Source organism: Rhizobium sp. CF122, assembly GCF_000282035.1.
Lineage (GTDB): Bacteria > Pseudomonadota > Alphaproteobacteria > Rhizobiales > Rhizobiaceae > Rhizobium.
This window is the reverse complement of sequence record NZ_AKKA01000070.1, coordinates 111,472-167,995: the sequence shown is the minus strand read 5'-3', so window position 1 is coordinate 167,995 and position 56,524 is coordinate 111,472. Positions and strand designations below refer to the sequence as shown.

At 60.2% G+C, this 56,524-nt stretch carries 54 protein-coding genes and 3 riboswitches (2 of these 57 running past the window's edge); of the genes, 22 read left to right on the top strand and 32 right to left on the bottom strand.

The genetic code is table 11. The features are described from left to right. Positions 1-76, top strand: the final stretch of a protein-coding gene (locus tag PMI09_RS13715; RefSeq protein ID WP_007794687.1) for a beta-ketoacyl-ACP reductase. Its footprint begins 650 nt before the window's first position; the window shows 76 of its 726 coding nt (coding positions 651-726); its start codon lies off the left edge, out of view; its stop codon occupies positions 74-76. On the opposite strand, the gene PMI09_RS31360 is transcribed toward PMI09_RS13715, so the two are convergent. The 8 genes from PMI09_RS31360 to metA form a co-directional block, all read right to left on the bottom strand. Then, complete coding sequence (locus PMI09_RS31360) at positions 73-225, bottom strand: hypothetical protein (RefSeq protein ID WP_007794684.1); 153 nt, start codon at positions 223-225, stop codon at positions 73-75. The genes PMI09_RS13715 and PMI09_RS31360 overlap by 4 nt on opposite strands. Positions 226-314: 89 nt before the next feature. Then, positions 315-461, bottom strand: coding sequence for a hypothetical protein (locus PMI09_RS31735; protein WP_007794679.1), 147 nt, complete (start codon positions 459-461; stop codon positions 315-317). A gap of 142 nt (positions 462-603) precedes the next feature. After that, positions 604-1,332, bottom strand: a complete 729-nt coding sequence (locus tag PMI09_RS13710; RefSeq protein ID WP_007794676.1) for an SIS domain-containing protein — start codon at positions 1,330-1,332, stop codon at positions 604-606. 14 nt (positions 1,333-1,346) lie between these two features. Further along, complete coding sequence (nagA, locus tag PMI09_RS13705; protein ID WP_007794674.1) at positions 1,347-2,498, bottom strand: N-acetylglucosamine-6-phosphate deacetylase; 1,152 nt, start codon at positions 2,496-2,498, stop codon at positions 1,347-1,349. Next, positions 2,498-3,529 carry an SIS domain-containing protein gene (locus tag PMI09_RS13700; protein WP_007794670.1) on the bottom strand — a complete coding sequence of 344 codons (1,032 nt, stop codon included), beginning with the start codon at positions 3,527-3,529 and terminating at the stop codon, positions 2,498-2,500. Before PMI09_RS13700 ends, nagA begins: the two co-directional genes overlap by 1 nt. Next, on the bottom strand, positions 3,526-4,299 hold the full coding sequence (locus PMI09_RS13695; protein ID WP_007794667.1) for a GntR family transcriptional regulator: 774 nt from the start codon (positions 4,297-4,299) through the stop codon (positions 3,526-3,528). The genes PMI09_RS13700 and PMI09_RS13695 overlap by 4 nt, the downstream gene beginning before the upstream one ends. Before the next feature lie 113 nt (positions 4,300-4,412). After that, positions 4,413-5,435 carry an aldose epimerase family protein gene (locus PMI09_RS13690; RefSeq protein ID WP_007794665.1) on the bottom strand — a complete coding sequence of 341 codons (1,023 nt, stop codon included), beginning with the start codon at positions 5,433-5,435 and terminating at the stop codon, positions 4,413-4,415. 93 nt (positions 5,436-5,528) lie between these two features. Further along, positions 5,529-6,452, bottom strand: a complete 924-nt coding sequence (metA, locus tag PMI09_RS13685; protein ID WP_007794663.1) for a homoserine O-acetyltransferase MetA — start codon at positions 6,450-6,452, stop codon at positions 5,529-5,531. A gap of 35 nt (positions 6,453-6,487) precedes the next feature. After that, a riboswitch (SAM riboswitch) is annotated at positions 6,488-6,565 on the bottom strand. 151 nt (positions 6,566-6,716) lie between these two features. On the opposite strand from metA, the gene PMI09_RS13680 reads away from it, so the two are divergent. Next, positions 6,717-8,543 (top strand): ABC transporter ATP-binding protein/permease, encoded by a 1,827-nt coding sequence (locus tag PMI09_RS13680; RefSeq protein ID WP_007794661.1) that lies wholly within the window; start codon positions 6,717-6,719, stop codon positions 8,541-8,543. A 4-nt stretch (positions 8,544-8,547) separates the two neighbouring features. On the opposite strand, the gene PMI09_RS13675 is transcribed toward PMI09_RS13680, so the two are convergent. The 4 genes from PMI09_RS13675 to PMI09_RS13660 form a co-directional block, all read right to left on the bottom strand. Next, positions 8,548-9,165, bottom strand: coding sequence for a DUF5666 domain-containing protein (locus PMI09_RS13675; RefSeq protein WP_007794658.1), 618 nt, complete (start codon positions 9,163-9,165; stop codon positions 8,548-8,550). A 142-nt stretch (positions 9,166-9,307) separates the two neighbouring features. Beyond that, positions 9,308-11,134 carry an ABC-F family ATP-binding cassette domain-containing protein gene (locus PMI09_RS13670; protein ID WP_007794655.1) on the bottom strand — a complete coding sequence of 609 codons (1,827 nt, stop codon included), beginning with the start codon at positions 11,132-11,134 and terminating at the stop codon, positions 9,308-9,310. Positions 11,135-11,137: 3 nt separating this feature from the next. Next, positions 11,138-11,788: a thiamine diphosphokinase gene (locus tag PMI09_RS13665; protein ID WP_037083029.1), complete on the bottom strand. Its 651-nt coding sequence runs from the start codon at positions 11,786-11,788 to the stop codon at positions 11,138-11,140. A 48-nt stretch (positions 11,789-11,836) separates the two neighbouring features. Continuing rightward, positions 11,837-12,367 carry a MarR family transcriptional regulator gene (locus tag PMI09_RS13660; protein WP_037083026.1) on the bottom strand — a complete coding sequence of 177 codons (531 nt, stop codon included), beginning with the start codon at positions 12,365-12,367 and terminating at the stop codon, positions 11,837-11,839. Positions 12,368-12,486: 119 nt separating this feature from the next. Between PMI09_RS13660 and PMI09_RS13655 the strand changes: the two genes are divergently transcribed. From PMI09_RS13655 to PMI09_RS13635, 5 genes are all read left to right on the top strand, one after another. Then, on the top strand, positions 12,487-14,019 hold the full coding sequence (locus PMI09_RS13655; RefSeq protein WP_007794647.1) for an MDR family MFS transporter: 1,533 nt from the start codon (positions 12,487-12,489) through the stop codon (positions 14,017-14,019). A 60-nt stretch (positions 14,020-14,079) separates the two neighbouring features. Continuing rightward, a riboswitch (TPP riboswitch) is annotated at positions 14,080-14,191 on the top strand. 44 nt (positions 14,192-14,235) lie between these two features. Further along, positions 14,236-15,258, top strand: coding sequence for a thiamine ABC transporter substrate binding subunit (thiB, locus tag PMI09_RS13650; protein ID WP_007794644.1), 1,023 nt, complete (start codon positions 14,236-14,238; stop codon positions 15,256-15,258). Further along, complete coding sequence (thiP, locus tag PMI09_RS13645) at positions 15,258-16,892, top strand: thiamine/thiamine pyrophosphate ABC transporter permease ThiP (protein WP_007794642.1); 1,635 nt, start codon at positions 15,258-15,260, stop codon at positions 16,890-16,892. The genes thiB and thiP overlap by 1 nt, the downstream gene beginning before the upstream one ends. After that, positions 16,885-17,601, top strand: a complete 717-nt coding sequence (locus tag PMI09_RS13640; RefSeq protein ID WP_007794640.1) for a thiamine ABC transporter ATP-binding protein — start codon at positions 16,885-16,887, stop codon at positions 17,599-17,601. Before thiP ends, PMI09_RS13640 begins: the two co-directional genes overlap by 8 nt. A gap of 247 nt (positions 17,602-17,848) precedes the next feature. Further along, positions 17,849-19,393 carry a M48 family metalloprotease gene (locus tag PMI09_RS13635; protein WP_037083065.1) on the top strand — a complete coding sequence of 515 codons (1,545 nt, stop codon included), beginning with the start codon at positions 17,849-17,851 and terminating at the stop codon, positions 19,391-19,393. Positions 19,394-19,445: 52 nt separating this feature from the next. On the opposite strand, the gene PMI09_RS13630 is transcribed toward PMI09_RS13635, so the two are convergent. The 5 genes from PMI09_RS13630 to PMI09_RS13610 all read right to left on the bottom strand — a co-directional run bounded on the left by PMI09_RS13630 (position 19,446) and on the right by PMI09_RS13610 (position 25,628). Beyond that, the gene (locus PMI09_RS13630; RefSeq protein WP_007528357.1) at positions 19,446-20,309 is read right to left on the bottom strand and encodes an RNA polymerase factor sigma-32; all 864 of its coding nucleotides are present in this window, start codon (positions 20,307-20,309) and stop codon (positions 19,446-19,448) included. A 378-nt stretch (positions 20,310-20,687) separates the two neighbouring features. Beyond that, entirely contained in the window at positions 20,688-21,260 is a 573-nt protein-coding gene (locus PMI09_RS13625) for a CarD family transcriptional regulator (RefSeq protein WP_007528356.1), read from the bottom strand. A 389-nt stretch (positions 21,261-21,649) separates the two neighbouring features. After that, complete coding sequence (gene fdxA / locus PMI09_RS13620) at positions 21,650-21,988, bottom strand: ferredoxin FdxA (protein ID WP_007794632.1); 339 nt, start codon at positions 21,986-21,988, stop codon at positions 21,650-21,652. A gap of 193 nt (positions 21,989-22,181) precedes the next feature. Further along, the gene (locus tag PMI09_RS13615; protein ID WP_007794629.1) at positions 22,182-22,586 is read right to left on the bottom strand and encodes an RNA-binding S4 domain-containing protein; all 405 of its coding nucleotides are present in this window, start codon (positions 22,584-22,586) and stop codon (positions 22,182-22,184) included. A gap of 3 nt (positions 22,587-22,589) precedes the next feature. Beyond that, the gene (locus PMI09_RS13610) at positions 22,590-25,628 is read right to left on the bottom strand and encodes a helicase-related protein (RefSeq protein ID WP_007794623.1); all 3,039 of its coding nucleotides are present in this window, start codon (positions 25,626-25,628) and stop codon (positions 22,590-22,592) included. A gap of 516 nt (positions 25,629-26,144) precedes the next feature. On the opposite strand from PMI09_RS13610, the gene PMI09_RS30390 reads away from it, so the two are divergent. Beyond that, positions 26,145-26,300: a DUF3309 family protein gene (locus tag PMI09_RS30390; RefSeq protein WP_007794620.1), complete on the top strand. Its 156-nt coding sequence runs from the start codon at positions 26,145-26,147 to the stop codon at positions 26,298-26,300. A gap of 27 nt (positions 26,301-26,327) precedes the next feature. After that, positions 26,328-26,591: a YMGG-like glycine zipper-containing protein gene (locus tag PMI09_RS13600; RefSeq protein ID WP_007794616.1), complete on the top strand. Its 264-nt coding sequence runs from the start codon at positions 26,328-26,330 to the stop codon at positions 26,589-26,591. Positions 26,592-26,754: 163 nt separating this feature from the next. Here the strand turns inward: PMI09_RS13600 and efp are convergent, their stop codons facing one another. Next, positions 26,755-27,324: an elongation factor P gene (efp, locus tag PMI09_RS13595; RefSeq protein WP_007794613.1), complete on the bottom strand. Its 570-nt coding sequence runs from the start codon at positions 27,322-27,324 to the stop codon at positions 26,755-26,757. Positions 27,325-27,476: 152 nt separating this feature from the next. Between efp and epmA the strand changes: the two genes are divergently transcribed. From epmA to PMI09_RS13560, 7 genes are all read left to right on the top strand, one after another. Then, positions 27,477-28,544, top strand: coding sequence for an EF-P lysine aminoacylase EpmA (gene epmA, locus PMI09_RS13590; RefSeq protein WP_007794610.1), 1,068 nt, complete (start codon positions 27,477-27,479; stop codon positions 28,542-28,544). Then, the gene (locus tag PMI09_RS13585) at positions 28,541-29,593 is read left to right on the top strand and encodes a lysine-2,3-aminomutase-like protein (protein ID WP_007794607.1); all 1,053 of its coding nucleotides are present in this window, start codon (positions 28,541-28,543) and stop codon (positions 29,591-29,593) included. The genes epmA and PMI09_RS13585 overlap by 4 nt, the downstream gene beginning before the upstream one ends. A gap of 261 nt (positions 29,594-29,854) precedes the next feature. Then, positions 29,855-30,106, top strand: a complete 252-nt coding sequence (locus PMI09_RS13580) for an acyl carrier protein (RefSeq protein ID WP_007794604.1) — start codon at positions 29,855-29,857, stop codon at positions 30,104-30,106. Then, on the top strand, positions 30,107-31,288 hold the full coding sequence (locus PMI09_RS13575; protein ID WP_007794601.1) for an acyl-CoA dehydrogenase family protein: 1,182 nt from the start codon (positions 30,107-30,109) through the stop codon (positions 31,286-31,288). It begins immediately after the preceding gene. A gap of 4 nt (positions 31,289-31,292) precedes the next feature. Further along, positions 31,293-32,201 (top strand): amino acid--[acyl-carrier-protein] ligase, encoded by a 909-nt coding sequence (locus PMI09_RS13570; protein ID WP_007794597.1) that lies wholly within the window; start codon positions 31,293-31,295, stop codon positions 32,199-32,201. A gap of 8 nt (positions 32,202-32,209) precedes the next feature. After that, positions 32,210-33,172 (top strand): DUF1839 family protein, encoded by a 963-nt coding sequence (locus PMI09_RS13565; RefSeq protein WP_037083019.1) that lies wholly within the window; start codon positions 32,210-32,212, stop codon positions 33,170-33,172. A gap of 16 nt (positions 33,173-33,188) precedes the next feature. Further along, the gene (locus PMI09_RS13560; protein ID WP_007794590.1) at positions 33,189-35,663 is read left to right on the top strand and encodes a glycosyl hydrolase 2 galactose-binding domain-containing protein; all 2,475 of its coding nucleotides are present in this window, start codon (positions 33,189-33,191) and stop codon (positions 35,661-35,663) included. 47 nt (positions 35,664-35,710) lie between these two features. Here the strand turns inward: PMI09_RS13560 and PMI09_RS13555 are convergent, their stop codons facing one another. Continuing rightward, positions 35,711-35,947, bottom strand: coding sequence for an Lrp/AsnC ligand binding domain-containing protein (locus tag PMI09_RS13555; RefSeq protein ID WP_007794587.1), 237 nt, complete (start codon positions 35,945-35,947; stop codon positions 35,711-35,713). A gap of 72 nt (positions 35,948-36,019) precedes the next feature. Next, positions 36,020-36,910, bottom strand: a complete 891-nt coding sequence (locus tag PMI09_RS13550) for a LysR family transcriptional regulator (protein ID WP_007794585.1) — start codon at positions 36,908-36,910, stop codon at positions 36,020-36,022. Positions 36,911-37,130: 220 nt separating this feature from the next. Between PMI09_RS13550 and PMI09_RS13545 the strand changes: the two genes are divergently transcribed. The 6 genes from PMI09_RS13545 (at position 37,131) to PMI09_RS13520 (ending at position 44,970) form a co-directional block, all read left to right on the top strand. Further along, positions 37,131-38,414: an NAD(P)/FAD-dependent oxidoreductase gene (locus tag PMI09_RS13545; protein WP_007794581.1), complete on the top strand. Its 1,284-nt coding sequence runs from the start codon at positions 37,131-37,133 to the stop codon at positions 38,412-38,414. Positions 38,415-38,431: 17 nt separating this feature from the next. Beyond that, the gene (gene amaB, locus PMI09_RS13540; protein ID WP_007794578.1) at positions 38,432-39,970 is read left to right on the top strand and encodes an L-piperidine-6-carboxylate dehydrogenase; all 1,539 of its coding nucleotides are present in this window, start codon (positions 38,432-38,434) and stop codon (positions 39,968-39,970) included. 72 nt (positions 39,971-40,042) lie between these two features. Continuing rightward, positions 40,043-41,032: an Ldh family oxidoreductase gene (locus tag PMI09_RS13535; RefSeq protein WP_007794575.1), complete on the top strand. Its 990-nt coding sequence runs from the start codon at positions 40,043-40,045 to the stop codon at positions 41,030-41,032. A gap of 142 nt (positions 41,033-41,174) precedes the next feature. Then, positions 41,175-42,203, top strand: a complete 1,029-nt coding sequence (locus PMI09_RS13530) for an iron ABC transporter substrate-binding protein (RefSeq protein WP_007794571.1) — start codon at positions 41,175-41,177, stop codon at positions 42,201-42,203. A 113-nt stretch (positions 42,204-42,316) separates the two neighbouring features. Next, positions 42,317-43,933: an ABC transporter permease gene (locus PMI09_RS13525; RefSeq protein WP_052026540.1), complete on the top strand. Its 1,617-nt coding sequence runs from the start codon at positions 42,317-42,319 to the stop codon at positions 43,931-43,933. Then, positions 43,930-44,970, top strand: coding sequence for an ABC transporter ATP-binding protein (locus tag PMI09_RS13520; protein ID WP_007794564.1), 1,041 nt, complete (start codon positions 43,930-43,932; stop codon positions 44,968-44,970). Before PMI09_RS13525 ends, PMI09_RS13520 begins: the two co-directional genes overlap by 4 nt. Here the strand turns inward: PMI09_RS13520 and PMI09_RS13515 are convergent, their stop codons facing one another. The 12 genes from PMI09_RS13515 to PMI09_RS13460 form a co-directional block, all read right to left on the bottom strand. Further along, positions 44,971-46,296 (bottom strand): glucoamylase family protein, encoded by a 1,326-nt coding sequence (locus tag PMI09_RS13515; protein ID WP_037083014.1) that lies wholly within the window; start codon positions 46,294-46,296, stop codon positions 44,971-44,973. A 121-nt stretch (positions 46,297-46,417) separates the two neighbouring features. Continuing rightward, complete coding sequence (locus PMI09_RS13510; RefSeq protein ID WP_007794558.1) at positions 46,418-47,041, bottom strand: thiamine phosphate synthase; 624 nt, start codon at positions 47,039-47,041, stop codon at positions 46,418-46,420. Then, positions 47,038-47,811: a thiazole synthase gene (locus PMI09_RS13505; protein WP_007794554.1), complete on the bottom strand. Its 774-nt coding sequence runs from the start codon at positions 47,809-47,811 to the stop codon at positions 47,038-47,040. The genes PMI09_RS13510 and PMI09_RS13505 overlap by 4 nt, the downstream gene beginning before the upstream one ends. 2 nt (positions 47,812-47,813) lie before the next feature. Continuing rightward, positions 47,814-48,011 (bottom strand): sulfur carrier protein ThiS, encoded by a 198-nt coding sequence (thiS, locus tag PMI09_RS13500; RefSeq protein ID WP_007794550.1) that lies wholly within the window; start codon positions 48,009-48,011, stop codon positions 47,814-47,816. After that, entirely contained in the window at positions 48,008-48,976 is a 969-nt protein-coding gene (thiO, locus tag PMI09_RS13495) for a glycine oxidase ThiO (protein WP_037083010.1), read from the bottom strand. The genes thiS and thiO overlap by 4 nt, the downstream gene beginning before the upstream one ends. A 1-nt stretch (position 48,977) precedes the next feature. After that, on the bottom strand, positions 48,978-50,804 hold the full coding sequence (gene thiC, locus PMI09_RS13490) for a phosphomethylpyrimidine synthase ThiC (protein WP_007794544.1): 1,827 nt from the start codon (positions 50,802-50,804) through the stop codon (positions 48,978-48,980). 92 nt (positions 50,805-50,896) lie between these two features. After that, positions 50,897-51,008: riboswitch (TPP riboswitch) on the bottom strand. A 48-nt stretch (positions 51,009-51,056) separates the two neighbouring features. After that, complete coding sequence (locus tag PMI09_RS13485; protein WP_183719709.1) at positions 51,057-51,821, bottom strand: FadR/GntR family transcriptional regulator; 765 nt, start codon at positions 51,819-51,821, stop codon at positions 51,057-51,059. Positions 51,822-51,846: 25 nt separating this feature from the next. Then, positions 51,847-52,908, bottom strand: a complete 1,062-nt coding sequence (locus PMI09_RS13480) for a four-carbon acid sugar kinase family protein (protein ID WP_007794539.1) — start codon at positions 52,906-52,908, stop codon at positions 51,847-51,849. Beyond that, positions 52,905-53,897, bottom strand: a complete 993-nt coding sequence (locus PMI09_RS13475; RefSeq protein ID WP_007794536.1) for an ABC transporter ATP-binding protein — start codon at positions 53,895-53,897, stop codon at positions 52,905-52,907. The genes PMI09_RS13480 and PMI09_RS13475 overlap by 4 nt, the downstream gene beginning before the upstream one ends. Further along, positions 53,897-54,904, bottom strand: a complete 1,008-nt coding sequence (locus PMI09_RS13470; protein WP_007794532.1) for an ABC transporter ATP-binding protein — start codon at positions 54,902-54,904, stop codon at positions 53,897-53,899. Before PMI09_RS13470 ends, PMI09_RS13475 begins: the two co-directional genes overlap by 1 nt. Next, positions 54,904-55,863, bottom strand: coding sequence for an ABC transporter permease (locus PMI09_RS13465; RefSeq protein ID WP_007794529.1), 960 nt, complete (start codon positions 55,861-55,863; stop codon positions 54,904-54,906). Before PMI09_RS13465 ends, PMI09_RS13470 begins: the two co-directional genes overlap by 1 nt. A gap of 2 nt (positions 55,864-55,865) precedes the next feature. Continuing rightward, on the bottom strand, positions 55,866-56,524 hold the 3' portion of the coding sequence (locus PMI09_RS13460; protein WP_007794527.1) for an ABC transporter permease. Its footprint extends 298 nt past the window's final position; only the last 659 of its 957 coding nucleotides appear in the window; its start codon lies off the right edge, out of view; it ends in the stop codon at positions 55,866-55,868.

The following is a 56,524-nucleotide window of genomic DNA, read 5'->3' as shown; positions in this document are numbered from 1 at the left end:
CTTCCTGGTTTCCGACGACGCAGGTTTCATCACCGGATCGACGCTAAGCGCCAATGGCGGTCAGTTGTTCGTTTAGCGGATGGACGCCGTAAGGCCGTTATCGTGGCTCTCGACCTGCTGCGAATAGCGGCCTTGCTGGCTGCGCGTATCGTATGGATTCAAGTATGCCGCATAGGCCGCCATGGCGATGGTCAGTATTGCGGCTGCACCAATAATTCTCGTCATTGCCCTGCACTCCGGATTCCCCATGACGCATTGGTCGTTCAACCCGGTGTCGATATTGGGGCCGATTTGAGGAATTATTTGGCTGTCTTTCAGCCCTTTGGGTGGCGCTTTGCTTTAGCGCTGACCGGCACTTTCTGCATTGCGCGGTCTTCGCCGCGAAGAGCGGCGGTGGCCGTCGTTACGAAGGCCGCCGCAATCAGGATGGCGACCGCTGAATTCAAGATGATCTGGGTCATGGGACCGTTCCTTTCCGAGCCGGCGGGACATCGCCTCGCCGCTGTTCTTGAAAGAAATATGCGCCTCACCTTCACGGTCCGGTAGATTGGACTTTGGCGACCGACTGTCAGCGTGGTGTTGACAATCGGGCATCGCGCGCGCTCAAAGATGGGGATTACGCGGCCGATATTTCGTCACCAGCCGCTGGTTCACCGCGGCAGCGCCAGGCATGTTGGCACTGAGATAAATCGGCGCGTCGCCGCCTTTCGACAGCTCCAAAGCGACGTCAGCGAAGATGGCGTTGAGGACGGTTGCACCGATAGCGGTCGAAACCGGACCGACTTTCAGCTCCGTACCTGGGAGCCCGATCACCGCATCGCCGGGAGGAAGACCGTTGTCCAACACGATGTCGGCGATGTCCGCAAGGCGACGTCGGCCGTTGGCAACCGCACTCGAATAGGAGACCGATGTGATCGCGATCACTTTGGCACCGATCTCGCGGCCATAATCGGCGGCTTCGATCGGCGCTGCATTCACGCCGGAGTTCGACGCGATGATGATGACATCGCCCGGCTGCATGCCATAGCGCTCCAGCACCGGCCGCACCAATCCTTCTGTCCGCTCATAGACGGAGCTGATCACCGCGCCCTCGTGCAGCATCGCGGAGCCAACGAGAACCGGAACGGTGAAAGCGAGGCCACCTGCCCGATAGTGCACCTCTTCGGCCAGCATGTGCGAGTGTCCGGTGCCGAACACATAGACCCGCTTGTCATTGCGTGCGGCTTCTAGGATCGCATTGGCCGCCAAAGCCATGGGCTCGGCAAGCTCCGTCTTCAAAGTCTCGAGTCGGCCAATCAGATTGGAGAAGTAAGCATCGGTGATCGCTGTCATCACGTCCTCGATTTCTAGGCCGCTTCGCCGCTGATGAAGGTCCGAGTGACCTTGAGAGCATCGGTCAGATGCACCAGATCGGCTCGGGCACCCGGCGAAAGGTGGCCGTGGTCTTCAAGGCGCAGGAAGCGCGCCGGGTAGAGCGTCGCCATGCGAAGGGCCTCTGCGAGCGGCAGTTCCAGATAGGTAACGCCATAGCGGATGGTCGACGCCATATCGACGTCGGAACCGGCAAGCGTGCCGTCGGATAGGACCAGCTTCGAACAGAAGCCACCTCTCTCGCGTCGGACGGTCCGGCCATTCAGCGTGAAGGAAACTTGCTCCGATCCAACCAGCGACATCGCGTCGGTGACGAAAAAGAGCTTGCCCTCGCCCCGCTTTGCACGAAGAGCGGTCCGAAGCGCCTTCTGATCAACATGATGGCCGTCGGCGATGATGCCGCACCAGACCGAAGGATGATCGATGGCCGCGCCGACGAGGCCAGGTGAACGATGGCCGAGCTGGCTCATGGCGTTGAAAAGGTGGGTGACGCCACGCGCGCCAGCGTCGAAGCGTGCCTCCGCGGCCTCGCTGGTGCAATCGGAATGGCCTATGCTAACGGTGACACCGGCTTCACTGAGTTCGCGTACCTGTTTTGCGGTGACCTGTTCGGCCGCCATCGTTACCAGCAGTGTGCCGATCGCTTCCTTGGCCGCAATGAACGCTTTAACGTCCTTATCCTCGACTGGCCGCATGAGTTCAGCAAGGTGGGCTCCCTTGCGGGCCGGCGCCAGATGCGGACCTTCGAGATGGAGGCCAGCTACGCCGCGGTTCGTCTTGACGGTCTCCTTGGCCGCCTCGATCGCCGCGGCGGTCGCGTCCGCCGTATCGGTGATCAGCGTCGGCAGCAATGCAGTCGTGCCGTAGGGTCGATGACCATCGGCAATCATGTACATGGAGGCTGCCGATGGCTCGTCGTTGAGCATTCGGCCGCCACCGCCATTCACCTGCGCATCGATGAAGCCTGCCGAAAGCACGCCACCTTCAAAGCGCGTATGCTCGCCCTCTGGCAGTTCGCTTGTCGACGCAATGCTCTCGACACGCCCGTCCGAGACTATGAGCGCCTTGTCGTCGTGGAAGCGCTGACCGTCGAAGATCCGCGCGCCGGAGAAGATTTTGCGAACCATCACATCGTCTCCGTGACCTTGAGCAGGTTGGCTGGCTTGTCAGGGTCGAAGCCCTTGCGGCGCGTGACGGATTCTATCAGGCGGTAGTAGACGAGCAGGGAAACGAGCGGGTCGAGCAGGCCGCTGCCCGTCGTCGGCACCTGCAGATTGATGCCAGAGACCGGCTGGGCCGAGAACGGCACGGTGGTCGCGCCGAGCTTCCGCAGCCGCTCAAGCGCCTGGACGTTGTTGCTGAATGCTGGATCATCGGGCGTAAAGGCGACGATCGGGAAGCCTGGCTGAACAAGACGCATCGGGCCATGCATCAGCTCGGCAAGCGAAAAGGCTTCTGCATGCAGTCCGGCCGTCTCCTTGGCTTTCAAAGCTGCCTCGAGCGCAATGGCGAAAGCGGGGCCGCGACCGGCCGTATAGAGCGAGCTGGCCTCGAAAAGTACATCCTCCGCTGCCTTCGTATCAATCCCACTGGTCGCCTGGAGGGCTTCCGGTAGCTTTTCCAAGGATGTATGGAGATCGCGCTTGCCGCTGATGGCAGCCGTGACACCGGAAAGCGCGGCGACTGAGGCGATGAAGGACTTGGTCGCCGCTACGCTCTTCTCCGGGCCTGCATTGAGGCCGAGAACGATGTCAGCCTGCTTGGCGAGCGGGCTATCGGTGACGTTGACGACCGCAATCGTCGTCGCACCACCGTGCTTTGCGGCATCCTGCAAGGCAATGATGTCGGGGCTTGCGCCGGATTGCGACACCGTGAAGTGGATGCCGCCCTTCAGATGTAGAGACGCGCCATAGACCGACGCGATCGATGGGCCAACCGACGCAACCGGCACGCCACAGGTGATCTCGAAGAGGTATTTGAAGAAGGTCGCGGCATGGTCGGAAGATCCGCGCGCTGCCGTCGTCACCATGGTCGGAGCGCCTGATGCAAACAGCTTCGCAATTTCGTCGAAGACCGGCTTTTCTTTCTGAAGCAGTGTTGCGACGACCTCCGGCGACTGGCCGGCTTCCTGCAACATCAGCGAATGGCTTTCACTCATAGGTCTTCTCCGATTCTTAATTCTGCAACAAAATCATATGCATCGCCACGATAGTGGGAACGGGTGTATTCGACGACGCGTTGGTCCTCCAGGCGCGAGACGCGTTCGATCAGCAGGGCAGGCGCACCCGCCTTCACGTCTAGCGCCGCCGCTGACGACGGATCGAGCGTCACAGCCGTGAGCCTTTGGAGGGCTCGAACGGGACGGTGGCCGCGCGCCGCGAGCGCCTCGTACAGAGATCCTTCTCCGCCGGCATTTTCTCCAAGGAACTTAATCGGCACGACAGCACGTTCGATCGCAAGCGGCAGACCGTCGGCAAGACGCAGACGATCCAGGCGCAGCACAGGTTCATCAAGCCCGAGGCCAAGCAAAAAGGCTTCATCAGGAGATGGCGTATTGACAGTTCGAGACAAGATCCGAGCCGCAGGCGCGCGACCGCGTGAGCGCATGTCGGCGGAGAAGGAAGAAAGCCGCCATAGCGACTGTTCCATGCGTTCGACCTTGCTGGAGACGAAGGTGCCGCTTCCATGCCGGGATTCAAGTGTGCCTGCGTTCATCAGGTCGCGATAAGCTGTGCGGACTGTCACGCGTCCGACCTTCAATGCCTCGGCAAGATCCCGCTCGCCGGGAAGCGCGGTTCCAGGTCTCAGCAGTCCCTCCTGGATCAGGCCCGTCAGAGCCTGCGCCAACCGCTTGTAAAGCGGCCCTGTGAGCGCCTCGTCGCGCAGGCCTCGACTGTTCAGTTCGGCGATCAGACTGGTTCTATCCATGCCCTAAAGATAGAACCTATCTAGAACCAATCGCAAGTCGAAAATGACTTCGGAACAAAAAAACCCTCGCAGGTAGCATGCGAGGGTTTGTCGGTTGGGGCGATCTGTTTGCGTCAGCTCTTCGAGAAGATGTAGTCCGTTTCCTGACGCAGTACCTCGCCCGGGCGGAGGATCGCGTCGGGAAAGCCCTCGTGGTTGATTGCATCTGGCCAGATTTGCGTTTCCAGGCAGAAGCCGGCGAACGGGCCGTACTTGCGCCCGTCGAGGCCAGGGACAGGCACATTGAGCTTGAAGCCCGCATAGAACTGCACGCCAGGCTCGGTCGTGCGCACTTCCAGCGAAACGCCCGAATTCAGGCTTCGGGCAAGCGCGACGGAGCGCTTTGCTGTGCGTTCGTTGGAAAGGCAGAAATTGTGATCGTAGAGGGCCTGTTCGCTACCCTCGAACCGCTTCATCGGTGACATCTGACGGAAGTCGAAGGCCGTTCCGGCAACGGGTCGAGCCTCGCCGGTCGGGATCTGCCGTTCATTCGTGACGAGGTAGCTGTCGGCTGCGATCATGATGTCGTGGCCAAGCGCGTCATCGCGGCCATCGAGGTTGAAATAGGCGTGCTGGCAAACGTTGGCGATCGTCGGTTGATCACTGGTCGACTCGTAGGTCACGGAGAGTTCGCCGTCGCCATGCACCCAGTAGGTTGCCTGGATGGTGCAGTTGCCGGGATAACCGGCGCGGCCATCCGGATCGACGATCTTCAGCACGACACGGTCGACATCGTGCTCGACGATCGTCCAGTTCTGCTTGGCGATGTTGTCGCTTCCCCCATGAAGGTGAGTCACGCCGTTCTCATTGAGATCAAGCTGATAGCTCTTGCCATCCAGCGTGAATTTGCCATCGCCGATGCGGTTGGCGCAGCGCCCGGGAGTTGCGCCAAAGTAGGAGGAATGCGCCGGATAGCTGTCGAAATCGTCAAAGCCAAGCAGGAGCGGTGCATCATGGCCGTCGAGGCGGAGATCCTGTATGACCGCACCCCAGCTGATGATCTTGGCCGTCAGCCCGCCGCCCTTGATCTCGACGCGATAGACAGTTTCGCCCGACTTGGTCTGCCCGAAAACTTCTCGCTTCAACATTTCCGTCATGACTGACCGTCCTGATATATCTTCGATTGAGGCGGCGAACCTGCCCCCATTTGCCGCAAACCGCAACGGGTGTGCCGAAAAAAAGAAACGCTGTCAGCCACACTTGCCGATATCGTTGAGATCGTAGGGTGTGGTCTGGTAGATCTCGTTGATCCAGTTGCCGAACAACAGGTGCGCGTGGCTGCGCCAGCGGTTTTGCGGCGTCAGCGACGGATCGTTGTGCGGGAAGTAGTTGTGCGGCATCTTGATCGGCACGCCGGCATTCACGTCGCGGAAATATTCGTCGGAAAGCGACGTTGAATCATATTCCACGTGATTGAACATATAGAGCCGCTTGCCCTTCCATTCATGCACGAGGCAGACACCCATTTCGCTGGACTCCATCAGAATCTCCAGGCTTTCCGACTTCTCGATGTCGTCGCGGCGGACCTCTGTCCAGCGCGAAACAGGAACCTCGAAGTTGTCCGAGAAACCGTTCAGGTAGACAGACGACGGTTTCAGGTTCCGGTGTCGGTAGACGCCGAAGGCCTTCTCCTTGAGTTCGTACTTGGGAACGCCGTGGAAATGGTAGATCGCGGCCATCGCGCCCCAGCAGACGTTCATCGACGAATGGACGTTGGTTTCCGTCCAGTCGAAAATCTGCTGCATTTCGCCCCAATAGTTCACGTCCTCGTAGGGCAGCGTCTCGATCGGCGCGCCGGTAGTGATGAAGCCATCGAATTTGCGGTGCTTCACTTCCTCCCACGTCTGGTAGAAGGCGAGAAGATGGTCTTCCGAGGTGTTCTTTGCTTTGTGGTTGCCCACGCGGATGAGCGAAAGCTCGACCTGCAACGGAGAGGCGCCGACCAAGCGGGCCATCTGCAATTCCGTCTTGATCTTGTTCGGCATGAGGTTGAGAAGCCCTATCTGCAGCGGCCGGATGTCCTGACGGATAGCCACCGTCTCGGTCATCACGCGCACGCCTTCCTGAACCAGGGTTTCAAACGCAGGCAAGGTATCGGGGATCTTGATGGGCATTGCGGTCACTCGATCAAAACAACGAATATATCGCTATCGGTCCGCACGCGGCCCTTTAGCAACTTCTTTAACGTGGCTGCAAGCCGGCCGGCCAAATCACCACGGAGCGTCTTAAATAGCGTCACTCGCGCCGCGAATCAATTGCTCAAACGAAGGGGTGGGATCGATATGAAGTCACTGCCGCGTTAATGACTGCTAGAATCTGTTGGTAGACACAGCGAATCACCATGTTTATTGAAGTAGAATGATGGCTAGGGACGCGTAATGGCAGATGACCTCGAAGGCAGGCCAAGCATTCAAGGGCGGGACAGAGTAGGATACGACCTGAGCCTGGGCTATCGCTTGAGGGTCATGTTCTCGGCCTTCTGGCATTCCTCCGTGCGCGGAAGGGTCCTGGTGATCGCGACTGCGCTGATTGCCATCATTCTCGCAACTGCCTATGCGACCGTCATCCTCAACCAGTGGAACGCGCCCTTTTATGACAGCATCGCGCGGCGCGATCTGCCTGGTTTCTTCCATCAGCTGAAGATCTTTGCGCTGATCGCAGGCATGCTGCTGCTGCTCAACGTCGTGCAGGCGTGGCTAAACCAGATGACCGCGCTCTACATGCGCGAAGGTCTGACACGCGATCTCGTCAACCAGTGGCTCCAGCGCAAGCGTGCGCTTCGGCTTTCGGCTAGCGGCCTCATCGGCGTTAATCCCGACCAGCGCTTGCACGAAGATGCCCGCAACTTAGCGGAAAGCACGACGAGCCTGATGATCGGGTTGGTGCAGGCGACGATCCTGCTCATCAGTTTCATCGGCGTGCTATGGGATTTGTCCAACGGTTTTGTCTTCCGCTTCGGCACCCACGCTTTTTCCATTCCAGGCTATATGGTCTGGGCCGCAATCTTCTATGCGGCATCCGCATCCATTCTCAGCCAGCTGGTGGGCCGCAAGCTTGTGAAGCTCAACGCGGATCGCTTCTCGAAGGAGGCGGAGCTTCGCTTTGCGCTGATGCATGCCAACGAGAACATGCCGGCGATCACGGTGGCACGCGGCGAGGAGAATGAGCAGCAGCGTATCAATACCGACATCAGTGCGGTGCTCGCCGTCATCAAGCGGGTGGCGATGGCCAACGTCAACCTCACCTGGGTGTCAGCCGGCTATGGCTGGCTCGTTGTGGTCATCCCGATCATCGTCGCTGCACCGGCATACTTCTCCGGCGGCCTGACGTTTGGCGAACTGATGGTATCGGTCGGTGCTTTCAACCAGGTCAACACGGCCCTTCGCTGGTATGTCGCGAACTTCGGTCCCATTGCCGAATGGCGCGCCACGCTGATGCGTGTCACCGATTTTCGGCAGGCGCTCACCACTATGAGCGACGAGATCAATCTCAGGGGCACGATCAGCTACGAGCGCAGCCCGCCCGGAACACTAACGCTGGAGCACGTGCGGATCGCTTCCAAGATTGGCGAAGAGATCGACCAGTGCGGCGGCTTCCGCGTGCACGAGAGTGCGGTGACGATTAAGGCCGGTGAAAAGGTCATGATCAACGGCGATCACAACGTGAACCGTAAGCTGCTTTTCCTTGCACTCTCCGAACTTTGGCCGTGTGGTGGCGGCAAGATCGGCTTGCCGCCCACGGACGACATGCTTTTCGTCCCGCAATCGGCTTACATCCCGGGTGGTTCACTTCGTGAAGCGCTGGCGTTTCCCGAGCCTGCGGACACCTATCAGAACCGCGATGTCGTGGCGGCACTGGAAAAGGCAGGACTCCACAATCTGGTTTCCCGCCTTGATACCCGGGCGCGGTGGGACAAGCTGCTTGATTCCGACGAGCAGCGCGCGATCGGTTTTGCTCGCCTGCTTCTTGTACGACCGAAGTGGATCGTGTTTGACGAAGTATTGGAAGGCATGGAGCCGGAATGGCAGTCCACGATGATGGAGGTACTTACCTCCATGCCGGACGCGGCGATGATCTACATCGGTCGGTCAGACGTTTATGTTGAGACCTTCAAGCCGCGCATACTGCATCTCGAAGCTCTGCATGCGAAGCCTGAAGTGAAGGTAGTGGCAAAAGCGCCGAACGCGCCCGCACCAGCACTCTGATCGCCTACATCGGCGGGACGACCCCGTTCGTGCCGACCGTGACGTTTGTGGCGGACACTGTGCCATCAGGTGCTCTTTCACCCATCACGATCACGTGCGCTCCTGCAACAAGGTCTGACTTTCCGGCAGGGGCGAAGGTGACGATCGGTGTATCGTCGGCGATGGATATCGTCTTTTCCTTGCCCTGATAGGTGAGCGTGATCGTGTGGCCATCGACCGCCTTCACGGCCTTGGCGACGGTCGCGTTGGTCATCGTGCTGTTTGGCTTCAGGTCCCAAGGGCGACTGCCTTCTCCGGTTCCCTTCATGGCGGCCGGAAAGATCAGCACTTCAAGAGCGCCGTCGCCGCCATCAGCTTTCGGCAGCGATGCAACGCCAACGAAATCGCCCGGCTTGATGTCTTCGACGGAGGCTTTCTTGATGCCGCGAACCTTCCAGTCTGGCTTCAGTGTCACCGTTTGCTCGGCGCCTTCGCGTGTTTTGACCACCAACGTGCTGCCACTCAGGCTTTCAATCGCGCCACGCACGCGTTGCGCTTCCTGGGCAAGCGCGCCGTGCGACGCAATAACGAGGAAACCCGCGGCCCAGACGAGCGCGGTAGATGCTTTAAGATTGTGTGGCATAGTCTGCTTTCCTTGCCGTCGTGCAAGCTGCGGATACGGGGCGCAGCTTAGTCCTGCCGGTCGAACGCTGACGAATCAATGAAACGTGAAAGCCAGTTCGCGCGGCAGAGACAGGTCGGATTGAGCGGGCGCGAGGGGTGCCTCAGCCCTCCAATTCCTCCCGCAGCATCTCAAGCTCCAGCCATTCCTCTTCCATTTTCGTCAGACTGTCCCGGAGCTTCTCCATCTCGGCCGCCAGACGGTTGAATGTGGTGGGGTCCTTGGTGAACAAGCTGGGGTCCGCCATCCGCTCCTCGCGTTTGGCGATCTCGGTTTCGGCCTTGGCCATTTCCTTCGGGAGATGTTCGAGCGCGAACTTCTGCTTGTAGGAAAGCTTGCCCTTTCCTTTCGCCGTCTCGGCGGAATCTGCTGCTTCCTGCTGCTTCGATCGTTCCGCCGCCTTTTCGGCCTTCCTCCGCTCCTCGACGGCGCCCTTTCGCTGCGCAAGCATATCCGAATAGCCGCCCGCATATTCGATCCAGCGCCCGTCAGGCGCATCCGGGACGGCCGGCGCAATCGTCGACGTCACAGTGCGGTCGAGGAAGTCGCGGTCGTGGCTGACGAGGATGACGGTGCCGGGGAAGCCCGCAACGATTTCCTGCAGCAGATCCAGTGTCTCTATATCCAGATCGTTGGTCGGTTCGTCGAGGATCAACAGGTTTGCCGGACGCGACATAATACGGGCCAGCATGAGCCGCGCGCGCTCGCCGCCAGAAAGGTTCCTGATCGGCGTGCGCGCCTGTTCAGGCTGGAACAGGAACTCCTTCATGTAGCCCGTCACGTGCCTCTGTTCACCGTTGACGAGCAAGTTCTCACCGCGGCCATCCGTCAGGTAATGGGCGAGCGTTTCGTCCGGATTGAGGTCTTCGCGCTTCTGATCCAGCGTCGCGATTTCCAGATTGGTTCCGAGCTTGATCGTGCCGCTGTCCGGTGCGAGCTGTCCGGTCAACATCTTCAGGAGCGTTGTCTTGCCGGCACCGTTCGGGCCGACCAGGCCGATGCAATCACCGCGATGCACGCGAATGGAGAAGGGAGCGACGATCGGCCGGCCGCCGAAAGTCTTCGTGATCTTGTCGGCTTCGATGACGAGCTTGCCGGATTCCTGCGCGTCGGAAACTGTTGCCTGCACGGTGCCCTGCGGGCCTTTGTGGCCGCGATATTGCGAACGCATGGTTTGCAGCTCGCCGAGGCGGCGCATGTTGCGCTTGCGTCGTGCCGTGACGCCGTAACGCAGCCAGTGTTCTTCGCGCTCGATCGCCTTGCCGAGCTTATGCTGTTCGAGCTCTTCCGCTTCCAGCACCTGGTCGCGCCAGGCTTCGAAATGCGCAAAGCCCCTGTCGAGCCGGCGCGAGGTGCCGCGGTCCAGCCAGACGGTTGCGGTCGAGACCTTCTCGAGGAAGCGCCGGTCGTGGGAAATGAGGACGAGCGCACTGCGGCTCTTCTGCAGTTCTCCTTCCAGCCACTCGATGGTCGGCAGATCGAGATGGTTGGTCGGCTCGTCGAGGAGCAGGATATCGGGCTCCGGTGCAAGCACACGCGCGAGCGCGGCGCGGCGCGCTTCGCCGCCTGAGAGGTTTTTGGGGTCTTCCTCGCCGGTCAGCCCGAGATGCGAGAGGAGATAAGTCACGCGGTAGTGGTCGTCACCAGGACCAAGTCCAGCCTCGGCATAGGCCTGCACGGTACTGAAGCCCGCGAAATCAGGGGCCTGTTCCAGATAGCGGACGGTCGAGGACGGGTGACGGAAGACCTCACCCGACTGCGCTTCGACGAGGCCGGCGGAGATTTTCAGCAGTGTCGACTTCCCGGAGCCGTTGCGACCGACGAGACAGATCTTGTCTCCGGGCTCCACTTGCAGGGCGGCGCCGGCAAGCAATGGTGTGCCACCGAAGCTGAGAAAGATGTCATCGAGTTTCAGAATGGGAGGCGCCAAAGATCAGACTCCGGAAAGATCATAGGGGCGGGCGAGCACAATGGCGCGGCCGCTCTCGAGCGAAAGGCGCACCTTGCCGTTCGCGACATTGGAAATGGTACGCGACGAGCCGAAGGGCAAATGGAAATCGGCGAGCGGGTAGCGCGCGTTTTCGATCGTCAGGCCGCGCAGTTCGCTGAAACCGGCAACCGAAAAGAGGCTGTCGGGCGGCAGGTCCAGCTCGGTTGCGCCGGCAATCAGTGGCACGGCCTCCTCGCTGCCTGACGTCAGAAGTACGTCATAGCCCTGTTCTGCAAGGCTGACGGCATAGAGCAGGTGCTGAATGGCATGATCGGAGCGCTCGCCCGCAAGGGCGCCTGCAAGGACAAGACGCTTCGCCCCACGCGCGATCGCTTCCGAGACCGCAATCTCGCCATCGGTGGAAGCCTTTGTAGCGGGATAGGGTTGCTTCGGCACATCAGGAAAAGCACGCTCGAGGTCAGCGGGCGTCGAATCAAAATCACCGACCCAGAGCTCCGGAACGACGCCGAGCGCAGCCGCATGACGCATTCCCCCGTCGGCGGCAATGAAACGGCTGCCCGAGATGGCGTGACGCAAGCGATCGGTTATCTGCAACTCGCCGCCAAGCAGAATGGTGAAGGTGGATTGGCTCATGCGCATTGCCCATAGCGCAAAGCAGGGGGGAAGGGAAAGGGCCGCTGCTCAGGCTTCGTCAGGGACATCCTTGATGCGCGCCTGAAAGATGTCCTCGTAGCCGGAAATGAACTTTTCGAACAGTTCTCCGAATGCCTCGATCTCTTCCGGTTTCCAGTCTTTGACCACCTCGGAAACGAATGCGAGCTTCTGCGCGCGTATCTCCGACAACAGCCGCTGTCCGAGTGGCGTCATCACGACGATGATCCGCCGCGCATCGGTCTGGGATGCCTTTCGCCGCAGAATATTACGTCCGACCATATCCGCGACGACGCGGCTCGCGCGCGACGGATCGATCCGCATCATCTCGGCGATCGTCCCGACTGTTACTTCACCGGCCTCTTGTGCGCGCCGCACGGCATCCAGTACGTCAAGGTGCGACAGCTCAAGGCCGGGCGCCACACTCTGGATGGCGAGCCGCCCGATCAGTCGGCGCCCGGTCATCAGGCGCATGCGGGTCATGCTTTGGCCAATACGCAGAATACCTGGGTCGTCGGTCGCAGCGTCTGGGTCGATCAGGTTCATCAAGCTCTCTTTCATTCCGGAAATATAGCATGCCCCATGTCAATTGAGAATATGCCAAAGTCAATAACATGTCATTGACAATTATATGCTAATAGCACATAACGTAGTCAACGCATCATCTGGAACGACGCTTCATGGACACTCAAATTGCCGCGGCGCCGCTTGTGACGGATCATCGTCGGCGGTTCATCCTCTTCCTTTTTCTAATGGCAGCCATGTTCATGGCGACACTCGACAACCAGATCGTCGCAACGGCTCTGCCGACAATCGTCGGTGAGTTCGGCCACCTCGAGCGGTTCAGCTGGGTCGGCTCGGCCTATCTGCTCGCCGTGAGCGCGGTGATGCCACTTTACGGCAAGCTCGGCGATCTCTTCGGCCGCAAGTATGTGATGATGGCCGCGATCATGATTTTCACCATCGGCTCCGCCGTCTGCGGACTGGCCATATCCATGAACACGCTGATTGCAGCCCGCGTGTTGCAGGGGCTTGGCGGAGGCGGCATCATGGTATCGATCTTCGCCGTTAACGCCGACCTGTTCGAGCCTCGCGAACGTGCGCGGTACCAAAGCTATTCCAGCCTTGTGCTGATGGCATCCGGTGCGATCGGGCCTGTCCTCGGTGGTGCGATGAGCGATCTCTTCGGCTGGCGGTCGATCTTCCTCGTCAACGTTCCGATTGGCTTCGTCGTGCTTGTCGGTCTGGTGCTCATGCTGCCTTACCGGAAGCCGAACCGCCGTCCGAAGATCGACTATGCCGGAGCCTTGCTGCTCGCCTGGACGACGGCGAGCATCGTGCTGGCTGCCGATGGCGCTCAGCTCTTCGGTTCGCTGGTGGCCCCGCAGAACCTTGTCATCATGGCACTCGGCGTTGCTACAGTCATCGGATGGATTCGCGTCGAGCGCCGCGCCGCCGAGCCAATTGTTCCGCTGTCGCTGTTCCGCAATTCCACGTTCAGCCTGTTGCTTGTTATGTCGATCATGAGCGGCGCGATCGGCATCGGCATGGTCAATTATTTCGCGCTGTTCCTGCAGACGACGACTGGTCTTTCACCCTCGGCGGCCGGCGCGTTCTTCATTCTTTTGACCGGCGGCATCGTTTGCGGGTCGCTTTCTGCGGGCCGTATCATCTCCATCACCGGGCGCTACAAGCCGTTTGCCGTAGCAAGCCTGACCTGCAGTGCCATCGCATTCGTGCTGCTCACTCAGGTTCATGCGGGAACGCCGGTCCTGCTGATCGGAGCAGTGATGGCCCTCCACGGCTTCGGCGTCGGCCTTGCGCAACAGGTGCCGGTCATCGGCGTTCAGAATGCGGCCCCAGCGCGCGACGTCGGCGCCGCAACGGGATCGGTGACGCTGTCGCGCATGGGCGGCGCATCGATTGCTATCTCGATTTACGGCGCGATCGTTGGCTCACAGCTCGGCAAGGCGGGACTGTCCATTCCCGGCGTAACTGACATCGACCAGCTGACGCCGAAAATGCTGGCGGCTTTGCCGGAGTCGACACGTCAGGCGGTGGCCGACGCCTATGCCAATGCGTTCACACCGCTTTTCATGGCGTCCTGCGCGATCGCGCTCATTGGCCTTTGCGCCGCCTTGATGCTGAAACCGACGCAGCTGCCGCGCGCGGCCGAGGTGCGGCCGGCAGCCAGCACCGAAGCAGCGGAATAAATGCCGGTGGCGGGCTAAGGCCGCCACTTGCAAGACACCAAGCGTGGCGATACATCTGCAAACGCTCTAACGGGGTGCCCGTGCCCATTCGGTGCGCGGCTGAGAGGCTGAAAGCCAACCCGCGGAACCTGATCCGGCTAACACCGGCGGAGGGATTAGACGCGTGACATCTGGCACCGCCCTTTTCCCCTTCAAGCAAACCAGAGGAGAGGTGCCATGTTCAAATTCACAAGCTGTTTGCTGTTTGCCACGGCCTTTGTCGCGACTGTCGGCCTTGCCGGCCCAGGCGCGCGGGCGGCAGACAAGACGCTCACCGTATACACCTATGAGAGCTTCACATCGGAATGGGGTCCGGGGCCGAAGGTCAAGGAAGCATTCGAGAAGACCTGCGGCTGCAGCGTCAATTTCGTCAGTGTGGCTGATGGCGTGGCGCTGTTGTCGCGCCTCAAGCTCGAAGGCGCTGGTACGAAGGCAGATGTCGTGCTCGGCCTGGACACGAACCTGACCACGGAAGCGAAGGCAACCGGCTTGTTCGATGCGAGTGGTGTCGACGTCAGTGCACTCAAAGTGCCCGGGGACTACAAGGACGATGTATTCGTGCCCTATGATTATGGCCACTTCGCCGTCATCTACGACACCCAGACGATCAAAAATCCGCCGCAGAGCATGAAGGATCTGGTCGAAGGCGACCCTTCGCAAAAGATCGTCATTGAGGACCCGCGCACCTCGACACCCGGGCTCGGTCTCTTGCTGTGGGTAAAGTCCGTCTACGGCGATAAGGCGCCTGAGGCTTGGGCAAAACTCAAAAAGCGGGTGTTGACGGTAACGCCCGGCTGGTCCGAGGCTTATGGACTTTTCACCAAGGGTGAGGCGCCGATGGTGTTCTCCTACACGACCTCGCCTGCCTACCACATGGTTGCGGAAAATACGGACCGCTATCAGGCGGCTGCATTCTCAGAGGGCCACTACATACAGATCGAAGTGGCGGGCCTGCTTAAGAATGCGCCGGACAAAGAGCTTGCGCGCGATTTCCTGAAATTCATGGTGACGCCGGGCTTCCAGGATACCATTCCGACCAACAACTGGATGATGCCGGTTTCGGCGACGTCGCAACCGCTGCCCGATGCGTTCGGCAAGCTCGTGAATCCGTCAAAGACCTTTCTGATGAGCTCGGAGGAAGTCGCGGAGAACCGCAAAGCCTGGATCGATGAGTGGCTGGCTGCCATGAGCATGAATTGATGCTTTTGACCAAGGCGGAGATGCGGCGGGTGATGTTGGGCGGGGCGCTAAGTCTTGCCGGCATTGCCGTTTTCGTCGGCCTTGCGGTCTTCGCCTTGCTTCTCTCGAGCGGTGCTTCGTCCATTCTGGCGGCGGTGCTTGAACCGTACATCCTGCGGGTCCTGCGTTTCACCTTGTTGCAGGCCTTGCTCTCGACGCTGCTATCGATCGCTTTTGCGATTCCCGTCGCTCAGGCCTTGGTGCGTCAGCAGCATTTCCCCGGACGCATGTGGATCATTCGGCTGATGGCTGTGCCGATGGGCCTGCCTGTTCTGATCGGGGCGCTCGGGTTGATCGGTATCTGGGGGCGGCAGGGCCTTATGAACGCGCTGCTGCTCAAGCTCGGCATGGCGGAACCGATCAGCATCTACGGGCTTTCCGGGATCCTGTTGGCGCATATCTTCTTTAACATGCCGCTGGCTTGCCGCTTGATGCTGGCGGCATTAGAGCGCGTGCCAGCGGAATACTGGTTGATGGCGAGTGGTCTCGGCATGCGGCCTGGCTCGATTTTCCGCTTCATTGAATGGCCGGTTCTGCGCTCGGTCATTCCCGGTATCGCCGGTCTGATCTTCATGCTGTGCGCCACGAGTTTCACGCTGGTGCTGACGCTGGGTGGTGGGCCAGCCGCGACGACCGTCGAGGTTGCCATCTATCAATCGCTGCGTTTTGATTTCGACCCTGGCCGGGCCGTCGTCCTTTCCCTACTGCAAATTGTCCTTACATCGGTGATCCTTGGGGCGCTGTCGTTTCTTCCTGCGCCTGGGGATGAGGGGATGACGGCCGGCAAGGCTCTCAGGCGGCCGGATGGCGGGCTGCCGGGTGCACGGCTTGCGGATGGCGGCGTCCTGCTGCTCGCCGCCCTGTTCCTCGGTCTACCTTTGATGTCGGTGCTTCTGGCTGGCCTTCGGTCTGATCTCATGAAGCTCCTGCGCGAACGCATCTTCTGGCAGTCGGCTGCGACCAGCCTTGCCATTTCGATCTCTGCGGCCATCCTCGCCTTGCTGATCTCGATGACGTTGGTGAGTGCGCGCCGGGCGGCGCTTCTCCGGCGCTCTGGGGCTACGGGCGCAGGAGCGTTCTTTACCGCCATGGGTGGCGCGTCGTCATTGGTGTTGCTCGTGCCGCCGATCGTCCTTGCGACGGGCTGGTTCCTTGCGCTGAGAGGTTTCGGCGACGTGAGCGCCGTCGCTCCGCTGCTGATTGTCGCCATCAACGCCTTGATGTCTTTGCCCTTTGTGATGCGTGTCCTCGAGCCGGCTTTCATCGTTCATAAGCGCCGCACACAAAAACTTGCGGCGAGCCTCGGTGTCATGGGTTGGGTGCAACTACGTCTGATCGATATGCCAGCCCTGTTCAAGCCGGTGCTCACGGCATTTTCGTTTGCAATGGCGCTGTCGCTCGGCGATCTCGGCGCCGTCGCGCTGTTCGGCTCGGACAGTTTCGTCACGTTGCCTTGGCTCGTCTATAGCCGCATGGGTAGCTATCGGACGAACGATGCGGATGGGCTGGCATTGATCCTTGGCATCGTCTGCCTGCTGCTCACGATCGCCGGCACCATGGGCCCCGTGCGCCGGGAGGTGGCTGTCCATGGGTGATCCTCAGTTCGCGATCGAAGTGCACGATGTCGGCCTCCAACTTGGCACGCAAGACTTTCACTTCGATTGCCGTCTTCCCGCCGGCGCCGTGATTGCCGTGACGGGTGCGTCCGGAGCCGGCAAGTCGACCTTCCTGAATTTGCTCGCCGGCTTCGACACGGCTGCCCAAGGGCGCGTTCTGATCGCGGGAAAAGATGTGACCGACGAGTACCCTGCGCGACGACCCGTCTCCCTCATCTTTCAGGACAACAATCTGTTTGCGCATCTCGATATTTTCACCAACATTGGCCTGGGTATTGAGCCAGCGATGAAACTCTCGACTGCCGATCGCCGATCGATCACGTCTTCGCTTGAAAAGGTGGGGCTCGCCGGTTTCGAGCGGAGAATGCCGGGGACGCTATCCGGCGGGGAGCGACAACGGGTGGCCTTCGCGCGCGCGCTTGTTCGCAATCGTCCGGTGCTCCTACTTGACGAGCCATTCGCGGCACTTGACCCCGGCTTGCGAAGTGGAATGGCAGCGCTGCTGCTCGACATGCATCGCGAGACCGGCAATACCGTCGTCGTCGTTTCTCATGATCCGGATGAAGTCAAACGCATCGCAGATTTCGGCCTTTTTATCGAGGACGGCAGGATCGTCGTGGCGGCTCCGATTGATGAGTTTCTGGGCCACGAGGATCACGCTGGATTGACGCAATTTCTCCATAGTTGACGAATCTGGCGGTCGCAACGGCACTTTCGCCATAATTTGAGGCGACCGAGGAAACTCCAAAGCACGTTAGGCTTGCTAAAATACAACGGCGCCACATTTAGTCAGAGTCTCGCTATGCAACCGATGCGGAAATCAGTTACAGCAAAGACTTGTGTCCCCGATTGTGCAGTGCAAGAGCGGGGACGGACGCCTGTTGAATCACCATGAGACCGACCGGGTCGCGGAAGCGGACCGGCCGACAAGCAAGATGACTTGGAGAGCCAGACTGGACAGCATGACGACGTGGAAATTCCCCGCGCCTTCCAGTGATGTGCTCTCGTCTGCGTGCCGTCTGGCGCGACGAGTGTCGTTCGTGTGTGCAACGAGCGTGGCGCTGTACGGCTGCCAGTCCATCCTTGAACAATCCTACCAGCCGAGCGTTGCACCGTCCTCCAGTCCGCAGATCGTCGATGAAGTGCAGAAGAACGATCCGCGCGCTGCCATGGGCGCCCGTGAGCATCCACGTATCGTTGCGAGCTATGGCGGTGAGTACAAGGATGCAAAGACCGAACGCCTAGTTGCCCGCATCGCGGGCGCACTGACGGCTGTTTCCGAGAATCCCAGCCAGTCCTATCGCATCACTATCCTGAACTCGCCGGCTATCAACGCCTTTGCACTGCCCGGCGGCTATCTCTATGTAACGCGCGGCTTGCTGGCGCTTGCCAACGACGCTTCCGAGGTCGCTGCGGTCCTCTCGCATGAGATGGGCCATGTCACAGCAAATCATGGCATCGAACGGCAGAAGCGCGAGGAAGCTGAGGTCATCGCCAGCCGCGTCGTGGCCGAGGTGCTGTCCAGCGATATTGCCGGAAAGCAGGCCCTGGCACGCGGCAAGCTCCGATTGGCTGCTTTTTCGCGGCAACAGGAACTGCAGGCGGACGTGATCGGCGTGCGCATGCTCGGTGAAGCGGGCTACGATCCTTATGCGGCTGCGCGGTTCTTGGATTCGATGGCCGCCTACAGCCGCTTCATGTCGGTCGATCCCGAGGCGGATCAGAGCCTCGACTTCCTGTCCAGCCACCCGAATTCGGCGCAGCGCATCGAACTTGCGCGCGACCATGCGCGTGCGTTTGGCCAGGAAGGCAAGGTTGGTGACACGGGCAGGGACTATTATCTCGATGGAATCGACGGCCTGCTTTACGGTGACAGCCCGGAGGAAGGCTATGTCCGCGGTCAGACCTTCCTGCATGGCGGGCTTGGTATCCGCTTTGACGTACCACCTGATTTCAAGATCGACAACAAGGTCGAGGCGGTCATGGCGACCGGCCCGGGCGATGTCGCGATCCGTTTCGATGGCGTCGCGGATAATCAGAGCCAGAGCCTGACCAACTATATCTCCAGCGGCTGGGTTACCGGCCTTGATCCGTCCACCATCCAGCAGGTCACGGTCAACGGGATGGAAGCCGCAACGGCGCGAGCGAGTGCAGATCGCTGGGACTTCGACGTCACCGTTATCCGCAACAATGCGCAGATCTTCCGGTTCCTGACGGCCGTGCCGAAGGGGAGCCCGACGCTGCAGCAGACGGCCGACGTATTGCGGGCAAGCTTCCGCCGAATGACGCCGGAGGAGACTGCGTCGCTGAAGCCTTTGCGCGTCAGGGTAGTCAAAGTACGACCGGGCGAAAATATCACGACGCTTGCTGCGCGGATGATGGGCACGGATCGAAAGCTTGATCTCTTCAAGCTTATCAACGCCTTGCCGACGGGTGCCTCCGTTTCTCCGGGCGACCGCGTCAAGATTATCGCGGAATAAAAAGAGGCCCGGCTTTCACCGGGCCAGTTCCATCACTGGGGGAGTAGCTCTTTCAGGCCGATGCGGCCATATAGGGGTCAGCGCTGACCAGCGCGCTGCGGAGTTTTTCCATTGCCCGGCTTTCGATTTGCCGGACGCGCTCCTTGGAAATACCGAGGTCGGCGCCGAGTTCCTCAAGCGTAGCGCCGTCTTCCGCGAGTCTGCGGGCGCTGATGATCTTCATTTCCCGCTCATTGAGGTGTTTCAGGGCAGAAGCGAGCCAATTGCGTCGGCGCTCGCCGTCGATCATGTTTGATACCTGTTCGTCCGGGAGCGGCTCATCGCTGACGAGGAAATCCATCTTCTCGGCACTGTCGGCATCGCCTGAAACCGAGGGTGCTTGAAGCGAGGCGTCGTTGCTTGAAAGCCTTGCATCCATCGTCTGGACGTCGGAGAGGCTAACGCCGAGAGCGGCGGCGATTTCCTGGTGGATGGACTGGAGAGTGAGCTGTGTGTCACCCCTGGCGAGCTTGGCGCGCAGCCGACGAAGATTGAAGAAAAGGGCCTTCTGGGCAGAACTCGTACCGCCGCGGACAATCGACCAGTTGCGAAGGATGTAATCCTGGATGGATGCACGGATCCACCAGCTTGCATAGGTTGAGAAGCGGACATCACGCTCGGGCTCGAAGCGTGCTGCGGCCTCCAGCAGCCCGACGTAGCCCTCCTGCACGAGGTCGCTCATCGGTAGACCGAAATTACGAAATTTTCCCGCCATTGAGATAACGAGACGCATGTGGGCCATGGCGATCTGATTGCGGGCGCCACGGTCATCATTGTTTTTCCAGCGGATTGCGAGATCGTGTTCCTCTTCGCGAGCAAGGTAGGGAGCCGCCATGGCGATTTTAATCATGCGCCGGTCTGCTGACATGTTCTTCATATCGGTCTCCTGAATTCAGGCGTCACGCCAAAAAAAGGGCAAAGAATGCTTGCTTCCGGACGTTGCTGCCCAGACCAAATTCATGTCTTGAACGTATAAAGGCCCCGAACTCTGGACGTTTCCAGATGGGGCCCTAGCTTAGGGTTATGCGCCGGTAGTACGGCCGGGTAGGACCAGTTTCTTCAAGTTGCCGGATAGGCAGAACGTGGAAGGCATGATCCGCTCCTCATCGAACGTTTACAGGAATGCGAGCGTTCGAGGGTGATGTCAGTTCCCGACGCGGTCCGCAGCTACATCCCTAAAACGCGCCAGGATGGAAAAAGTTCCAATAAAAAACCCGGCGCGAGGCCGGGTTTTTTTTCAAGAAAAACAAGGAGCTTATGCAGCTTCGTCCTGAGATTCGTCTTCTTCGATTGCCTTGCCGCGCTTCGGACCCTTGTTGAGGTTGGTCTCTACGAGACGGACGGCTTCGGTTTCCGACATCTTGTTCACGGCAGCGATTTCGCGTGCCATGCGGTCAAGCGCAGCTTCATAAAGCTGACGTTCGGAATAGGATTGTTCCGGCTGGTTTTCGGCGCGATAGAGATCGCGGACAACTTCAGCGATGGAAATGAGGTCGCCGGAATTGATCTTGGCATCATATTCCTGGGCGCGACGGGACCACATGGTACGCTTGACGCGCGCCTTGCCCTGCACAACCTTCAATGCACGCTCGACGAAATCGGTTTCGGATAGCTTACGCATGCCGATGCTCATGGCCTTGGCGACCGGCACTTTCAGGCGCATCTTGTCCTTCTCGAAATCGATAACGAAAAGTTCAAGCTTCATGCCTGCTACTTCTTGCTCTTCGATGGCGCTGATGGTACCGACGCCGTGTGCGGGGTACACGATCGATTCACCGGTCTTGAAGCCGTGACGTGCGGAAGAAGGTTTTTTCTGCTGGGTCGTCATTCTATTCAAACACTCCCTGTTACGCTTCCGGCTGCAGCCGGAGCCGGGTCAGTCAGGCCCGGATGAGACGGTCGGATCCGTCGGGTGACTTACTTCTGGTCCCACCGGACAAAAGCAAACATATCCATGCGCACAAGCTTGGAACCTCACGGCTCAAGGCGTTGATATGTCACGGAAACCGCGTTTTTGGATTTGTTTTGCTTTCGTGGTGGTTTGGGCATGCTTCATGCCGCAAAATGGATCAGTGTCAGAAAGCTATCACAAAAATATGAGGAAATCAATAATTTACTGCGCCTGAGTCATGCGCGCAACACATGACACCCATATGCCGCAGACACACTTCAAGCGTTTTCCAGCTCACTGAACCCGGTTTCAGACCTACCGGAGGATCAGTCGCCCGCTCCGGGCTTCTCCGAGAAATACTTCTCGAACTTGCCGGTTTCGCCATCCAGTTCCTTCGCTTCGGGCATGGCATCCTTCTTGACCGTGATGTTCGGCCAGATGCTGGCATACTCGGCGTTGATCTTGAGCCACTTGTCGAGGCCCGGCTCCGTGTCCGGTTTGATTGCCTCGGCGGGACATTCCGGCTCACAAACGCCACAGTCGATGCACTCGTCAGGATGAATGACGAGGAAGTTTTCGCCTTCATAGAAGCAGTCGACGGGGCAGACTTCCACGCAGTCGGTATATTTGCAGCGAATGCAATTGTCGGTCACGACATAGGTCATGAAGAACTCCAGGACTTCCATACAATGGGGCCGGGCAACCTGGAACGTCGCGCCTTCCCCCAACCGGAAAGGAAGCGGTGAGATGCTTGGGAGGCATTCACGCTATCCGGCAAGTTGATTGTGACGTATCGGCTTTGTCTGCGGATTTCAAGGATAAAGAAATCGCAGAACTCGACAGTTCGGATAGAGTTTTCTAATCCTCGTCCGACATCAGCCTGTCGATTGCACGACGTTCCTTTTTTGTGGGTCGTCCCGCCCCTGTGGCCCGCATTGCCTGCTCATAAGGTGTCAGGCGTTTTGTCTCGTCGGGCGGTGGCGTCAGATCCTCATAGAGGAGCCGGGCTTCCTCATAGGGGCCACGCCGCTCGCCGCCTGATTTGACGATGAGGACAACGTCGCGCCGCTCGAGTGCCAGCTCGACCTTGTCGCCCACCTTGACCGTTTGACTCGGCTGGAGGGCGCGCTCGCCATTGATCCGGACATGCCCGGATTGAATGTGGCTTTGTGCCAGCGAGCGCGACTTTACCATACGCGTGAAGAACAGCCACTTGTCGATGCGCTGCCGCGAACCGCTTCCTGGCTGTGTCTCCCCGCTCATCCGCTACTTCTTCATCTGCTCCTTCAAGGCAGCGAGCTTCGCGAAAGGAGAATCCGGATCAATCGGCTTTTCCTTGCGCGGTGGCTTTGCCTCGAAGCGCAGTGGCTGTGGGCCGCCGCGATTGTTGTTGCGATCCTTGCGATCGCCACGGTCTTGACGGTCGCCGCGCTGTTCGTTGCGGTCGCCGCGTCCCTGATGTGGCTTGCCGCCATCCTTGCCGTGATGCTGGCGGTTGCCGTCTCGGCCCTCGTCATTTGCACCACCTTGGCGGCGATGATCAGATCCCCGGTCCTGGCCGCGATTGTTGCCACCGCGACGTTCGCCCGGGTTGCGAGCCTGGCGCTGATTGTCCGTGCGACCACCGAGGCGCCAGAGAAGAACCGGCTTCGGCTCCTCGGCTTCTTCGGGATTTGCCGCGACTGGTTGTTCGGTCACCACTGCTTCAACAGCAGCGGGAGCTTCCGAGGCGGCTTCCTCCGATGCGCTGTCGGCATCGTCGTGATCCGCCTTCTCTGCGCCATCCTCAACCGCAGTCCCGGTCGCCAGCGCTGCCGAGGCGTCCTGAGCCGACAGATGGGCTGCTGCCTCCTCCGCCTTGACGGCATCGGAGCGATAGCCGAGCCCCTTCAGGATTTCTTCCATGTCCTCGAGTGTTGCACCAAGGATCGAAAGCATAGCGGTCGTCGTCGTGAAGCGGCGGCCGTCATATGCTCCTTCGGGACGATTTGCCTGGCCCGGCTTCCACTGAAGCAGCGGGCGGATGATATCCGCCAGGCGCTCAAGGATATCGATGCGAACCGCGCGTTTACCGAGGAATCGGAAGCCGGCCAGCTTGTAGAAGGTGCGCTCGAAACCCGGATCGGTGACGACCGAGGTGCGGCCGGCAGCCAGCACCGGAATGAGATCGCCATAACCCGGCTTGTCGAGACCGTCATTCTTCAACGCCCAAAGGAGTGTGATGAGCTCTGCAGGGGCGGGCTTCAGAAGGGCGGGGACGAAGATGTGGTAGGCACCGAAGCGGACACCGTAGCGGCGCATCGAAGCGCGGGCATCCTGATCCAGCGACTTTACTTCTTCGGTCACGTCGCGCCGGAACAGCACGCCGAGGTTCTCGACGAGCTGAAATGCCAGGCCCTTTGCCAGGCCCTGCAGATCCTCTGCGCGGGACAGATCGTCAAGCGGCTTCAGAACCGTGCTGATATGATGATTTACGAAGCGCTCGATACGGGCGGTCACGTGGTCACGTGCACTGCCGGTCAACTGCTCGTCGGCGAGAATAATGACGCGCGGGCGCATGACATGATCACTGCCTGCCAGTCGTGCCACCGGGTCGCCCAACCAGCGGATCGAACCGTCGGAGCTGATCGCGAGATCGCTATTGCCGGCCGCGTGGAGGCGAGCCGCACGCGCCTCGAATTCCAGAGCAAGCGCCTTCTGCGAAGCAGACTGAACAGCCTTGGCGTCCGGTCCCTCCGCTCCCGAAATGGGCGTGAACCGGAATCCCGACAACTGCCCCACATGATGTCCTTCAACAAAGACATCGCCATTTACACTGATTTCAGCTTCCAGCATCGCATTCTCTCTCAGGCGCTTCATGAGCACAGATGTCCTGCGATCAACAAAGCGTTTCGTCAACCTTTCATGTAACGCATCGGACAATCGATCTTCGATTTCCCGCGTCTTTTCCTGCCAGTGTGTCGGATCGGCAAGCCAATTGGGCCGATTCGATACATAGGTCCAAGTCCTTATCTGCGCGATTCGCGCCGAAAGCGTGTCAATCTCACCGTCCGTTCGATCCGCGCGATGTACCTGCTCGGCAAGGAAGTCCTCATTTACCGTGCCATAGCGGACGAGATCGGAAAAGAGGGTGGAGATGAGATCGGCGTGTTGGGCCGGCGCGATGCGCCGGTAGTCCGGAAGCGCGCAGGCTTCCCACAACTTCTCGACGCTCGCCGGATTGTTCGCAAGGTCGATGATCTCAGGGTAGCGCGACAGGTGTTCCAGCGCTTGTTGATCAACGGCAGGCAGAGCGCGTGTCAGGCCGGAAACGGTAGGGCCGGTCTCAAGGCTCGCGCGCAGCGCGTGAATGGAGGCGAAGTCGAGGTTCTTTGAGCGCCATTGCAGCACTTTTACATTGTCGAATTCGTGACCTTCGATGCGTTCGACCAATTCCTCATCGAAGGGATCGACTTGGCCGGTGACGCCAAATGTCCCATCGCGAACGTGTCGACCGGCGCGGCCGGCAATCTGCCCGAGTTCGGCAGAATTGAGATTACGGAACTGGTAGCCGTCGAATTTGCGATCCTGCGCGAAGGCGACATGATCGACATCGAGATTGAGACCCATGCCGATCGCATCCGTCGCGACCAGATACTCCACGTCTCCGGCTTGGTAGAGCGCCACCTGCGCATTGCGGGTACGTGGACTAAGGGCTCCAAGGACGACGGCTGCCCCGCCTCGCTGCCTCCGGATCAACTCGGCGATCGCATAGACTTCATCCGCCGAGAAGGCGACGATCGCCGAACGTTGAGGCAGGCGTGTGATCTTCTTTTGTCCGGCGTAGAACAGCTGGGAAAGTCGCGGTCGCTCGACAACGGTAATGCCCGGAAGAAGCTGCTGTAAAATTGGACGCATAGTGCCGGCGCCGAGCAGCAGCGTCTCGTCGCGACCGCGCAGATGCAGGATACGGTCCGTAAAGATATGACCACGTTCCAGATCGCCCGCGAGCTGCACTTCGTCGATTGCGACAAAGGCGGCTTTGGTCTCGCGCGGCATCGCCTCAACCGTGCAGACCGAAAAGCGGGCGTTGGGAGGCGATATCTTCTCCTCGCCCGTTACCAGCGCAACATTCTGGATCCCGACCTTTTCGGCGACGCGTGTATAGACCTCGCGTGCCAGCAGCCGCAACGGTAGTCCGATCACGCCAGTGCCGTGCGCAACCATGCGCTCGATGGCATAATGCGTCTTGCCGGTATTGGTTGGCCCGAGCACCGCGGTTACTCCGCGCCCGCTCAGTATCATCGGCTGCGATGTCAGTGTCATGGTCCTGCAAGTGAGGCGAGGGTGCCCCAGGTCAAGTCAGCTCCTCTCCGAGAGCAGACAACACATGGACAGCCGTTGTCTCAAACGCAAGGGCTGATTTGAATTTACTCTGCGGTTTTCTGTTGCGCGAAAAGCTTGCAGATTGCTCGTTTTGCGATTCGGAACAGCTTGAGAACGAATCGGAGACGAATCGCTGACTCCGGCTGATTCAGTGTTTGTTCACGGCTAAGTATTGATTTTGAATCACTTTTTCCCACAAGATGCTGAATCTTGAAATTCGCGCCATACGTGTGGCCGGATTTGCATCTAGGCTGTCAACGGCCTTTCGCCGAAAATCGACAATCGATCCAGCCCGCCCCGACACCCCCATGATGCTAACGTTCCTGAGAGGAACCGGAAAATGCGGCTCGATCTGGTTTTTTCCATGAAAGCGGAACAGTTGATACATAGGGAACAAAAAACGGTGGTGTGTGTTTCTCGTCCATTCCAAGTGTAATGACGTTGAGGACTTGAACCATGCTTGGCACGATACTTCTGATTATCCTTATTCTGCTTTTGATCGGCGCCTTACCGAATTGGGGCTATAGCCGGGGATGGGGCTATGGACCTTCGGGCGGTTTAGGGCTAGTTCTCGTGATTATTATTATTCTTGTGCTGCTTGGTCGCATCTAAGCGACGGAAAAAACTGGGAGATATCTCATGATGAAAAAGATTGTGCTCATTGGCGCTCTCGTTGGTGCGCTTGCCTCCTGCACGGCGACTGAACAGGGTACCGCGATCGGTGCCGGTACAGGCGCCATTATCGGTGGTGCTGTCAGCAACAGCTGGGGCGGCGCTGCCGTGGGCGCAGTTGCCGGTGGTCTTGCTGGCGCATTGATCGGCCAGTCCGTTGAGCGGCGTGGCTACTGCGTCTACAGGGATCGGTACGGCCGCCGCTACGAAGCACGTTGCCCACGTTACTAAGGCCCGGGCCAGCGCCTAGCAGCCTTATCATCTTGAGATCGAAAGCGCCGGCTGAATCGGCGCTTTTTTGTTTGAACAGTGGTCGCGATACGAACGTGTCGCCGACAAGAAAAGGCCGCGTCGTTTCCGAAGCGGCCATAGTTCTCAGCGCTGAAGCGGACGATCAGTCCTTTGCGCGCTCGACGTAGGAATTGTCTTCCGTCGCGATAACAACGCGCGTGCCGGCGTTGATGTGCGGCGGCACCATGGTGCGCACGCCGTTCGACAGCATTGCCGGCTTGTAGGACGACGAAGCCGTCTGGCCCTTAACGACCGGTTCGGTTTCCGTAATTTCGAGAGTCACGTGGCGCGGCAGCTCGAGAGCAAGCGGAACGCCTTCATGGATCGACAGAATGCAGGTCATGCCTTCCTGCAGATAGGCCTTCTGATCGCCCATCGTTTCATTGTCGACGACGACCTGGTCGTAGGTCGCCGGGTTCATGAAGTGGAACCCTTCGCCATCTTCGTAGAGGTATTGGAAGTTCACGTCTTCGACGAAAGCGCGCTCCACCTGTTCGGTCGTACGCCAGCGCTCGGAGACCTTGACGCCATCGACGATACGACGCATGTCGACCTGGGTAACCGGCGTGCCCTTGCCCGGATGAAAGTTCTGAGCAGTCAGAACGACGTAGAGCTTGCCATCTACGTCGAGAACGTTGCCCTTGCGGACGGAAGAGGCGATGACCTTGACCATTAAGACTTCCTTGTAACTCGGCTTTTGGCGTCGTAGAGGACTGTCGATACAGCCCCGGAGACGCGAGTGATTATTCTTTGGGGGCGCAACTAACCTAAAATCCGGCAAATAGCCAGCCCCAGGGTTGGACAGGTCGGTCAGGACAAATGCCAATGAATCCCTCGATCGCCAAAGTGTCGCCGTGGTGGACGCCGAGCATGCATTTGGACCGCCGCCCGTTCCTGATTGGACGAAATGCGATCCAGTCTGCATTGCGCGGCTACTTCCTGAGCGAGGATTTTCTGGAGGTCGACACCGCAACGCTGCAGGTCTCGCCAGGCAACGAGGCGCACCTTCATGCGTTTGCCACTGAAGCATTGACGACCGACGGCCAGACGGCGGCGCCGCTTTACCTGCATACATCGCCTGAGTTTGCCTGCAAGAAACTGCTTTCGGCCGGAGAGCAGCGCATCGCCTGTTTCGCACACGTCTATCGCAATCGCGAGCGTGGACACTTGCATCATCCGGAATTCACGATGCTTGAGTGGTATCGTGTGGGCGAAAGCTATGAGAGCCTGATGATGGACTGCGTTCGCATTTTGGCGCTTGCTGCAGAAACGATGAAGACGGCACGGCTCACCTATAAAGGCAGTGACTGCGATCCGTTCGCAGGGCCGGACCGAACAAGCGTTGCCGCAGCTTTCGAACGCTATGCCGGCATCGATCTCCTGGCTTCCGTTTCCGCCGATGGTGCGACGGATCGGGCGCATCTCGCTGACCAGATGAAGCGGATCGGCATGCGTGTTGCGGACGATGATGGCTGGGCCGATCTGTTCAGCCGCGTCCTTGTCGAGAAGGTCGAGCCTCATTTGGGTTTCGGTCGAGTGACCATTCTTGACGAGTATCCGGTGTCGGAAGCAGCGTTGGCGCGCCCCTCCGCTCGTGATCCCCGTGTTGCCGAACGTTTCGAGGTCTATGCTTGCGGGGTCGAGCTTGCGAACGGCTTTGGCGAGCTTACCAATCCGGCGGAACAGCGCCGTCGCTTCGAGATCGAGATGTCTGAGAAGGCCCGCATCTACGGCGAAAGCTATCCTCTGGATGAGGATTTTCTGGACGCGCTTGCCATCATGCCCGAGGCAAGCGGGATCGCTCTCGGCTTCGATCGGTTGGTGATGCTGGCAACCGGCGCGTCGCGGATCGATCAGGTGATGTGGGCCCCGGTCGCGGAGTACGGCAGATGAACAGTATCGTGCCTATCAAGACCGTCGAGGGTCTGGAAAGCGCTGGGCTGCTGGGTCAGAGAGACCGGGACGCGTTGGCTGATGTAGCCGCACGCTACGCCATTGCATTGACGCCAGCGGTCGCGCGCTTGATTGATCGCACGGACGCTGCAGACCCAATCGCCAGGCAATTCGTACCAGATGCGGCCGAGCTCAACGTCGTGCCCGAAGAGCGTGCGGATCCGATCGGCGACGAAGCCCATAGTCCCGTGCAGGGGATCGTTCATCGCTATCCCGATCGGGTACTGTTGAAGGCCGTGCATGTCTGCCCAGTCTACTGTCGTTTCTGCTTTCGCCGCGAGATGGTTGGCCCGCAAGGCTTGGGCACGCTAGACCCCGAGGCAATGACGGCAGCCTTTGCCTACATTCGAGACCATAAGGAAATCTGGGAGGTGATCCTGACGGGCGGCGATCCGTTGGTGCTGTCTCCGCGACGGTTGGAAGAAATTCTTCGCGAACTGGCATCGATCGATCACGTGAAGATCGTGCGGTTCCATACACGCGTTCCCGTGGTGGATCCTTCAAGAGTTGATGCAGCCTTGATTGCAGCCCTGAGAGCGAGTGGCAAAACCGTCTACGTGGCGCTGCATGCCAATCATCCTCGCGAACTGACCGAAGAGGCACGCGCGGCGTGTGCCCGTCTGATCGATGCCGGAATTGTCATGGTCAGCCAATCGGTGCTCCTGCGGGGCGTCAATGATGATCCAGAAGTACTTGCAGGGTTGATGAAGGCCTTCGTCGAGACGCGTGTGAAGCCTTACTATCTGCACCATCCGGACCTCGCTCCCGGCACGAGCCATTTTCGGCTGACGATCGAAGAAGGGCAGAAGATCGTCGCCGCTTTGCGCGGCCGGATCTCCGGTCTCTGCCAACCCACCTACATACTCGACATACCGGGCGGCCATGGCAAGGCCGTCATCGGTGAGCAGTCGATCAGAGAGGCGGGCGAGGGCTGCTATTCTGTTTCGGATTATCGCGGTGCCGAGCACCTGTATCCGCCGGTCGCCTAGTGAAAACGGGGCGGGCGAAGTGTTGTTCTTGAACAATGTGTCGCGAGACCTCTTCATGGCGCGAGAATATAAATGGTAGGCAAGATATTGAAATCCAACGTAAGTTCCACGTCATCTCGTTTCTCCTATAAGAATTTAGTTGAGGTGCTTAGCTCACTTTAACTACGTCATTTAGGAGAATTTTGTCTTTTCCAGACTACGTCTATTCCGAGAACAAGGCAGTTTCGCCACTCGAGATATGATCATCTTGGAGAAGTCATAATGAATACTACGATCCGTGAGCTCCTGGTCAAATTTGGAAAGCTTCCCGTCTCTGTTGACCAAGTTGCCGACGATGCCGACCTTTATGCGGTGGGCCTAACTTCCTTCGCTTCCGTGCAGCTTATGCTTGGCATCGAAGAGGCATTTGATATCGAGTTTCCCGACAATCTCTTGAATCGCAAGTCTTTCGCCAGCATCGCGGCGATCGCGAAGACTGTCGACCAGATCAAAGATAGCCGGAAGGTCGCCTAAATGAACTTTCCGGTCAAAATCGCGGAAGAGGATCTTGCCTCCAGAGTCGCCCGTGTGTCAGCGATTGCGGCAAAGCATGCGGACTCCGTCGATCTTGATGGGAGGTTCCCGCACGAAGCGGTGGAGGCAATGAGGGCCGAGCGACTGCTCGGAATTCAGATCCCACGCCATTGCGGGGGCGAAGGCGCGACGATCGCACAGATAGCCGAGCTGTGCTCGATGCTTGGGCAGGCGTGTTCGGCGGCTGCCATGGTCTTCGCCATGCATCACATCAAGCTCTGCAGTCTTGTCGAGCACGGCGCCGAGAGCGAATGGCATCGGGCCTTCATGCAACGCGTGGCGGCCGAGCAATTGCTGATCGCATCGGCGACGACGGAGGGCGGCATTGGCGGCAATCTCAGGAATAGCATCTGTGCGATCGAGGTGGAGGGTGATAGTTGCCGTCTCGAGAAAGACGCGACCGTCATATCCTATGGCTCCTACGCCGATGCGATCATGATTACGTCGCGCGCCCATGCAAATGCGGCTTCCTCCGATCAGGTCCTGACTGTCTTCCTCAAGGAGCAGTACGCTCTGGAAAAGACCCACGCGTGGAACACGCTCGGCATGCGCGGTACGTGTTCGGATGGCTTCCTCTTCAAAGGCGAGGCCCCAGCTCGACAAATTCTACCGAAGCCCTTCGCGGAGATCGCGGCTCAATCCATGCTGGCTTCATCGCACCTGCTTTGGAGCGGCGTGTGGTACGGCATCGCCGTCGATGCCGTGGGGCGGGCGCAGGCGTTCGTGCGCGCTGCGGCGCGCAAGTCACCAGGGGCGCCACCGCCCGGAGCCCTGCGATTGGCCGAGGTCTCCAATCTGCTGCAAATGGTTCGCTCGAACGTCGTCGCCGGCCTGAAGGCCTACGAGGATGCCAAGAGCGACGCAGACAAGCTTTCCTCGATGGGCTTTGCCGTGACGATGAACAACGTGAAGATTGCCTCATCGGAAACGATTCTCGAAATCGTCAATCACGTGATGCTGATTTGCGGGATCATGGGCTACAAGAATGGCACGCCATTCAGCGTCGGCCGACATCTGCGCGATGCCCACTCCGCACAACTCATGATCTCGAACGACCGCATCCTCGGCAACACGTCGAGCATGCTTCTTGTCCACAAGCAGGACACTAGCTTACTGGGGTGACGACATGGACGTGCAGACAACGTTTCTGGACAGGCTTTTTGAATCGGGCCTCCTGATCGATACGGGCGTTGACGGTCTTTACGGGCGCAGCGGACAATTCGAAGATGTGATCGCCGCCTTCGAACGCCTGATCGACAAGTTCGGCGGCGCCGACGGCGCTGAAGCGATGCGTTTTCCGCCCGGGATGAATCGCGCCTTCTTCGAGAAGAGCGGCTACATGAAGAGCTTCCCGCAGCTTGCCGGCACCGTTCACAGTTTCTGTGGCAGCGAGCTCGACCACGTCAGCCTCCTTCAATGCATGGAAGTGGGTGACGACTGGACGAAGGATCAGCAGGCGACTGACATCGTGTTGACTCCTGCGGCATGCTATCCGCTCTATCCGACAGTTGCTCGCCGCGGCAAACTGCCGATGAGTGGCAGCCTCTTCGATCTGCAATCCTACTGCTTCCGCCATGAGCCTTCGCAGGATCCCGCGCGCCAGCAGCTCTTCCGCATGCGTGAATATATTTGCATGGGTATGGAAGAGCACGTCACGGATTTCCGTCAACGCTGGATGGACCGCGGCGTCGAAATGATGAAGGCGGTCGGCCTCGATGTGGCCATCGATGTCGCGAACGATCCGTTCTTCGGCCGCGCCGGCAAAATGCTGGCCAACAATCAGCGCGATCAGAACCTGAAGTTCGAGCTGCTCATTCCGATCACCTCGGTTGCTAAGCCGACGGCCTGCATGAGCTTCAACTACCATCAGGATGCGTTCGGCACGAAATGGGGCCTTTATCTTGAAGACGGCAGCGTTGCGCATACCGCCTGCGTTGGCTTCGGGCTTGAACGCATCGCGCTCGCGCTGTTCCATCACCACGGGCTCGAGGTCAAGCATTGGCCTTCCAAGGTGCGTCAAGCGCTGTGGGGCTGAACGAAACGATGAGAGCCGTCTTTCCACGGGTGCGCCCGGACGGCTATCAGCCGCATCCGCTGCACTCCAGCGAACGCATGTGGCCTGAAACCAATTGCTACGTCGACCTTTGGATCGAAGTGCTGAACGCCGTCGGCGCTGCGCCGGAGGCGATGCTTGGCTTCACGCTCACCCAGGATTTCGAGGGCGATCAATTCACCTTCTTCAAGGTGCCCCTCGAGGATCTTGAGGCACTCTACGACATCCGCGTCACCGAACTTGCCATCTTCGACCGCGTCGAACGGCACGTTGAGGTGCAGATTGCACGCGGGCGTCTTTGCCTGATCGAGATGGATTCGTTCTATATGCCCGATACGCAGGGCACTGCCTACCGGACCGAGCATGGCAAGACCACCGTCGCAATCAACAGGCTCGACTTCGCCGGCAAGCGCATCGAGTATTTTCACAACGGTGGTTACTTTCAGCTCGGGGGCGAAGACTTCGATGGGCTGTTCCAGCTCAACCTGAAGCCACAAGATCCGTCGTTCCTTCCATATACGGAGTTTGCAAAGTTTCCCGCCCGTATTCCTGAGGCTGCGCATGTCAGCACCACCGCGCGCAAACTTCTTGAACGTCACTTCGGTCGCCGGCCGGTCTCGAATCCTATTCGGGCCTTCGCCGAAGTGTTTCCGCAGCAGGTGGAAGCGGTCGCAGAGCGGCCGTTTGGCTTCTTTCACAAGTATGCGTTCAACACGCTACGCCAGTTTGGCGCCAATTTCGAACTTGCCGGTGACCATCTCGCCTGGCTCTCTGGCAACGAATTCTCGTCTGCCATCGCTGATTCGCACCGGATTTCCGAAATTGCAAAGTCGGTGCAGTTCCAGCTCGCCCGGGCTGTGACGCGGAAGAAATATGATCCACTGCGCGCAGCGCTTGATCCGGCAGCCGATGCATGGGATTCCATGATGGCTTCGCTCAAGGAGCGCTTGTGAAGCCGGGAGTCTAAGCATGCGGGGACGGTTGGCGAGTGTCGGCGCGGAGGAAACTCTGCTCGCCGAAGGCTGGAATCTGGTTCTGACGGAGCCGGACGCTTGCGCAACCCCTCATGACGTTCCCTTATCCGCACAGCACATCGCCGCCGAAGTGCCGGGAACTGTCGCCGCGGCATTGGAAAAGGCCGGGCGCTTCGATCGCGAGAATCCGGAGCCGCTCGATACCCGCGACGCGTGGTATCTCTGCCGGCTTTTTGACGCGCAGCCCGGCGACGCGATCCTGCGCTTCGAGGGGTTGGCAACGCTGTGTCATGTCTTCCTCAATGGCCAGGAAATCCTGTCGTCGGAAAGCATGTTCACCATGCACGAGATACCGGTGACGCTCTCGGGCGGCGATGAGTTGGCACTTTGCTTCCGAGCCCTTGCGCCAAAGCTGGCCGAATCCGGCCCTCGCGCCCGCTGGCGTCCGCAGATGATCACGCCGCAAGGCTTGAAAAACGTTCGCACGACGTTGCTTGGACGGATGCCGGGCTGGTGTCCTGAAATTCATGCGGTTGGGCCGTGGCGTGCCATCACGCTCGTGCGCCGCGATGTCGTTTCGATCGACAATGTCACTGTCCGTGCCGTGCTTGAGGCGGACGGTACCGGGCGGTTGAGCGTTTCGCTTCACACGAATGTCGACAATCCGGATTTGATGCTTCGTTGTGGAGAGATCGAGCAGGCCTTCGAAAAGATTGGAGACAGCCACTACTCGGCGATTCTGAAGCTGAAGGACGTTGATCTCTGGTGGCCGCACACGCATGGCGCGCCGCAACTTTATGATTACTCGATTGTCATCGACGGCGTTGCGCATCATGCAGGGCGAACAGGTTTTCGGCGGATCGACATTGATCGCGGATCGCACGGAGATGATTTTGCGCTGTTGATCAACGGCGAACGCATCTTCTGCCGTGGTGCTGTCTGGACGACCGCCGATATCGTACGGCTGCCGGGCGGCCGGTCGGACTACGAGCCGTTCTTGCGCCTGGCCGCGGAGGCGGGCATGAACATGATCCGCATTGGCGGGACGATGGCCTATGAGACACCGGAGTTCTTTCAGCTCTGTGACGAACTCGGCCTGCTTGTCTGGCAGGACTTCATGTTCGCCAATTTCGACTATCCGAAGAACGACAAAGCTCTGACGGCGCATGTCCACGCGGAGGTTGAGGAACTCCTGCACGCCGTCCAGGGATGCCCGTCACTCGCGGTATTGTGCGGCGGCAGCGAAATCTACCAGCAGGCGGCCATGCTTGGATTGCCGCAGGACTATTGGTCGGGTCCGATCACGGAGGAGATTATTCCGGCGATTGCCGGACGCATGCGGCCCGACGTCCCGTATGTGCCAAATTCACCTTCGGGCGGCGCGATGCCGTTTTCTCCGAACGTTGGGGTTACCCATTACTACGGCGTCGGCGCCTATATGCGACCGCTTGACGATGCTCGACGAGCGAATGTTCGCTTCGCGGCCGAAAGCCTGGCTTTCGCTCATGTGCCACAGCAGCGAACGCTGCAACGCCATCTGGATGTTCCGCCGGTCCACAGTCCGCTATGGAAATCGCGTGTCCCCCGCGACCGCGGCGCGTCGTGGGATTTCGAGGACGTAAGGGATTTCTATCTGGCAGAACTCTATCGCGAGGATCCGGCGCGGCTTCGTCGTGAAGATCGCGAGCGGTACCTCGATCTTTCCCGCGTCGTCACGGGCGAAGTTGTGGAAGCAACCTTCGCCGAATGGCGCCGCAATGGGTCGACATGCAACGGCGCATTGGTCTGGACGCTGCAGGATCTGATGCCTGGTGCCGGTTGGGGTGTGATCGATTCAACCGGCGAGCCGAAGCCGGCCTGGTATGCCCTGTGCCGCGCTTTCCGGCCGGTGCAGGTGGTCGTGACCGACGAGGGCACGAATGGCCTCGACGTTCACGTGCTGAATGAGACCGAGCACGCTCTCCAGCTTGATCTCGAGCTGGTTTGTTTGAGGCACGGCAAGCAGCACGTCGTCAGTGGCGGCCGCATTCTGACTTTGGCGCCGAGAAGTCGCGAGACCTTTGCCGCGACCGACCTCTTTGGCGCATTTTTCGACACGACCTACGCCTTCCGCTTCGGCCCACCCTCTCACGACGTCACCGTTGCTCGCTTGCGTCTGCCGGATGGTGGTCTGGTGGTCGCCGACGCCTTCCATTTTCCGTTGGGGCGCTCGAAGGCCTTCCACGATGCCGAAATCCAGGTGGCGGTGACGCGAAAGGACAATGCGTGGGGGCTCGATATCGCAGTCGACAGGTTCGCGCAGTCCGTCCACGTCGGTGTTGATGGCTATCGACCGGACGACGACTGGTTTCATCTTGCCCCCGGCGCCGCCAAACGCGTCCGGTTGCTTCCGCTATCGGGGTCGGCAGATGGAGAAGCGCCGTCCGGTGAGATCACAAGCCTAGGTAGCTCGCGAGCCGTCTCATTTTAAAGCCCAAGCCTGCCATTGCGGGATTGGCAGGCGTTTGAAACGGCTGCTCAGAACGCCTTGAAGGTCAGCGTTGTCAGCGAACGCACGATGCCGGGTATGTTGGCGATGTTATCGTTGATGAACTTGCCAATGTCCTGCCCTTCTTCGATGTAGACCTTGAGCAGAAGATCATAGTCGCCGCTCGTCGAGTAGAGCTCGGAAGCGCGCTCTGTTTGGTAAATGGCGTCGGCGACCTCGTAGGTCTTGCCGGGTGCGCATTGGAGCTGAACGAAAATTGGCTTCATCGACGTTTCCTGCATCATATTCTGGTTCGGCGCATAATGGTCGAAAGCGCCATGTCGGCGCAAGCTGTTCCGTCAGATGGCGGCTTCTCGAACGATCCAGCGGCGAAATGCTTCCAAAGGCGCGTAGTCGGCCCGTTCTGTCGGATAGGCAAGGTAGTAGCGCTCGCTGCTTTCCATTTCGCGATCGACGGCGGCAATCAGGTCGCCGCGCTTCAGCTCGTCGTAGATGAGAAAGGTCGGCAGCAGCGCAACGCCGAGACCCGCCATCGCCGCTTGGGCGGCGGTCGCGAACTGGTCGAAGAGCATGCCGTGCACGGTCTGAAAATTCACGCCATTGTCGGCGAACCAGCGCTCCCAGGCATCCGGCCGCGTCGTCAGATGCAGCAGTGGAACGTCGAGCAAATCTTGCGCCGTGCTGATCGCGTGCCGGCTGCGGAACTCGGGGCTGCAGGCCGGGACGGTCCTCTCCGACATGAGAAATGTCAGCTCCGCGCCAGGCCAATGCGGGTGACCGAAGTGAATGGCCGCGTCTATGGAATCGAGCCGGAAGTCAAAGGGCGACAGTCGGGTGACGAGGTTGATCGTCACCCCTGGATTGGCAGTAAGGAAGCGTCCGAGCCGCGGGGCCAGCCAGCGCGTCCCGAATGTCGGGAGAATGGCCAGATTGAGCGTACCGCCATGCGGATTGGCACGGAGGTTCAGCGATGCACTCGAAATGCGTCGCAGTGCCTCGCGAATCTCGCGCGCATAGGCGTCGCCGGCGAGGGTCAACCGCACGGTCTGACGTTCGCGCAGAAACAGCTCGACGCCGAGCTGCTCTTCCAGTGCCTTGATCTGGCGGCTGACGGCACTTTGTGTGAGGTCGAGTTCTCGCGCGGCAGCCGTCACGCTGCCAGTGCGTGAGACAGATTCAAATGCGACCAGCAAGGATGTCGAGGGAAGAAATCTTCGTGACGGCAGCATCCATCATTCCATTTGAGAATAAGCTGTTTCCTAAATGTCGATATTTACGGCATCTGGGGCTTTGTAAAGTAATTCATGTGACGGAAACGGAATGAACTGGAAATGCGATCGATCTGCCGCGCCCACCGGTCCCGAGGTTGCGGCCGGCAGCCTGATCAGTGGTTTCATGAGCAAAGGCACGGCGCTAGAATGTCGCCAGTTTAATGGATGGATTTGATCGATGCTGAACGATCCCCGCTCCCACGGCCTCTGGGAAAAAACCGCTCCGCAGCCGCCTGTGACTTCCGCGCTTACCGGCGCCGTGAGCGCCGACGTCGTTGTCGTGGGCGGAGGCTATACGGGGCTTTCCTCAAGTCTCCATCTGGCCGAGGCGGGCTCAAAGGTCGTGCTTTTGGAAGCTGCGGAGATCGGCTTCGGCGGCGCGGGCCGCAACGTCGGCTTGATCAACGCCGGCATGTGGGTGATGCCTGACGACCTTCCCGGTGTTCTCGGCCCTGTTTACGGCGAGCGTTTGCTCGACCTGTTGGGCAACGCTCCAAGGCTGGTGATGGAGTTGATCGACAAGCACGGCATTGCCTGTGAGCTCGAACGGAACGGCACGCTTCACGTCGCAGTTGGCGCGAGTGGCTTGAAGGAGATTGAGGATCGCGCCCGGCAATGGGCGGCACGCGGGGCGCCGGTGGTGCTGCTTGACGCCGCCGAAACGGTCAAGCGTGTCGGCAGCAGTGCCTATACGGGATCGTTGCTCGACATGCGCGCAGGCACGCTGCAGCCGCTCGCTTACGCCCGCGGCCTTGCACATGCGGCGGTCAAGGCTGGCGTTTCAATCCACACGTCGAGCCCCGTCATCGGGACTGAGCGGAAAGGCAATCGCTGGACCATCAAGACCGCAAAGGGGGAGGTCACGGCCGACTGGATTATCGTGGCGACCGACGCATATAGCACCGGTCCCTGGGAAGCGGTGCGCAACGAGCAGGTGCACCTACCCTATTTCAATCTGGCCACCCGGCCGCTCAGCGACAATCTGCGCGGTTCGATTCTTGCAGGGCGCGAAGGCGTTTGGGATACGAAGGAAATCCTGTCGTCCTACCGCATGGATCAGGCCGGACGTCTTGTCTTCGGCAGCGTTGGTGCTCTGCGCAATACCGGGCTTGGGATCCACACGGCCTGGGCCAAACGGTCTTTGAAGAAGCTCTTTCCGCAGCTTGGTGACGTCGAGTTCGAGTGTGAGTGGTACGGCAAGATCGGGATGACCGCCAATGCGTTGCCGCGGTTCCACAGGTTCGCGCCGAATGTCGTGGGCTTCTCCGGCTATAATGGTCGCGGGATCGCGCCCGGCACGGTGTTCGGCCGCACGCTTGCCCAGCTTATCCTGGGGCAGACGACGGAAGCGGACCTGCCGCTGCCGCTTACCGCGCCGTCCGAACCGAGCTTCCGCGCCGTGAAGGAAATGTGGTACGAAGCCGGCGCCCAACTGGCCCATTTCGCCGACGCCCGCTTTTGAGAAACGAGGTTGAACCCATGACCATTTCTGCACTTGATCTCGCCACCGAGACGAAAAGACTGCTCACAGAATTGGGCGTCGGTGCCCACTGCTATACGGGCGGCACGCTCCGTGTCACCTCTCCGGTCACTGGCAAGGAGATCGGGGCGCTGAAGGAGCATTCGGCTTCCGAGGCAAAGGCTGCGATTGAGGCCGCCCACAAGGCGTTCCTCGATTGGCGGGCCGTCCCAGCTCCGAAGCGCGGCGAACTCGTGCGCCTGCTCGGCGAAGAGCTTCGTGCTGCGAAGAACGCTCTCGGGCGGCTTGTCTCGATCGAGGTTGGCAAGATCACGTCCGAAGGGCTCGGCGAAGTCCAGGAAATGATCGACATCTGCGACTTTGCCGTCGGCCTGTCACGCCAGCTTTATGGTCTAACCATTGCCACCGAGCGCTCCGAACACCGAATGATGGAAAGCTGGCATCCGCTTGGTGTCGTCGGCATCATCTCGGCCTTCAATTTCCCGGTCGCCGTCTGGTCCTGGAACGCGGCGCTGGCGCTTGTCTGCGGCAACTCAACGGTCTGGAAGCCATCTGAGAAGACACCGCTGACGGCGCTTGCCGTTCAAGCGCTTTTTGAAAGGGCGCTGAAGCGGTTCATTGCCGAAGGCGGCGTCGCGCCTGCCAACCTCTCGACCTTGCTCATCGGCGGTCGCGATGTCGGGGAAGTCCTTGTCGACCATCCCAAGGTGCCACTCGTCTCCGCGACCGGCTCGACGGCCATGGGCCGCGCTGTCGGTCCACGCCTGTCGCAGCGTTTCGCGCGGTCGATCCTAGAGCTCGGCGGCAACAATGCCGCGATCATCTGCCCAACGGCCGACCTTGATCTGACGCTGCGTGGCATTGCCTTTTCAGCCATGGGTACGGCCGGCCAGCGCTGCACGACATTGCGCCGCCTGTTCGTTCACGAGAGCGTCTATGACAAGCTCGTTCCGCGCCTGCAGAAGGCCTATGGCTCGGTGTCGATCGGCAACCCGCTGGAGGCCGGTACGCTCGTCGGGCCGCTGATCGACAAGCAGGCGTTCGGCAATATGCAGTCCGCATTGGAACAGGCGAAGGCGGCTGGCGGCAAGGTCACCGGGGGTGAGCGCGTCGAAAACGGTGCGGGAGACGCCTTCTATGTCCGTCCGGCGCTCGTTGAAATGCCCTCACAGACTGGCCCTGTCGAGCATGAGACGTTTGCGCCAATCCTCTACGTCATGAAGTACACGGATTTCGATCAGGTATTGGAACTGCACAACGCCGTGCCGCAGGGGCTTTCTTCTTCGATCTTCACGAATGACATGCGCGAAGCCGAGACCTTCGTTTCGGCTCGTGGTTCGGATTGCGGAATTGCCAATATCAACCTCGGTCCGTCCGGAGCCGAAATCGGTGGTGCGTTCGGCGGCGAGAAGGAAACCGGCGGTGGCCGCGAATCCGGCTCCGACGCCTGGAAAGCCTACATGCGCAGGGCGACGAACACGGTCAACTACGGCAAGACATTGCCGCTCGCACAGGGCGTGAAGTTTGACGTTGAATGATTGCTGCTGCATTGCAGCTGGAAGGGCGATGACATAACACGTCATCACCCTTTTTCCTTTTTGCAGGTCGCCATGCATTTGACTTTGGCTGCGGCGGAAACGCTGGTTATCGATGCCCTGACGCGCAATCGCGTGGACGAGGCAAATGCGCGCTCGGTCGCCAGGGCGCTTGTTGCTGCCGAAGCGGCTGGACAGGGAGGTCATGGCCTGCGCCGCGTCGAGGCTTACGCAAAGCAGGCGAGGGCAGGCAAGGTCGATGGATTTGCCAAGCCGCAGCTCGAACGACTGTTTCCTGCGGTTGTGCGGATCGATGCCTGCCACGGCTATGCCTATCCTGCGTTTGATCTCGCCGCGTCGGTTCTTCCGGAGATTGTCAGGGAGCAGGGCATTGCCTTGGCGGCAGTTCACCGTTCGCACCACGCCGGCGTTCTTGCGCTGACCGTCGAGCGGTTTGCGGAAATGGGGTTTGTCGCTCTGATGGTTGCCAACGCCACCGCCTCCATGGCGGCCTGGGGCGGGCGGAAACCCGTCTTTGGAACGAATCCCATCGCGTTTGCCGCGCCGATCCCAAAGACTGACCCTCTCGTCATTGATCTCGCGCTCTCGCGCGTCGCCCGTGGCAAGGTGATGGCCGCACGCCAGAAAGGCGTTGATATCCCTGCAGATTGGGCCTTTGACCGGAACGGTCAGCCGACGACGGATGCCCTTGCCGCACTCGAGGGGACGATGGCCCCATCTGGAGAGGCCAAAGGTGCGGCCTTAGCAATGATGGTCGAATTCCTTGCCGGCGCCCTGACCGGGGCCAATTTCTCCTTCGAGTCCTCCTCGCTTTTTGACGACAAGGGTTCAGCGCCCGGTCTTGGGCAGATGCTTGTTGTCATCACCCCGGCCGCTAGCGGTGGAAATGGCGTGGCGGAAAGGTTGGCCAGGTTGGCGGACGAGATTTCGTCCGACCCCGGCGTGCGGCTCCCCGGGCGTCGCGGCCAAACGGCTCGTAGACAGGCGCTGGAAAGCGGCCTCGAGGTCGAGGACGAAGTTGTTGCCACCATCTATTCGCTCTAGCTAGAACGATTCTAAAGTTGACGAACGATTTCAAGTATTTGTGATCCCCGAATCATCTCTAAAACTTGAAATGCCAAATCAACAAAAATATACGGGCTCCCATCACCTCGGGGATCTCGGGTGCAACACCATGGAGGGCTTCATGAAAACTTCCCTTAATCGCGTTTCCGGCGCGCTGGCGCTTGCTGCGTCGCTTGTTGCCGCAACTTCGCTCGCCACCGGCGCCGCTGTGGCGCAGGAATCCGAAGGCATTGTCGTCTACAACGCTCAACATGAGAGCCTCGGGCGCGAGTGGATCGATGCATTCACCAAGGCAACCGGCATCAAGGTAACGATGCGCCAGGGCGGCGACATGCAGCTCGCCAACCAGATCGTTCAGGAAGGCGATGCGTCGCCGGCCGACGTTTTCCTGACCGAGAACTCTCCGGCCATGACGCTGGTCGATGCCGCCGGCCTCTTTGCGCCGGTCGATAAGGAAACGCTAGACCAGGTTCCCGAGCAATATCGTCCGTCTGACGGCATGTGGACCGGCATTGCCGCCCGTTCGACCGTTTTTGTCTATGACAAGACGAAGTTGACTGAAGACAAGCTGCCGAAGTCGCTGCTCGACCTTGCGGATCCGGCCTGGAAGGGTCGTTGGGGCGCTTCGCCGGCCGGCGCTGACTTCCAGGCGATCGTCAGCGCTTTGCTCGAACTCAAGGGCGAGGAAGCAACGGCGGCGTGGCTCAAGGCGCTCAAGGAAAATTCCACTCCGTATAAGGGCAACAGCGTCGCCATGAAGGCGGTCAATGCCGGCGAAGTCGAGGGTGCGGTGATCTATCACTATTACTGGTTCGGCGATCAGGCGAAGACCGGTGAAAACAGCAAGAACGTTGCGCTGCACTACTTCAAGAACCAGGATCCGGGTGCATTCGTCAGCGTTTCCGGCGGTGGCGCTCTGAAGTCGAGCCAGCATGCCAAGGAAGCTCAGGCCTTCCTGAAGTTCGTGACCGGCAAGCCCGGCCAAGACATCTTGAAGAGCGGTACGTCCTACGAATATGCCATCGGTAAGGATGCCGCTTCGAACGACAAGCTCGTTCCGCTGGCTGATCTCGATGCACCGAAGGTTGATGCGGCCAAGCTGAACAGCAAGAAGGTGACGGAACTGATGACGGCCGCGGGCATCATCTAGTCCTTTCGCAGGCCCCTGCGGGTCAAAACTGTTGCTTTTGGCTCAAGAAAAACGTAGGGCATGACGAAATCGGCAACCGCCTTTCATAGGCGGTTGCCTTCCTTTTTCAGCGTATGAAGGCGGCGGCCTTGCTGCAGGACAACAGATTGCTTGTTCCCGGCCATGAAAGGCCGATGGCGCGGCCGGTGGCGGGAATAGATCGGCTGCGGGCGCATCTGCCCCACGCTGCCGTCATCCTCTTTGCCTCCGTCGTGGCGCTGTTCAGCCTGGTGCCGCTTGGCTTCATCGGCTGGATAACCTTTGATGTCGGCTGGCAGACCGTCAAGGAATTGGTGTTCCGCGCGCGCGTCGGCGAATTGCTCGTCAACACGGTGCTGTTGGAAGCCTTTACCATTCCGCTGTCGATCGCTCTTGCCGTGACGCTTGCCTGGCTGGTCGAACGGACGGACATACCCTTCGCCCGGCTGTGGTCGTGGCTGGCGGTTGCGCCGCTCGCGGTGCCGGCCTTCGTCCATAGTTACGCCTGGATCAGCCTCGTTCCGGGCATGCGCGGCCTGCAGAGCGGCGTCTTTGTTTCCGTGCTCGCCTATTTTCCGTTTCTCTACCTCCCGGTCGCCGCCGCCTTGCGTCGGCTTGATCCCGCCATCGAGGATGCTGCCGCCTCCCTCGGCCTTGGGCCTTGGCGTCTGTTCTTCCGTACGATCCTGCCGCAGCTGCGCTTCGCCATCTGCGGCGGCTCGCTGCTGATCGCGCTGCATTTGCTGTCGGAATACGGTCTCTACGTGATGATCCGTTTCGACACCTTTGCTACCGCCATCGTCGACCAGTTCCAATCCGCCTATAACAGCCCCGCGGCCAACATGCTGGGCGGTGTCCTTGTCTGCTGCTGCCTGTTTCTGCTGGGTCTCGAAATCCTGTTGCGCGGCAATGAGCGATATGCCCGGGTCGGATCCGGCTCGGCGCGGCCTGCGGATCGCCGGCGGCTCGGCTGGTTCGTGGTGCCGGCGATCGTGCTTCAGGTGGGGCTGGCGGCTCTGGCGCTCGGCGTTCCTCTCGTAACGCTGGTGCGGTGGCTCTATCTCGGCGGGCTCGAGGTCTGGCGTGTCGACACGGTCGGCAATGCTTTCGCGCAAACCATCGTTCTTGCTATCGCCGGCGGCGCGCTTGCGACGATTGCTGCCGCACCGATGGCCTGGCTCTCCGTGCGCGCACCGGGGCGTCTCCAGCGCCTGCTCGAGGCCTGCCACTACTATGTCGGCTCGTTGCCGGGTGTGGTCGTGGCGCTCGCGCTGGTGACGATTACGGTCCGTCTCGTTCTGCCTCTCTATCAGACCTTCGCGACCCTTATTGTTGCTTACATACTGCTGTTTCTGCCGCGTGCCATGGTGGGCCTCCGGGCCAGTATCGCCCAGGCACCCGTGGAGCTGGAGCGTGCCGCGATGGGCCTTGGCCGCACGCCCGCCCAAGCAGTGAGGCAGATCACCATGCGGTTGGCTGCGCCGGGTGCGGCGGCCAGCGTCGCGCTTGTTGGTCTCGGGATTACCAACGAGCTCACCGCGACATTGATGCTGGCGCCGAATGGGGTGGAGACGCTTGCCACGAGGTTCTGGTCGCTGACCAGCGAGATCGATTACGTGGCGGCGGCGCCATACGCATTCATGATGGTCGTGTTATCGCTGCCGCTCACGCTTCTTCTTTATGCCCAATCGAAACGGACTGCCGGACAATGACGCTGCTTACGATCGATCGCATCAGCAAGCGTTACGGGCATGTCCAGGCATTGCAGAATATTTCACTCGATGTTGCCGCCGGAAGCCGCACTGCCGTCGTCGGGCCTTCAGGGTCGGGTAAGACGACGCTGCTGCGCATCATCGCCGGTTTCGAGCAACCCGACGGCGGTCGCGTGACGCTCGACCGTGAGCTTCTGGCTGACGGTCCTGTAGCGGTGCCCGCACACAAACGAGGCATCGGTATCGTGTCACAGGACGGCGCGCTGTTTCCCCATCTGAGTGTCGCCGACAATATCGGCTTCGGCTTCGAGCGCGGTGCGCCCGATCGCGAACGACGCATTATCGAGCTGCTTGATATGGTCGAGCTTGACCGCAACATGCTCACCCGTCGGCCGCACCAGCTTTCCGGTGGCCAACAGCAGCGTGTGGCACTTGCCCGCGCACTTGGCCGCAAGCCGCGCTTGATGTTGCTCGACGAACCGTTTTCGGCACTCGATACAGGACTGCGCGAGAATATGCGGAAGGCCGTGGCGCGCGTTCTTCAGTCCGCAGGTATCATGACGATCCTCGTTACTCATGATCAGGCGGAAGCACTCTCCTTTGCCGATCAGGTTGCCGTCCTGCGGGAAGGCAGATTGATCCAGGCCGGGTCGCCGCAATCGGTTTACCTGCAGCCCCTCGATCGGGAGACAGCCCTGTTCCTCGGCGACGCCGTGATGCTTCCGGCGATCGTTCGCAACGGCTTTGCTGACTGCGCGCTCGGCCGCGTGGCGGTCGACGGGGACCGCCAGGGCAAGGTCGAGATCATGCTACGGCCCGAACAGATCAGGGTCGTTGCTGATGAAAGCGAGCAGACTTATCGCGGACGTGTCGTCGAAGTGGAATTCGGTGGAGCGACCTGCACTGTCGCCGTGTCGCTTGAGGGAGTGGCCCTGCCGCCGATAATGATCAAGACATCGAGCGTGGCGCTTCCGGAGCGCGGAGATCGTGTTCGTCTCGATATCGCCGGCAAGGCGCACGTTCTCGGAAGCCGCTGATCAGGCGATCTTCAGTTCAGAGCCTTCGTCTTCCGACAGCCAGCCACCGCTAAAGCCCGCCAGTTCAAGACCGCGCCGGATGACGGGTGACCGTCGCATCAGGCCCCAGATGAAGTCGGACCGATCGTTTTCGATCGTCATCACAAGAAGTCCCTGATCGATGCCGACGCAGCGATCGTCCACCCAGCCTTCCGGTCGCTTGGTCTTCACGGTCGGATTGAACCCGCCGGGGAAACGATCCTCGTAGAGCAGGTTCGGATACGTGGACATCAGGGCGCGAAGGCCATCGAGCGACGCCTGGCGGTCATACGGCAGCGACGCGAGTGCGGCCCAGGGTGCGATGGTGCCGTCATCTGGTCCGAGCGGTGCGCCGCGCGCGGCATAGCCGAGCACGCGCGGATGGCGACCACCACGCATGTTGCGCGTCGGAGGCGGGCCATCCGAGGCGGATAGACCCCAGATGTCCTTGTTGTAGCCGACGAAGTGGCCGGGATTGCGCTCCGCGTAGTCACGCTGCACGGCAATCGATACCTGGGTGTTGCGGAAATAATCCCAGTTGCGATCGGCCATCGCCTTGTCCTGGATTCCGCGGAAATCAATCCAGGCATGCGAGAAAAAGTGAATGAAGAGCGGGCCGGCATAGACATAAGGTTGGTCGCCGAACAGCATCCAGGAGTAGCTTGCGGTAAAGGCATCGTAGCTCGACGTCGGGATCGGATGCGTCGGGGAAGCCAGCGCCAGCGTATAAAGCAGGATCGCTTCGTCGTAGCCCTGCCAGCGCCAGCGCAGGAAGCCACTGCCCGGCTTCCAGCCCATGCAAATGGTCTGGCCTTTGTTCAGCGCCCAGTGCCAGTCGATTCTCTCGTAAACCAAGTTCGCGAGCCTGCGGATCTCCGTCTCGGCTTCGGTATTGCGATCAAAATAGGCCGCGGCCGTCAACATGCCTGCAACCAGAAGCGTGGTGTCGATGGTTGACAGCTCGCTGTTCCAGGCCCGATGGCCGGTGTCCATATGCAGAAAGTGATAGAAGAAGCCGCGATAGCCGATCGCATGCCGCTCACGACCTTGGTGACCGTTGGCAAAGAAGCAAAGCGTCTTCAGCGTGTACTCGATCGCGTCGGAGCGCTGCATCCAGCCACGCTCGACAGCGACGGGATAGGACGACAGGGAAAAGCCGACCGCGGCGATGCTGCAGGGAACACCCGCGATGGACGTGTCCGCGACCAGCCCGTTGTCGGGATTGTAGTGCTTCGGGAAATAATTGAATGCGCCTTGCTGAAGCCTGTCGATCAGCGCGACATCCGTTTCCTCGGTCCGTTGTAACATACGTGCCAAGCCCAACTTGTTATTCAGCCCCGACACCAACATGGCGAAGCGTCGTGTGCAATTCAATGATTTTTGGAGGGACAAAAGCACGCGGGGCCGCCATCTCGGCCGCCGCGTGCGGTTATGCGCCGGTAAACACCGTCCGCCGGGACGCCGTGGCGTGAAGCCATTGCCTCGTTCGCGCCTCCGGATCAGCGCTCAGCGTAATGTCAGTAACGACAGCAGCGCTATCTGCTCCATGGGCGAAGACGGTCTCGATGCGATCGGCGTTCAACCCGCCGATGGCAACGAGTGGCAGGTCGCCCACTCGCGCCTTCCATATGCGGAGGCGTTCCGGTCCTTGCGGCGACCATTTCATCTGCTTGAGAATGGTCGGATAGATCGGGCCGAGCGCGATATAATCCGGCTTTGCCGCCATCGCTGTATCGAGTTCAGCATCGTCGTGGGTTGACAGCCCGAGCTTCAAGCCGGCGGCACGAATGGTGCCGAGATCGGCCGCTTCCAGATCCTCCTGACCGAGGTGGACGAAATCGCATCCTTCCTCGACGGCAAGCTGCCAGTAGTCGTTGATGATCAGCTGACAGCCATGCACAGAGCAAATTGTCTTTGCTCTTCGGATTTCGGCGCGCAGCTCGGCCGCTGTTTTATTTTTGATCCGCAACTGCACAAGCTTGACGCCGAGCGGCACCAGCCGCGCAATCCACTCGGCACTATCGACGATGAGATAAAAGGGATCGAGCTTCATGCGAATACGGCCTTTCCGATGATCGGTGTCGACGGAACCGCGACATCGCGCGGCTCCAGCATGCCGGCACCGAAGGCCTCGTGGCCCGATTCGATCGCCTTGGCGAATGCACTGGCCATGGCAACCGGGTGGCCGGCGCCGGCAACGGCGGTGTTCAAGAGGACGGCGTCGAAGCCGAGCTCCATGACGGTTGCCGCGTGCGATGGCCGACCGATGCCGGCGTCAATGATGAGCGGAACGTCCGGGAAATGTGCGCGCATGGAGCGCAGCGCCGTGAGGTTCAGCGGCCCCGCGGCACTGCCGATTGGGGCGCACCAGGGCATCAATACGCGGCAACCCGCTTCGAGCAGCTTCTCCGCCACCACGAGGTCGTCGGTCGTGTAAGGAAAGACCTGAAAGCCGTCGGCTGAAAGAATGCGTGCGGCCTCCACCAGGCCGAAAACATCGGGCTGAAGCGTATCGTGATTGCCGATCACTTCCAGCTTGATCCAATTGGTGCCGAACAGTTCGCGTGCCATCTTAGCCGTCAGCACGGCCTCGGAGACCCCATGGCAGCCGGCTGTGTTCGGCAGAACCCGAACGCCGAGCGCCCTGATCATCTCGAAGAAGGTACCGCCATTTCGCCCACCGGCTGTCTCGCGGCGCAGGGAGATAGTGACGATCTCCGTTTTCGATCGCTTCACGGCCTCCGCGAGGATCGCCGGTGAGGGATATCGTGCGGTACCGAGAAGCAGGCGAGAGGAGACTTCGGTGTCGTAAAGCTTAAGCATGGTCAGCCCCCCTGCATCGGCGACAGGATTTCGATCCGATCGTTGTCGTTGAGTGCGTGGTCGGCACGATCCTCGCGGTGGACGATTTCGCCGTTGACGGCAGTCGCCAGCCAGTCGCCTTCGTATTCCATCAGCGTCAGCAGTTCGGACAGCGTTGGTGCAATGAGGTCGTGATGCTCGCCGTTGACGATCAGTTTCATCGGCTTTTTCCTCCTGGTTCAGTTCTGGAGAAGACAAGGTCCGCAGCGTCCTGCGCCATTGCGGGCGCCAGCAGGAAGCCATGGCGATAGAGGCCGTTGAGCACGACCGCATCATGCTCGAGGACAACGCGGGGAAAATTGTCGGCAAATGCCGGGCGGATGCCGACGCCGGTTTCGACGACGGCAGCGTCCGCGAAGGCGGGATGCACTGCATAGGCGGCGTTCAGCAGCTCCATCATCGAACGCGCCGAGATCGGACCGCCGAACTCCGTCTCGATCATGGTGGCGCCCACCATGAAGAGGCCATCTCCACGCGGAACGACATAAACGGGGAAGCGGGGATGCAGCAGGCGAACGGGTCTGGCGAGGGTAACTTCGCGGGTTTCCAGATAGAGCATTTCGCCGCGAACGCCGCGAAGTCCGCTCGTTTGCCCGATTCGTGCTGCGCCCGTGCAGTCCACGATGTCGTCGTAGTCGGTATGTTCGGTGACTTGCTCGATGAATGCGACACGCCGGGCGAGGAGCTTTTCTCGCAGCAGACCCAACACGCGCCTTGGATCGAGATGTCCTTCCAACGCGAAGAACAGGGCCCGCCTGAAGCGCCCAGCAAAAGCCGGCTCCAACGCGGCGATTTGCTCTTCGCCCAACCATTCATGGCCGCTGGTGCGACCGGCAAAGCGATCGAGTTCGCTTTGGTCGCGCGCGGGAGCAACGACCAGCGTTCCGTTTCGGTGTACCTCGCCCGACAGCATCGTGTCCCACCGGTCGATGGCATCGCGGCCGCGCAGCAAGACGGCTTCGTCCCCGCTTTCACGCTCACACCAGGGCGCGAGCATGCCGCCCGCGAGCCAGGAGGCTGCTTGGCTAGAGCTTGGATCCGCAACGGTGACGTCGACACCACGAAGACTGAGTTCGTGCGCGACCGCGAGGCCGGCAACGCCGGCCCCTTTGACTAGGACATGCATCTCAGTCACGCGACCCTTGGGTGGCGTCGATCGGCATATAGAGATCGCCGCCCTCGCGGTATTTCGCCGCCATGGCGTCGAGCCCTTCCTTCTGCGCCTCGGCGCGGATGTCGTGCGAGATCCGCATCGAGCAGAACTTCGGGCCGCACATGGAGCAGAAGTGCGCCACCTTGTGCGCTTCCTTCGGCAGTGTCTCGTCGTGGAAGCTGCGGGCTGTCTCGGGATCCAGCGACAGGTTGAACTGATCCTCCCAGCGGAATTCGAAGCGGGCGCGCGACAGTGCGTCGTCGCGCAATTGAGCTGCCGGGTGTCCCTTGGCGAGATCGGCGGCATGAGCGGCGATCTTGTAGGTGATGACACCGGTTTTGACGTCGTTGCGGTCGGGGAGACCCAGGTGCTCTTTCGGGGTGACGTAGCAGAGCATCGCCGTCCCGAACCAGCCGATCATAGCAGCACCGATGCCGGAGGTGATGTGATCGTAGCCCGGTGCGATGTCGGTGGTCAGCGGCCCCAGCGTATAAAACGGTGCTTCGCCGCAAACGGCGAGCTGCTTATCCATGTTTTCCTTGATCTTGTGCATCGGCACGTGGCCGGGGCCTTCGATCATCACCTGGCAGTCCTTAGCCCAGGCGATCTTCGTCAGTTCGCCGAGGGTTTCCAGTTCGGCGAATTGCGCGGCGTCGTTGGCATCGGCAATTGAACCCGGACGCAGGCCGTCGCCGAGCGAGAACGAGACGTCATAGGCGCGGCAGATGTCGCAGATTTCCTCGAAGTGCTCATAGAGGAAGCTCTCGCGGTGGTGATGAAGACACCACTTGGCCATGATCGAGCCGCCACGCGAGACGATGCCGGTGACGCGGTTGACGGTCAGCGGGATGTAGTGAAGCCGCACCCCGGCATGGATCGTGAAGTAGTCGACGCCCTGCTCCGCCTGTTCGATGAGGGTGTCTCGATAGACTTCCCAGGTCAGGTTCTCGGCAATGCCCTCGACCTTCTCCAGTGCCTGATAGAGGGGAACGGTGCCGATCGGCAGTGGAGAGTTGCGAATGATCCATTCGCGAATGTTGTGGATGTTGCGGCCGGTGGAAAGATCCATGACGGTATCGGCGCCCCAGCGTGCCGCCCAGACCATCTTCTCGACCTCTTCGGCCATGGAAGAGGTGACGGCGGAGTTGCCGATATTGGCGTTGATCTTCACCAGAAAGTTCCGGCCGATGATCATCGGTTCGGATTCGGGGTGATTGATGTTGGCGGGAATGATCGCACGACCGGCAGCCACTTCCTGCCGGACGAATTCCGGGGTGACGTAATCCGGAATCCGAGCGCCGAAGCTCTCGCCATCGCGCGTGATGGCTTCCGCCTGTGCCTTGCGGCCGAGATTTTCGCGGATCGCGATGAACTCCATCTCGGGCGTGATGATGCCGGCGCGGGCATAGGCGAGCTGGGTGACGGCCTTGCCGTCCTTTGCGCGGAGCGGCTGGCGCTTGGCAGGAAATTCCGGCGTCAGCCGTTCGCCACTGGCAAAGCCGTTATCCTCAGGGCGCACCTGGCGGCCCTGATAGGCTTCGACATCGCCGCGAGCGAGGACCCAATTGCGACGCGGTTCCGGAAGCCCTTGCTCGATGCTGATGTCAGCACCTTCGACCGTATAGATGCCTGAGGAATCATAGACCGTGACCGGCGGTTCCCCTGATGTCGGGTGGACGCTGATTTCGCGCATCGGCACGCGGATGTCGGCGTGAATTTCCCCCGGAATGTAGATTTTCCGAGAGGCCGGCAATGGGCCTGTCGTAACGGTCGGGGTGATGTTCTTTGCGGCAATATTCATGGTTGAGGCTCCAAGTTTTAGGTTTGGAGACCCAGTCCTCAGCCGGAATGATGAAAAGACGCCGACACGGATTCCACGCGAGAATCCAATGCCTTCGAGCGCTTGCACCGTCCCTACGCCAGTATGAACTGGATCAGGTTCAACGGGTCACTGCGCACGATAGCAGTATCTCAGCCCCCTGCCGGGACCCCCCTGGTGAATGTGAAAAGGTTAGAGCCAGAGCAGCCGAGCTGTCAAGCCGACTGCCGCAGCCTACATCGAAAGGTCCAGCGCACGGCCTTCGAAGAGGCGGCTCTGCGATCCCTCGAGATGCGCCTTCATCAGCGCCCGCGCATCTTCCGCGCGGCCTTCGACGATAGCGAGGTAAATCTTGTTGTGCTCCTCATAGACTTGCTCAAGGCCTTGACGCGGACCAAGGAGCGATAGGCCGTGAAGGTGCATGCCGACCGCGATATGCGCCTTCAGGGCATCGATCGAGGCCGTGTAGTAGTGGTTGTTGGCAGCTTCCGTGACCGCACGATGGAACGTGAAGTCGGCGTCGGTGCGATGAAGCTGGTGGCTGGTCGCCTCACGCAGATCGGCTAGCGCTGCGGCAATCTTCTGAATCGCCGCCTCGTCACGGCGCTTGGCGGCAAAGTAGGCGGCCGCGGGCTCGATCGTCAGGCGAAACTCATAGCAGCGCTGGATGTCGGCGATCGTCTTGACCGGCGAATAGGAAAGCTGCGCCGTTGGTGAGCCGTGGGCGCTGACAAAGGTACCGGCTCCTTGCCTGGCATAGACGATCCCCTGATCGCGCAACCGTGCCAACGCGTCGCGCACGATGGGGCGCGAGACACCAAGCATCGATGCAAGCTCGTGCTCACCAGGCAGGCGTGAATCCGGCGGATAGTTTCCCGAGCGAATACGCTCCTGCAATTGGTCGAAGACCCGATCGACCAGCTTGACGGCCTTGCCGCGCTCCGGCTTAGCCGCAGGCGCCGCTTGCGCATTCGCCGATACACCGTTTGCTTCGTCCACTTTCATTCTCCCCGCCGGCATTGTCTTATGCCGCCTGATTCTGTGCAATCAGTCTTACCAAACTATCAGAACTACCGAAGCCCCCGGACTTAACCGCGCATCGGAAACGCAGGCCATCTGACGTTACGACGTCAAACCAGGGAATACCCGCCTCGATTTCGCCCTGTGGCCTCAGGACTCGAATTCCGAGTGCGTGAAACACTGCCAACGCCGTATCGCCGCCGCCGACCACCAGCATTTCCGGGCGCATCATCTCTATGACCGATTTTACGCCTTTCGCGAAGCGGTCGGCAACTGCTGCAGCCTCGCCGGTGATTTCGCCCGTGCACCGCAAAAGTATTGGTAGGCCAAATCGTTCTTCGTACGTCAACGCTCCCATGGGCGCATCGATGGTTGACGTCAAAGCGCCGGAAACTTGCAACTTGGTCATCTGCTCTGTCGTGATCGGATCGCGGGAGCCGAAAGCGAAGACAGTCCGGCTCGATGCGGCAAAAGGTTTGCTTGCCCTGTTCGGTTGGCCGATCTTGCGGGCAAGTGCAGCTCCGATACCGCGGGCGCCGACGGCAAGGGTCGTCTTCCAGTCGTAAGCGCCAACCACCCGGTCGAGATCGCTGTGCGTTTCAGCATCGCGGACGATCACTTGGCCGTTATTTGCCTCGAAAAGTTCGACAATCGGCAGCGGCTTGTCGACACCACGACCGACGACGTGACCGTTGCGGGTCAAACGCTCTTGATCGGGAATGGCTGGTGCCACCACGATTGCCTCGTGACCGAAGACGGCAGTCAAAGCTTCGCTTTCTGCCGCAACATTCCCCTTAAGCCGGGAGTCGATCTTTTTCAGAACGATTTGAGGTGAGGCGGCAAGAAGGGCCTTCGCCGCAGCGCTGACCTTCCTTGCCGCTTCCTCCTCCGGGAGAGCTCTTGAAGCCGTGTTGACCACCACGACCTCGCAATCGGTCGCAAGCGTTTCCGATATGGCTCCGACGTCGATCGCGACAGCGACGGAAAGTCCGGCGTCGAAGAAGGGGGTTCCCGTGTCGAGCGCGCCGGTCAAATCGTCAGCGATGATCGCGACCTTTAGCATCATGCGGTCTGTCCTGCGTTGACAGCGTGGCAGGCGACAAGATGGCCAGGCTTGGCTTCCTTCCATTCCGGCACAACCTTGCTGCACACGTCCATGGCGATTGGGCACCGCGAATGGAAGCGACAGCCGCTCGGCGGATTGAGTGGGCTCGGCACGTCGCCTTGCAGGATCTGGCGCTTGCGCGTGCGTTCCAGTTCCGGATCGGTTTCGGGAACGGCGGAGAGCAGAGCCTTGGTATAGGGGTGCAGCGGGTTTTCGAACAGCTCCTCGCGCGTCGCGAGCTCCGCCAGGCGGCCGAGATACATGACGCCGACACGGGTACTGATATGGCGCACGACGGCCAGATCATGGGCGATGAACAGGTAGGTCAGGCCATACTTCTCTTGCAGATCGAGCAGCAGGTTGATGATCTGCGCTTGGATCGAGACGTCGAGCGCCGAGATTGCCTCGTCGCAGACGATGAACTTCGGCCGGCAGGCGAGCGCGCGGGCAATGACGACACGCTGGCGCTGGCCGCCGGAAAGCTCGTGCGGATAGCGCTGGGCGAAACGCGTGGGCAGGCCGACGTCGGTCAGGAGTGAGGCGACCCTGTCCTTCAGCTCCGCCTTGGTGCAGAGCTTGTGGAAGAGGATCGGTTCACCGATCGCCTCACCGATCGTCATACGCGGGTTGAGCGTGGAATAGGGATCCTGAAAGACAATCTGCAGGTCGCGGCGGAACGGCCGCATCTGTTTCTCATCCAGCGTCGCCAGATCCTGCCCCTTGTAGACGACCTTGCCGCTGGTCGCCTTGTAAAGGTTGAGGATGGTAAAGCCGGTCGTCGACTTGCCGCAGCCGGATTCGCCGACGAGGCTCAGCGTCTCGCCTTCCATGATGTCGAGATTGACGTTGTCGAGCGCATAGACGGTCGCAGCACGCTCGCCGAAGGCGCCGAGCTTGACGTGGAAATGCTTGACGAGGTTTTCGACCTTGAGCAGCGGTTGGGCACCCATCACGCGGCCTCCTGCATTTTCTGGACGACGAAGCAGGCGGCCCGGTGATTGCCGGCGCCCGCTAGCGGCTCGAGCTTCGGTACGCGCTCGTGGCAAATTGCTTCCGCCAGCGGACAGCGCGGCGCAAACGGACAGCCCTTCGGGCGACGACCCGGCTCCGGCGGCGTGCCGCCGATCGAGGAGAGCCGGCTTGCCGGCGCATCCGACAGCTTCGGAATCGAGGCTAGCAGACCACGCGTGTAGGGGTGGCTCGGTCGGGCGTAGAGTTCATCGACCGGCGCGTCTTCCACCACTGTTCCGGCATAAAGCACGGCAACGCGATCGACGAGGCCGGCAATCAAAGCCAGATCGTGGGTGATCCAGACGACCGACATGCCGAGTTTGGCGCGCAGGTCCTTCACCAGATCGACGATCTGCGCCTGGATGGTGACGTCGAGCGCGGTCGTCGGTTCGTCGGCAATCAGCAGTTTCGGATTGCAGGCAAGGCCGATGGCGATCATCACGCGCTGGCGCATGCCGCCGGAGAGTTCGTGCGGATAGGCCTGCAGCCGCTCTTCGGGGCCGGGAATGCCGACGAGGCGCAGCAGTTCGACGGCGCGGACGCGAGCCTCTGCCTTCTTCATCCCGCGGTGATAGATCAACGGCTCGCAGATCTGGTCGCCGATGCGCATGACCGGGTTGAGCGAGGTCATCGGATCCTGGAAGACGAAGCCGATATCGCCGCCGCGCACCTTGCGCAGTTCCTTGTTTGACATCTTCTGCAAGTCATTGCCGTCGAAGCTCGCAGAACCCTTGGTCACCTTGATCTTGTTCGGCAGCAGCCGCATCAGGCTCAGCATGGTCAGGCTCTTGCCGCAGCCGGATTCGCCGACGACGCCGAGGGTTTCGCCTCTGTTGACGTGAAGGTCGATGCCATCGACCACGACCGCCGGGCCATTTCTTCCATCGATCTCGACCGTCAGGCCGCGGACATCCAGCAGTTTTTCATTGGATCGGGTGGTGCTCATCACTTAGCTCCCCGCGGATTGAGTGCGTCGTTGAGGCCATCGCCGAGGAAGCTGAAGGCGACAGAGGCAAGGCCGAGAACGGCTGCCGGTGCGGCCAGAAGATGCGGATAATGCTGCCAGACACGCAAGCCGTCGGAGATCATGTTGCCCCAGCTTGGGGTCGGTGGATTGACGCCTACGCCGAGGAAGCTGAAGGCGCTTTCCAGGACCATAGCGGTGCCGAGACCGGCGCTGACGGAAACGATCAATGGACCGAGCGCATTCGGAACGACATAGCGCTTCATGATGATCCAGTTCGAAAGGCCGAGCGCCTGGGCTGCGGTGATATAAGGCCGGCTGCGGATCGACAGTACCTGGGCGCGAACGAGGCGCGCATAGGGCGGCCAGGAGATCAGCGCCATCGAGCCGAAGACCAGCATGAAATCGACCCAGATGGTCTGGCGATAGAAGGGATTGAGCGTCACCAGATACTGCGCCTCCATCCACTTTGTGATCGGCGATTTCAATGATGCATTGATGACGACGACGAGGAGCAGGTTCGGCACGGACATGGTCATGTCGGTGAGCCACATGATGACGCGGTCGAACGGATTGCCGAAGAAGCCAGCGATGGCGCCGAGGATCGTGCCGATGAGAACCGCGATGACGGTGACGATGACCGCGACCAGGAAGGCCGTACGGGTGCCGAAGACGACGCGGCTGAACACATCACGGCCGAGATCGTCGGTGCCGAAGAGATGCTGCAGCGACGGAACGGCATTTCGGGACTGGAGATCCTGGCTCAGATAGTCGTAGGGCGTGAGGTAGGGGCCGAAGATCGCGGTAAAGGCGAGGATCGCGACGACGGCCAGGCCGAAGACGGCGAGCTTATTGCGCTTCAGGCGATACCAGGCGTCACGCCAGAGGCTGACAGGTGCTTCTTCCTGGGTTGCGGCGGGAGAGAGAGGGACGGCGGACATGGTCAGCGGCTCCTTCTTGCATCGTTGGCACGCGGATCAAGCAGCGGATAGAGAACGTCGACGAGAAGGTTCGATATCATCACCAGGAAAGATCCGATGAGCGTGATCGCCAGAATGACGGGGTAGTCCGAATTGGTCAGCGCCTGCACGGTCAGGCGACCGAGGCCGGGCAGACCGAAGACGAGCTCTACGAAGATTGCGCCGTTGACGATCGTGATCATGATCAGGCCGAGTTGTGTCACGACGGGCGTCAGCACCGGACGCAGGATATGGCGCAGCGCCACGACCATTTCGGGCACGCCCTTAGCGCGGGCGGTGCGGACGAAATCCTCAGAAAGCACCTCGATGACGGCGGCGCGCGTCTGGCGCACGATCAGCGCGATCGGCTGGAAGGAAAGCACGACGAGCGGCAGCAGGATGCGCACGTCGAAGATGCCGCCCCATCCATAGGGCACGCTGGCGCCCGGCAGGAGAACGATGAGACCGACCATGAGCAGCGGACCGGCAACGTAGGCCGGGATCGCCCACAAGAACAGAGCCGAGCCGAGGATTGCATAGTCGAGCCGGCTGTTCTGGTTCATCGCAGCGATCATGCCAAGCGGAATGGCAATGATCGTCGTCAGGATGATGGAACAGAGTGCCAGCTTGAAGGAGACAGGGG

Bases quoted from the DNA above. Each gene is read 5' to 3' on its own strand.
- PMI09_RS13470 (WP_007794532.1), bottom strand. From the start codon at position 54,904: ATGAGCACCACCCGATCCAATGAAAAACTGCTGGATGTCCGCGGCCTG.
- PMI09_RS30390 (WP_007794620.1), top strand. From the start codon at position 26,145: ATGCTTGGCACGATACTTCTGATTATCCTTATTCTGCTTTTGATCGGC.
- metA (WP_007794663.1), bottom strand. From the start codon at position 6,452: ATGCCCATCAAGATCCCCGATACCTTGCCTGCGTTTGAAACCCTGGTT.
- PMI09_RS13465 (WP_007794529.1), bottom strand. From the start codon at position 55,863: ATGTCCGCCGTCCCTCTCTCTCCCGCCGCAACCCAGGAAGAAGCACCT.
- PMI09_RS13600 (WP_007794616.1), top strand. From the start codon at position 26,328: ATGATGAAAAAGATTGTGCTCATTGGCGCTCTCGTTGGTGCGCTTGCC.
- PMI09_RS13630 (WP_007528357.1), bottom strand. From the start codon at position 20,309: ATGAAGAACATGTCAGCAGACCGGCGCATGATTAAAATCGCCATGGCG.
- PMI09_RS31360 (WP_007794684.1), bottom strand. From the start codon at position 225: ATGACGAGAATTATTGGTGCAGCCGCAATACTGACCATCGCCATGGCG.
- PMI09_RS13655 (WP_007794647.1), top strand. From the start codon at position 12,487: ATGGACACTCAAATTGCCGCGGCGCCGCTTGTGACGGATCATCGTCGG.
- PMI09_RS13560 (WP_007794590.1), top strand. From the start codon at position 33,189: ATGCGGGGACGGTTGGCGAGTGTCGGCGCGGAGGAAACTCTGCTCGCC.
- PMI09_RS13695 (WP_007794667.1), bottom strand. From the start codon at position 4,299: ATGGATAGAACCAGTCTGATCGCCGAACTGAACAGTCGAGGCCTGCGC.
- PMI09_RS13555 (WP_007794587.1), bottom strand. From the start codon at position 35,947: ATGAAGCCAATTTTCGTTCAGCTCCAATGCGCACCCGGCAAGACCTAC.
- thiS (WP_007794550.1), bottom strand. From the start codon at position 48,011: ATGAAACTGATCGTCAACGGCGAGCATCACGACCTCATTGCACCAACG.
- PMI09_RS13535 (WP_007794575.1), top strand. From the start codon at position 40,043: ATGCATTTGACTTTGGCTGCGGCGGAAACGCTGGTTATCGATGCCCTG.
- PMI09_RS13580 (WP_007794604.1), top strand. From the start codon at position 29,855: ATGAATACTACGATCCGTGAGCTCCTGGTCAAATTTGGAAAGCTTCCC.
- PMI09_RS13615 (WP_007794629.1), bottom strand. From the start codon at position 22,586: ATGAGCGGGGAGACACAGCCAGGAAGCGGTTCGCGGCAGCGCATCGAC.
- PMI09_RS13550 (WP_007794585.1), bottom strand. From the start codon at position 36,910: ATGCTGCCGTCACGAAGATTTCTTCCCTCGACATCCTTGCTGGTCGCA.
- efp (WP_007794613.1), bottom strand. From the start codon at position 27,324: ATGGTCAAGGTCATCGCCTCTTCCGTCCGCAAGGGCAACGTTCTCGAC.
- PMI09_RS13565 (WP_037083019.1), top strand. From the start codon at position 32,210: ATGAGAGCCGTCTTTCCACGGGTGCGCCCGGACGGCTATCAGCCGCAT.
- PMI09_RS13530 (WP_007794571.1), top strand. From the start codon at position 41,175: ATGAAAACTTCCCTTAATCGCGTTTCCGGCGCGCTGGCGCTTGCTGCG.
- PMI09_RS13710 (WP_007794676.1), bottom strand. From the start codon at position 1,332: ATGACAGCGATCACCGATGCTTACTTCTCCAATCTGATTGGCCGACTC.
- PMI09_RS13660 (WP_037083026.1), bottom strand. From the start codon at position 12,367: ATGAAAGAGAGCTTGATGAACCTGATCGACCCAGACGCTGCGACCGAC.
- PMI09_RS13675 (WP_007794658.1), bottom strand. From the start codon at position 9,165: ATGCCACACAATCTTAAAGCATCTACCGCGCTCGTCTGGGCCGCGGGT.
- PMI09_RS13690 (WP_007794665.1), bottom strand. From the start codon at position 5,435: ATGACGGAAATGTTGAAGCGAGAAGTTTTCGGGCAGACCAAGTCGGGC.
- PMI09_RS31735 (WP_007794679.1), bottom strand. From the start codon at position 461: ATGACCCAGATCATCTTGAATTCAGCGGTCGCCATCCTGATTGCGGCG.
- nagA (WP_007794674.1), bottom strand. From the start codon at position 2,498: ATGGTTCGCAAAATCTTCTCCGGCGCGCGGATCTTCGACGGTCAGCGC.
- PMI09_RS13635 (WP_037083065.1), top strand. From the start codon at position 17,849: ATGACTTGGAGAGCCAGACTGGACAGCATGACGACGTGGAAATTCCCC.
- PMI09_RS13570 (WP_007794597.1), top strand. From the start codon at position 31,293: ATGGACGTGCAGACAACGTTTCTGGACAGGCTTTTTGAATCGGGCCTC.
- PMI09_RS13520 (WP_007794564.1), top strand. From the start codon at position 43,930: ATGACGCTGCTTACGATCGATCGCATCAGCAAGCGTTACGGGCATGTC.
- PMI09_RS13475 (WP_007794536.1), bottom strand. From the start codon at position 53,897: ATGGGTGCCCAACCGCTGCTCAAGGTCGAAAACCTCGTCAAGCATTTC.
- PMI09_RS13480 (WP_007794539.1), bottom strand. From the start codon at position 52,908: ATGATGCTAAAGGTCGCGATCATCGCTGACGATTTGACCGGCGCGCTC.
- fdxA (WP_007794632.1), bottom strand. From the start codon at position 21,988: ATGACCTATGTCGTGACCGACAATTGCATTCGCTGCAAATATACCGAC.
- PMI09_RS13585 (WP_007794607.1), top strand. From the start codon at position 28,541: ATGAACAGTATCGTGCCTATCAAGACCGTCGAGGGTCTGGAAAGCGCT.
- thiP (WP_007794642.1), top strand. From the start codon at position 15,258: ATGCTTTTGACCAAGGCGGAGATGCGGCGGGTGATGTTGGGCGGGGCG.
- PMI09_RS13545 (WP_007794581.1), top strand. From the start codon at position 37,131: ATGCTGAACGATCCCCGCTCCCACGGCCTCTGGGAAAAAACCGCTCCG.
- thiO (WP_037083010.1), bottom strand. From the start codon at position 48,976: ATGCATGTCCTAGTCAAAGGGGCCGGCGTTGCCGGCCTCGCGGTCGCG.
- PMI09_RS13610 (WP_007794623.1), bottom strand. From the start codon at position 25,628: ATGACACTGACATCGCAGCCGATGATACTGAGCGGGCGCGGAGTAACC.
- thiC (WP_007794544.1), bottom strand. From the start codon at position 50,804: ATGAATATTGCCGCAAAGAACATCACCCCGACCGTTACGACAGGCCCA.
- PMI09_RS13640 (WP_007794640.1), top strand. From the start codon at position 16,885: ATGGGTGATCCTCAGTTCGCGATCGAAGTGCACGATGTCGGCCTCCAA.
- PMI09_RS13665 (WP_037083029.1), bottom strand. From the start codon at position 11,788: ATGAGCCAATCCACCTTCACCATTCTGCTTGGCGGCGAGTTGCAGATA.
- thiB (WP_007794644.1), top strand. From the start codon at position 14,236: ATGTTCAAATTCACAAGCTGTTTGCTGTTTGCCACGGCCTTTGTCGCG.
- epmA (WP_007794610.1), top strand. From the start codon at position 27,477: ATGAATCCCTCGATCGCCAAAGTGTCGCCGTGGTGGACGCCGAGCATG.
- amaB (WP_007794578.1), top strand. From the start codon at position 38,432: ATGACCATTTCTGCACTTGATCTCGCCACCGAGACGAAAAGACTGCTC.
- PMI09_RS13515 (WP_037083014.1), bottom strand. From the start codon at position 46,296: ATGTTACAACGGACCGAGGAAACGGATGTCGCGCTGATCGACAGGCTT.
- PMI09_RS13700 (WP_007794670.1), bottom strand. From the start codon at position 3,529: ATGAGTGAAAGCCATTCGCTGATGTTGCAGGAAGCCGGCCAGTCGCCG.
- PMI09_RS13525 (WP_052026540.1), top strand. From the start codon at position 42,317: ATGAAGGCGGCGGCCTTGCTGCAGGACAACAGATTGCTTGTTCCCGGC.
- PMI09_RS13680 (WP_007794661.1), top strand. From the start codon at position 6,717: ATGGCAGATGACCTCGAAGGCAGGCCAAGCATTCAAGGGCGGGACAGA.
- PMI09_RS13625 (WP_007528356.1), bottom strand. From the start codon at position 21,260: ATGACGACCCAGCAGAAAAAACCTTCTTCCGCACGTCACGGCTTCAAG.
- PMI09_RS13505 (WP_007794554.1), bottom strand. From the start codon at position 47,811: ATGCTTAAGCTTTACGACACCGAAGTCTCCTCTCGCCTGCTTCTCGGT.
- PMI09_RS13510 (WP_007794558.1), bottom strand. From the start codon at position 47,041: ATGAAGCTCGATCCCTTTTATCTCATCGTCGATAGTGCCGAGTGGATT.
- PMI09_RS13575 (WP_007794601.1), top strand. From the start codon at position 30,107: ATGAACTTTCCGGTCAAAATCGCGGAAGAGGATCTTGCCTCCAGAGTC.